Source organism: Streptomyces sp. NPDC034049 (genome assembly GCF_055575575.1).
In genome coordinates, this window is the sequence record NZ_JBVISJ010000012.1 from 229,401 (window position 1) to 286,352 (window position 56,952).

The 56,952-nt window shown below is 72.3% G+C and carries 49 protein-coding genes (1 of these 49 cut by a window edge); 30 read left to right on the plus strand and 19 right to left on the minus strand.

Translation table 11 applies throughout. The features are described from left to right. Positions 1-103: the end of a DUF3180 domain-containing protein gene (locus ACZ52C_RS30560; RefSeq protein WP_469077770.1), read on the plus strand. It extends 383 nt beyond the left edge of the window; the window shows 103 of its 486 coding nt (coding positions 384-486); its start codon lies beyond the left edge, outside the window; the stop codon is at positions 101-103. Between the two features lie 146 nt (positions 104-249). Here the strand turns inward: ACZ52C_RS30560 and ACZ52C_RS30565 are convergent, their stop codons facing one another. Further along, complete coding sequence (locus ACZ52C_RS30565) at positions 250-2,112, minus strand: phosphatidylglycerol lysyltransferase domain-containing protein (protein ID WP_469077771.1); 1,863 nt, start codon at positions 2,110-2,112, stop codon at positions 250-252. Between the two features lie 193 nt (positions 2,113-2,305). On the opposite strand from ACZ52C_RS30565, the gene ACZ52C_RS30570 reads away from it, so the two are divergent. After that, the gene (locus ACZ52C_RS30570) at positions 2,306-3,430 is read left to right on the plus strand and encodes an alpha/beta hydrolase (RefSeq protein WP_469077772.1); all 1,125 of its coding nucleotides are present in this window, start codon (positions 2,306-2,308) and stop codon (positions 3,428-3,430) included. A 336-nt stretch (positions 3,431-3,766) separates the two neighbouring features. After that, positions 3,767-5,584 (plus strand): prolipoprotein diacylglyceryl transferase, encoded by a 1,818-nt coding sequence (locus ACZ52C_RS30575; RefSeq protein WP_469077773.1) that lies wholly within the window; start codon positions 3,767-3,769, stop codon positions 5,582-5,584. Positions 5,585-5,919: 335 nt separating this feature from the next. Here ACZ52C_RS30575 and ACZ52C_RS30580 read toward each other — a convergent pair whose 3' ends face one another. Beyond that, positions 5,920-7,206 (minus strand): PH domain-containing protein, encoded by a 1,287-nt coding sequence (locus tag ACZ52C_RS30580; RefSeq protein WP_469077815.1) that lies wholly within the window; start codon positions 7,204-7,206, stop codon positions 5,920-5,922. Positions 7,207-7,349: 143 nt separating this feature from the next. Continuing rightward, positions 7,350-7,865, minus strand: a complete 516-nt coding sequence (locus tag ACZ52C_RS30585; RefSeq protein WP_469077774.1) for a PH domain-containing protein — start codon at positions 7,863-7,865, stop codon at positions 7,350-7,352. A gap of 31 nt (positions 7,866-7,896) precedes the next feature. Here ACZ52C_RS30585 and ACZ52C_RS30590 point away from each other — a divergent pair, with 31 nt between their 5' ends. After that, a complete protein-coding gene (locus ACZ52C_RS30590; protein ID WP_469077775.1) occupies positions 7,897-9,057 on the plus strand; it encodes an NADH-quinone oxidoreductase subunit D in 1,161 nt (386 codons plus the stop codon). 14 nt (positions 9,058-9,071) lie between these two features. Here the strand turns inward: ACZ52C_RS30590 and ACZ52C_RS30595 are convergent, their stop codons facing one another. After that, the gene (locus tag ACZ52C_RS30595) at positions 9,072-10,061 is read right to left on the minus strand and encodes an SAM-dependent methyltransferase (protein ID WP_469077776.1); all 990 of its coding nucleotides are present in this window, start codon (positions 10,059-10,061) and stop codon (positions 9,072-9,074) included. A 118-nt stretch (positions 10,062-10,179) separates the two neighbouring features. Here ACZ52C_RS30595 and ACZ52C_RS30600 point away from each other — a divergent pair, with 118 nt between their 5' ends. Then, entirely contained in the window at positions 10,180-11,382 is a 1,203-nt protein-coding gene (locus ACZ52C_RS30600) for a DUF7134 domain-containing protein (RefSeq protein ID WP_469077777.1), read from the plus strand. 44 nt (positions 11,383-11,426) lie between these two features. Beyond that, the gene (locus tag ACZ52C_RS30605) at positions 11,427-12,098 is read left to right on the plus strand and encodes a response regulator (RefSeq protein WP_045562630.1); all 672 of its coding nucleotides are present in this window, start codon (positions 11,427-11,429) and stop codon (positions 12,096-12,098) included. A 96-nt stretch (positions 12,099-12,194) separates the two neighbouring features. Here the strand turns inward: ACZ52C_RS30605 and ACZ52C_RS30610 are convergent, their stop codons facing one another. Both ACZ52C_RS30610 and ACZ52C_RS30615 read right to left on the minus strand, forming a co-directional pair. Then, positions 12,195-13,352 carry a DUF5937 family protein gene (locus tag ACZ52C_RS30610; RefSeq protein WP_469077778.1) on the minus strand — a complete coding sequence of 386 codons (1,158 nt, stop codon included), beginning with the start codon at positions 13,350-13,352 and terminating at the stop codon, positions 12,195-12,197. 39 nt (positions 13,353-13,391) lie between these two features. Then, positions 13,392-14,582, minus strand: a complete 1,191-nt coding sequence (locus ACZ52C_RS30615) for a threonine aldolase family protein (protein ID WP_469077779.1) — start codon at positions 14,580-14,582, stop codon at positions 13,392-13,394. Between the two features lie 208 nt (positions 14,583-14,790). On the opposite strand from ACZ52C_RS30615, the gene ACZ52C_RS30620 reads away from it, so the two are divergent. The 10 genes from ACZ52C_RS30620 (at position 14,791) to ACZ52C_RS30665 (ending at position 23,268) form a co-directional block, all read left to right on the plus strand. Beyond that, positions 14,791-15,747, plus strand: coding sequence for a Rossmann-like and DUF2520 domain-containing protein (locus ACZ52C_RS30620; protein WP_469077780.1), 957 nt, complete (start codon positions 14,791-14,793; stop codon positions 15,745-15,747). Further along, positions 15,744-16,736 carry a pantoate--beta-alanine ligase gene (gene panC, locus ACZ52C_RS30625; RefSeq protein WP_469077781.1) on the plus strand — a complete coding sequence of 331 codons (993 nt, stop codon included), beginning with the start codon at positions 15,744-15,746 and terminating at the stop codon, positions 16,734-16,736. Before ACZ52C_RS30620 ends, panC begins: the two co-directional genes overlap by 4 nt. Next, positions 16,733-18,448 (plus strand): L-aspartate oxidase, encoded by a 1,716-nt coding sequence (locus tag ACZ52C_RS30630; protein ID WP_469077782.1) that lies wholly within the window; start codon positions 16,733-16,735, stop codon positions 18,446-18,448. The genes panC and ACZ52C_RS30630 overlap by 4 nt, the downstream gene beginning before the upstream one ends. A 5-nt stretch (positions 18,449-18,453) precedes the next feature. Further along, positions 18,454-19,437: a carboxylating nicotinate-nucleotide diphosphorylase gene (gene nadC, locus ACZ52C_RS30635; RefSeq protein WP_086801634.1), complete on the plus strand. Its 984-nt coding sequence runs from the start codon at positions 18,454-18,456 to the stop codon at positions 19,435-19,437. Positions 19,438-19,452: 15 nt separating this feature from the next. Continuing rightward, complete coding sequence (locus tag ACZ52C_RS30640) at positions 19,453-20,250, plus strand: type III pantothenate kinase (RefSeq protein ID WP_045562636.1); 798 nt, start codon at positions 19,453-19,455, stop codon at positions 20,248-20,250. Positions 20,251-20,605: 355 nt separating this feature from the next. Continuing rightward, positions 20,606-21,283, plus strand: a complete 678-nt coding sequence (locus tag ACZ52C_RS30645) for a hypothetical protein (RefSeq protein ID WP_469077816.1) — start codon at positions 20,606-20,608, stop codon at positions 21,281-21,283. A gap of 19 nt (positions 21,284-21,302) precedes the next feature. Further along, positions 21,303-21,494, plus strand: coding sequence for a hypothetical protein (locus tag ACZ52C_RS30650; protein ID WP_469077783.1), 192 nt, complete (start codon positions 21,303-21,305; stop codon positions 21,492-21,494). Between the two features lie 129 nt (positions 21,495-21,623). Then, positions 21,624-22,085 carry a BlaI/MecI/CopY family transcriptional regulator gene (locus tag ACZ52C_RS30655; protein ID WP_469077784.1) on the plus strand — a complete coding sequence of 154 codons (462 nt, stop codon included), beginning with the start codon at positions 21,624-21,626 and terminating at the stop codon, positions 22,083-22,085. 9 nt (positions 22,086-22,094) lie between these two features. Next, positions 22,095-22,628: an amino-acid N-acetyltransferase gene (locus ACZ52C_RS30660; protein WP_192333584.1), complete on the plus strand. Its 534-nt coding sequence runs from the start codon at positions 22,095-22,097 to the stop codon at positions 22,626-22,628. 304 nt (positions 22,629-22,932) lie between these two features. After that, the gene (locus ACZ52C_RS30665) at positions 22,933-23,268 is read left to right on the plus strand and encodes a histone-like nucleoid-structuring protein Lsr2 (protein ID WP_033524724.1); all 336 of its coding nucleotides are present in this window, start codon (positions 22,933-22,935) and stop codon (positions 23,266-23,268) included. Here ACZ52C_RS30665 and ACZ52C_RS30670 read toward each other — a convergent pair. Further along, positions 23,247-23,903, minus strand: a complete 657-nt coding sequence (locus ACZ52C_RS30670; RefSeq protein WP_469077785.1) for an SCO3374 family protein — start codon at positions 23,901-23,903, stop codon at positions 23,247-23,249. The genes ACZ52C_RS30665 and ACZ52C_RS30670 overlap by 22 nt on opposite strands. A 430-nt stretch (positions 23,904-24,333) precedes the next feature. Between ACZ52C_RS30670 and ACZ52C_RS30675 the strand changes: the two genes are divergently transcribed. Together ACZ52C_RS30675 and ACZ52C_RS30680 are read left to right on the plus strand one after the other, a co-directional pair. Beyond that, positions 24,334-26,859 carry an ATP-dependent Clp protease ATP-binding subunit gene (locus tag ACZ52C_RS30675; RefSeq protein ID WP_319106572.1) on the plus strand — a complete coding sequence of 842 codons (2,526 nt, stop codon included), beginning with the start codon at positions 24,334-24,336 and terminating at the stop codon, positions 26,857-26,859. A 465-nt stretch (positions 26,860-27,324) separates the two neighbouring features. After that, positions 27,325-27,933: a M23 family metallopeptidase gene (locus ACZ52C_RS30680; protein WP_469077786.1), complete on the plus strand. Its 609-nt coding sequence runs from the start codon at positions 27,325-27,327 to the stop codon at positions 27,931-27,933. A gap of 65 nt (positions 27,934-27,998) precedes the next feature. Here the strand turns inward: ACZ52C_RS30680 and ACZ52C_RS30685 are convergent, their stop codons facing one another. Next, the gene (locus ACZ52C_RS30685; RefSeq protein ID WP_469077787.1) at positions 27,999-28,619 is read right to left on the minus strand and encodes a TetR/AcrR family transcriptional regulator; all 621 of its coding nucleotides are present in this window, start codon (positions 28,617-28,619) and stop codon (positions 27,999-28,001) included. Between the two features lie 166 nt (positions 28,620-28,785). Between ACZ52C_RS30685 and ACZ52C_RS30690 the strand changes: the two genes are divergently transcribed. Beyond that, positions 28,786-30,417: an MDR family MFS transporter gene (locus ACZ52C_RS30690; RefSeq protein WP_469077788.1), complete on the plus strand. Its 1,632-nt coding sequence runs from the start codon at positions 28,786-28,788 to the stop codon at positions 30,415-30,417. A 250-nt stretch (positions 30,418-30,667) separates the two neighbouring features. Here ACZ52C_RS30690 and cseC read toward each other — a convergent pair whose 3' ends face one another. The 6 genes from cseC to ACZ52C_RS30720 form a co-directional block, all read right to left on the minus strand. Then, a complete protein-coding gene (gene cseC / locus ACZ52C_RS30695; RefSeq protein ID WP_469077789.1) occupies positions 30,668-32,092 on the minus strand; it encodes a two-component system sensor histidine kinase CseC in 1,425 nt (474 codons plus the stop codon). A gap of 17 nt (positions 32,093-32,109) precedes the next feature. Then, positions 32,110-32,826, minus strand: coding sequence for a two-component system response regulator CseB (cseB, locus tag ACZ52C_RS30700; RefSeq protein WP_469077790.1), 717 nt, complete (start codon positions 32,824-32,826; stop codon positions 32,110-32,112). A gap of 65 nt (positions 32,827-32,891) precedes the next feature. Further along, complete coding sequence (locus ACZ52C_RS30705) at positions 32,892-33,572, minus strand: hypothetical protein (protein WP_469077791.1); 681 nt, start codon at positions 33,570-33,572, stop codon at positions 32,892-32,894. Next, positions 33,560-34,111 carry a SigE family RNA polymerase sigma factor gene (locus ACZ52C_RS30710; RefSeq protein WP_220647183.1) on the minus strand — a complete coding sequence of 184 codons (552 nt, stop codon included), beginning with the start codon at positions 34,109-34,111 and terminating at the stop codon, positions 33,560-33,562. Before ACZ52C_RS30710 ends, ACZ52C_RS30705 begins: the two co-directional genes overlap by 13 nt. A 297-nt stretch (positions 34,112-34,408) precedes the next feature. Next, positions 34,409-35,362 (minus strand): HhH-GPD family protein, encoded by a 954-nt coding sequence (locus ACZ52C_RS30715; RefSeq protein WP_469077792.1) that lies wholly within the window; start codon positions 35,360-35,362, stop codon positions 34,409-34,411. Between the two features lie 96 nt (positions 35,363-35,458). Continuing rightward, entirely contained in the window at positions 35,459-36,529 is a 1,071-nt protein-coding gene (locus tag ACZ52C_RS30720; RefSeq protein WP_469077793.1) for an LLM class flavin-dependent oxidoreductase, read from the minus strand. 323 nt (positions 36,530-36,852) lie between these two features. On the opposite strand from ACZ52C_RS30720, the gene ACZ52C_RS30725 reads away from it, so the two are divergent. After that, positions 36,853-37,695 (plus strand): hypothetical protein, encoded by an 843-nt coding sequence (locus ACZ52C_RS30725; protein ID WP_469077794.1) that lies wholly within the window; start codon positions 36,853-36,855, stop codon positions 37,693-37,695. A 167-nt stretch (positions 37,696-37,862) separates the two neighbouring features. On the opposite strand, the gene disA is transcribed toward ACZ52C_RS30725, so the two are convergent. The 3 genes from disA to ACZ52C_RS30740 form a co-directional block, all read right to left on the minus strand. Then, positions 37,863-38,987: a DNA integrity scanning diadenylate cyclase DisA gene (gene disA, locus ACZ52C_RS30730; RefSeq protein ID WP_045562654.1), complete on the minus strand. Its 1,125-nt coding sequence runs from the start codon at positions 38,985-38,987 to the stop codon at positions 37,863-37,865. Between the two features lie 81 nt (positions 38,988-39,068). Next, positions 39,069-40,478, minus strand: coding sequence for a DNA repair protein RadA (gene radA, locus ACZ52C_RS30735; RefSeq protein ID WP_469077795.1), 1,410 nt, complete (start codon positions 40,476-40,478; stop codon positions 39,069-39,071). A gap of 178 nt (positions 40,479-40,656) precedes the next feature. Beyond that, entirely contained in the window at positions 40,657-42,039 is a 1,383-nt protein-coding gene (locus ACZ52C_RS30740; protein WP_469077796.1) for an alpha/beta hydrolase, read from the minus strand. A 292-nt stretch (positions 42,040-42,331) separates the two neighbouring features. Here ACZ52C_RS30740 and ACZ52C_RS30745 point away from each other — a divergent pair, with 292 nt between their 5' ends. Then, the gene (locus tag ACZ52C_RS30745) at positions 42,332-44,191 is read left to right on the plus strand and encodes a BACON domain-containing protein (RefSeq protein WP_469077797.1); all 1,860 of its coding nucleotides are present in this window, start codon (positions 42,332-42,334) and stop codon (positions 44,189-44,191) included. A gap of 270 nt (positions 44,192-44,461) precedes the next feature. Here the strand turns inward: ACZ52C_RS30745 and ACZ52C_RS30750 are convergent, their stop codons facing one another. After that, the gene (locus ACZ52C_RS30750; RefSeq protein WP_469077798.1) at positions 44,462-45,373 is read right to left on the minus strand and encodes a DUF3109 family protein; all 912 of its coding nucleotides are present in this window, start codon (positions 45,371-45,373) and stop codon (positions 44,462-44,464) included. Positions 45,374-45,444: 71 nt separating this feature from the next. On the opposite strand from ACZ52C_RS30750, the gene ACZ52C_RS30755 reads away from it, so the two are divergent. The 4 genes from ACZ52C_RS30755 (at position 45,445) to ilvD (ending at position 50,099) form a co-directional block, all read left to right on the plus strand. Continuing rightward, positions 45,445-46,377, plus strand: a complete 933-nt coding sequence (locus ACZ52C_RS30755) for a Ppx/GppA family phosphatase (RefSeq protein ID WP_319106547.1) — start codon at positions 45,445-45,447, stop codon at positions 46,375-46,377. A 236-nt stretch (positions 46,378-46,613) separates the two neighbouring features. Next, a complete protein-coding gene (locus ACZ52C_RS30760) occupies positions 46,614-47,435 on the plus strand; it encodes a sugar phosphate isomerase/epimerase family protein (protein ID WP_045562660.1) in 822 nt (273 codons plus the stop codon). Beyond that, positions 47,432-48,052, plus strand: a complete 621-nt coding sequence (locus ACZ52C_RS30765) for a TetR/AcrR family transcriptional regulator (RefSeq protein WP_469077799.1) — start codon at positions 47,432-47,434, stop codon at positions 48,050-48,052. Before ACZ52C_RS30760 ends, ACZ52C_RS30765 begins: the two co-directional genes overlap by 4 nt. 193 nt (positions 48,053-48,245) lie before the next feature. Continuing rightward, positions 48,246-50,099, plus strand: coding sequence for a dihydroxy-acid dehydratase (ilvD, locus tag ACZ52C_RS30770; protein WP_469077800.1), 1,854 nt, complete (start codon positions 48,246-48,248; stop codon positions 50,097-50,099). Positions 50,100-50,162: 63 nt separating this feature from the next. On the opposite strand, the gene ACZ52C_RS30775 is transcribed toward ilvD, so the two are convergent. Continuing rightward, complete coding sequence (locus ACZ52C_RS30775; RefSeq protein ID WP_469077801.1) at positions 50,163-52,598, minus strand: serine/threonine-protein kinase; 2,436 nt, start codon at positions 52,596-52,598, stop codon at positions 50,163-50,165. A gap of 207 nt (positions 52,599-52,805) precedes the next feature. On the opposite strand from ACZ52C_RS30775, the gene ACZ52C_RS30780 reads away from it, so the two are divergent. The 5 genes from ACZ52C_RS30780 to ACZ52C_RS30800 all read left to right on the plus strand — a co-directional run bounded on the left by ACZ52C_RS30780 (position 52,806) and on the right by ACZ52C_RS30800 (position 56,846). Next, positions 52,806-53,147, plus strand: coding sequence for an SH3 domain-containing protein (locus tag ACZ52C_RS30780; RefSeq protein ID WP_045562664.1), 342 nt, complete (start codon positions 52,806-52,808; stop codon positions 53,145-53,147). A 236-nt stretch (positions 53,148-53,383) separates the two neighbouring features. Then, on the plus strand, positions 53,384-53,971 hold the full coding sequence (locus ACZ52C_RS30785; protein WP_469077802.1) for an EamA/RhaT family transporter: 588 nt from the start codon (positions 53,384-53,386) through the stop codon (positions 53,969-53,971). Positions 53,972-54,143: 172 nt separating this feature from the next. Continuing rightward, entirely contained in the window at positions 54,144-54,944 is an 801-nt protein-coding gene (locus ACZ52C_RS30790; RefSeq protein ID WP_469077803.1) for a class I SAM-dependent methyltransferase, read from the plus strand. Positions 54,945-55,224: 280 nt separating this feature from the next. Further along, entirely contained in the window at positions 55,225-56,025 is an 801-nt protein-coding gene (locus tag ACZ52C_RS30795; protein ID WP_469077804.1) for an ABC transporter ATP-binding protein, read from the plus strand. Next, positions 56,022-56,846: an ABC transporter permease gene (locus ACZ52C_RS30800; protein WP_469077805.1), complete on the plus strand. Its 825-nt coding sequence runs from the start codon at positions 56,022-56,024 to the stop codon at positions 56,844-56,846. The genes ACZ52C_RS30795 and ACZ52C_RS30800 overlap by 4 nt, the downstream gene beginning before the upstream one ends. The last annotated feature ends 106 nt before the right edge of the window (positions 56,847-56,952 follow it).

The window sequence follows — 56,952 nt, forward strand, 5'->3', positions numbered from 1 at the left end:
CCTCGCGGGCATCGCCGTCATAGTGGCCGCCTTCTTCCTGGAGCGCGTCTGCAAGCTTCCGGAGGACGACGACACGGGCGGCGGGGCGGCGCGGGCGACATGACGCCGGGCGGGCCCGCGGCCCCTTGAGTCGGCCGAAGGCCACAAAAGGGGCGCGGGGAACTGCGCGGCCGGCCACGGACGGCCCGCACCGTTCCTACGGCCGCACTGTTCCTACGGCGGGCCGCGCCGGCCCTGCGGCGCGACCACTCAGGCGGCGTTGCTCGCGGAGCGCACCGCATGGGCGCAGGGGACCGGCGCCTTCGCGCGGCGGCGCAGCAGGCGGGGCAGGGCGAGGTTGACGAAGCCCTCGGCCTGCATGGCGGCCAGGCCGATGCGGGGGAGGTCGCGGGAGGCGGCGTAGACGACGAAGCGGGGCTCCCAGCGCGGGTGGAACTTGGCGTTGAACTTGTAGAGCGACTCGATCTGGAACCAGCGGGAGAGGAAGACCAGCAGGCCGCGCCAGGCGCGCAGGACCGGGCCGGCGCCGATCTTCTCGCCGCGCGCCAGAGCCGAGCGGAACATCGCGAAGTTCAGGGAGACCTGCCGGACGCCCAGGCGGGGCGCCGCCTGGAGGGCCGCGACGATGAGCAGTTCGTTCATGCCGGGGTCGGCGGAGCGGTCGCGGCGCATCAGGTCCAGCGAGGCGCCGTCCGGCCCCCAGGGCACGAAGTGGAGGACGGCCTTCAGGTCGCCGTAGGGGCCGGGGGTCTCGTCGGCCTTGTGCGCGGTGGCGATCAGGCAGTCTCCGTCGGCCGGGTCGCCCATGCGGCCGAGCGCCATGGAGAAGCCGCGCTCGGTGTCGGTGCCGCGCCAGTCCTCGGCGGCGCGGCGGATGCGGTCCAGCTCGGCCTCGCCGAGGTCACGGACGCGCCGTACCCGGGTCTCGTAACCGAGGCGCTCGATGCGCTTCACCATTTGACGCACGTTGCGCATCGCACGTCCGGCGAGGGAGAAATCCGCGACGTCCACCACCGCCTCGTCGCCCAGTTCGAGGGCGTCCAGGCCGGTCTCGCGGGTCCAGACCTCCGCGCCGGTCTCCGAGCACCCCATGACGGCCGGGGTCCAGGAGTGGGCCTTGGCCTCGTCCATGAAGCGTTCGATCGCGCCGGGCCAGGCCTCGACGTCGCCGATCGGGTCGCCGCTGGCGAGCATCACCCCGGAGACGACGCGGTACGTCACCGCCGCCTTGCCGCTCGGGGAGAAGACGACCGCCTTGTCGCGGCGGAGCGCGAAGTGGCCGAGCGAGTCGCGGCCGCCGTGCCTGTCGAGCAGGGCGCGCAGCCGCACCTCGTCGTCGTCGGTGAGGCGGGCCGCCGGGTGTTCGGGGCGGAAGGCCAGGTAGATGGTGGTGATGGCGGTCAGCAGACCGAGGGCGCCGAGGGAGAAGGCCACCGTCCAGGAGGTGGAACCGGCGTAGTCGACCGGGCCCTCGAAGCCGAACAGGCCGTAGATGACGTGTTCGAGGCGGTCGGCGAGGCTCGGGTCGCCGACCATCCGTCCGGGGTGGGCGCTGACGACGACCAGACCGAGGAGGATCGAACCGGCGCCCATCAGCACGAAGTTGGTGAGCGCCCGCCAGCGGCTGGTGGGGTCGGGCAGGGCGCGGAACTCGTCGCGGTGCCGCAGCAGCGGGACGAACAGGGCGAGCGAGACGAGCACGCCGACGAGCGAGTGCCGGTAGGCGAACTGGGCGATCGCCCCGGCCGGGAGCAGAACCACGGCCGCCCGCCAGGCGCGCCGTTTGCGCCGGCGCAGACCGTGGGCGAGGAGCAGCAGCAGGACGCCGGCGCTCAGGGAGAGGGCCGCCGCGAACGGACCGAGCGCGCCGGGCAGCACCTCGGCCAGCGCGTGCATCCGGCTGTTGCGGAAGCGGGGGAACACCCCCGCGGCGATGTCCACGAGCCCGACGAGTGTGCAGGCCCTGGCGACCAGCGCGGGCACGGCCTCGGGGCGCGGGCCGCGCAGCACGCCGCGCAGGGCGCCATGCGGTACGCCCCGGCGCGCGCCCTTCAGCTGCCGGTCGGCGCTCGGCGCGGAGCGGTCCGACCGGACCGGAACCGCAGCCGACATTTCCCCATCTGTCCTGACAGACATCGCATCCCGTAGTTCCGCGAGAGAGCTTGGATCCGGTGCCTTTTCCGGCATCCGGCGACATTGCGCCCTCTAGGACGGTGCGGTGGCGGGGGAGGTTCACTCTCCATCGGAAAGCTGAACCAAAGGACAGGGAAAGACTAGGAAAGAAAGGTCGGCGGGGGACGTCCCGATGGGTCTTACGAGCAACAAGGTGCTGGCGTTGGCCGTGCTGTCCGCCGTACTGCTGTTCATCGGCACGGTGTGGCTGTGGCCGAAGCTGGCCCGGCGCGGATGGCGGGCGGTCGGCGGTCGGATCGGCGTACTGCTGGCCACGCAGATCGCCGTCTTCGTGTCGGTCGGCCTCGCCGCCAACCAGGCCTTCGGGTTCTACGCCAGCTGGGCGGACCTCCTCGGCCGGGAGACCGGGCAGGGGGTGGTCGTCGACCACGACGGGGTCGAGACCGGGGGTCCGTTGCGGGTCCTCGACACCCAGCAGGTGAACGTGGCCGGCGGGGGCCGTCCCGCGGTCGGCGGCCAGATCCAGAAGGTCGAGATCGTCGGCCGCAGAAGCCGGATCGCTAGCCCGGCGTACGTGTATCTGCCGCCGGAGTACTTCCAGCCCCGGTACCGCACCCGCAGTTTCCCCGCCGCGGTCGTCCTCACCGGCTATCCGGGCACCGCCGAGGCGCTCGTCAAGGGGCTCCACTTTCCGCAGACGGCCCACGCGTTGGCCCGCGACGGGAAGGCGCAGCCGATGATCCTGGTCATGCTGCGGCCGACCGTGGCGCCGCCGCGCGACACCGAGTGCGTGGACGTCCCGGGCGGGCCGCAGACCGAGACGTTCTTCGCCAGGGATCTGCCGGACGCCGTCGGCCATCACTACAGGGTCGGGAAGAAGCCGGGAAGTTGGGGTGTCGTCGGCGACTCGACCGGCGGCTACTGTGCGCTGAAACTCGCCATGCACCACCCAGGGGTGTTCGCCGCCGGCGCGGGCCTCTCGCCGTACTACAAGGCGCCGATCGACCCGACGACCGGTGATCTCTTCCGCGGGAACAAGACACTGCGGAACGAGGCGGACCTGTTCTGGTATCTGAGGCACCGTCCGGCGCCGGACACCTCTCTGCTGGTCACCAGCAGCAAACAGGGGGAGAGCAACTACAAGGCCACGCTGAAGTTCATCGAACAGGTGAAGGAGAAGCGGCCGACGCGGATCTCGTCGATCATCCTCGACAGCGGAGGGCACAACTTCAACACGTGGCGCCGGGAGATCCCGGCGACGTTGCAGTGGATCAGCGGGCGGTTGAGCGACAGGTGAAGTCGCCGGGGCACCTCGCGAAGTCGGCCGGGTGACCGGTGAGGTGGGCCCGTGAAGGGCGGTTCGGTCACGGCGCGGCGACGGGTCGGCGACGAGTTCGGTAACGGTTCGGCGGCTGGTTCGGCAATTCGTGGAATTCACCGGCCGGGAAAGAGCCGGATGCGGCCAAGGCGTATCCGCATTCAATGGGGTTGATCCACTGGAGGAGCCGCCGGTGGGCGCATTGCCGCACCGGCGGTGAGCACGCTTGTGAAGGCTTGTGAGAGGTGAGAGGGGCGGCTGAGTTTTTGTGACCCGGGGCACCATCATTCGCCTACGCGCGGTAAGTTTCTGGCCATGCCACGTGGACGTCACCGCCATTCACCGCCTCTGCACAGGCTGCTGCCCCCCACGGCGATCGCAGGCGTCTCGCTCGTCTGCGCCCTCGGGCCATGGTTGTTCTCCGAGCCGGCGGTGCTCCGGGTCATGGCCGCCGTCGCCGCGGCGACCGCGGCCGTGGGCGCGGCGGTCATGCGCCGCTGGGACGTCGAGGCGGGCAAACGCGTCGCCGACCTCACGCGCGCGCGTGCGAGCGACGAGTGGCGGCACGAGGAGAAGGTCGCCGAACTGGAGACCGACCTCGAGGAATCCCGTGAGCTGCGCACCAAGCTGGAGCACAAGCTGCGCGCCAAGCGCACCGAACTGGCCAACCTCCGCAACGAGCACGCGGCGCTCCTGAGGCGCTACGCCACCGCCGAGACCGAGCGGGCCAGCGCGCTGGAGGGCCGCCGCCTGCTGGAGATCGAGGCGACCGGCCCCGAGGACGCGAGGGCGTTGCCCGCGGCGGACGCGGACGCGAAGGCGGGCGACGGCGACGCGACCACGGCGGTGTCCCGGACCTCGACGGTGCCGCCGCAGGGGACCCCCGCGCCGGGAGCGCCCTGGGCCTCGTGGGAGACGGCGTCCAAGGCCGCGGCGGCGAGGGCGGCGGCACAGGACGAGACGGGCGGGGCGGGTACGGGGACTTCTGCCGAAGAGGGCGCGGAGGCGGAGACATCGTCCCCGTCGGTGTTCTCGCCGGCCGGTTCGTCGCTCTTCCTGCGCGCGAACTCGGCGCTGGACCGGATCATCACCCAGCGGGGCTCGGTGAAGGACGCGGGGGCGAACACGACCGAGGGCGCGGACCCCGGGAGTTCCGACTCCGGGGACGTGGACCTGGACGTCGACCACCAGGCCGACCCGGCGGGCGATGACCCGATCACCGAGCCGGTCGACGAGTCGCTGGAGCAGCCGGTCGGGGAGCCGGCGGAGGAGCCGACCGGCGAGCAGGCCGATGAGCCGGTCGACGAGCAGGGCGACGAGCAGGCCGATGAGCCGGTCGACGAGTCACCGGAGACGCCTGCCGGCGATCCGACGCCGGCCGAGCCCGCCGACTCCGTGGAATCCGACTCAATGGAATCCGCCGCCTCCGTGGAATCCACCGAGGCCGCCGAAACCGGCCAGTCCACCGAGCCGACCGAATCTTCCGAGCCCGCCGGGCCCGCCGGGCCCGCCGACGCGACGGCCAAGGGTGAGGGACCCAAGGGTGACCCGGACGGGCCGACGGACGGCGGCACGCGGCAGGGACGTTCCGCCGAGGCCGAGGAGGAGCCGGTGCCGGTGCTCACCGCCGAGGAGGGCGACGCGGTGGGGACTTCGGTGGCGGACCGGGGCCATGAGCGCGCGGCCGGCGGCCCCGTGCCCGTGGTGGCGGCACCGGCCGGTTCGACGGGGGCGGCGGAGTTGACCCGCGTGGACCCGTCGGGGCGTGCCGGGCAGGAGCAGCGGGCCGAGCCGATGGCCCCGGCGGCGCTGCCCGCGCTTCCGCCGGTCGGCCACTTCACGGTGCCCACGGCCGTGGCGGTCGTTCCGGCGGCGCCGCGGCGGACCGGGGTGGAGGGAGGGTTCGACTTCTTCGGTACGCAGAAGGAGGCGGACGTCCTGGACGCCGTGCAGAACGAGGACCTCGCCGACGTGGTCGGCCAGGAGGCGCTCGCGCTCCACAAGGCCGAGTCGGAGGCCCGGTTCAAGCGCGCCGACGAGGCCTCCCGGGGCATCGGCCAGGTCATCGACCTCACGGCACACGACGAGACGGAACAGATCGACCTCCAGGGCCTGCGCACGGCGGCGTCCTAGGGCCTGTCGTTTGGATCACGCCTGGGCCGCGGGGCTCGGCACGCCCATCTGCCGCAGTGTCGTCAGTCGCCAACGCTCCGCGTTGACTCCCTCCTCCGCCTTGCAGCTGCACGCACCAAGCCCCGCTCACCGGCAGCAATCAGGCGCTGTCGGCCGAAGTCGGCATGATCCAAACGACAGGCCCTAGCCGACCGAGGTCATCGCGCCACCCTTGCGGCCGCCCACCCTTCCCGGTGGGCGGCCGTCGGTCTGTCCAGAGGGCCCCGGGCCGCCCCGCACCCGGCAGGCGCCGACTCCGTCATTCGCTCCCCGCCCCGCCCCGCTCCCGCCGCGTCCTAGACCATCCACCGGTCCGGCAGTGCCTCGCGGCGGCCCGTGCGGGACCGTTCCGCCTGGGCTCGCAGCAGGGCCGCCGCCTCGCCCGCGTCACGCAGACGGGCCGTCACCGTCTTGCCGGCGCCGGTGTCGACGTGGACGTCGGCGAGCCCCTTGTACCGCTTCCAGGGCCCCTGCGACAGCCGTACGCTCTGCACCTTCGCATGCGGTACGAGGTCGAGTCGGCGGCGCAGCAGCCCGTGCCGCGCCGCGAACACCTTGTCGTCGACGGCCAGTCCGTACCCCCGCCACCACCACGGCACGCACCACCGCGCCCGCCCCGGCGGCCGTACGAGGGCCGTCGCGTCCGGCACCCGCACCCCCGGCAGCACCCGCGCGACGACCGACTCGGCCACCTCCCGCGGCGCGACCGGCAGCAGGACGGAGTTGGTCGAGCCCGCCACGTCCAGCTCGACCCGGACCCACCCGCGGCGCCGCCACAGCAGCGGTTCGACGATGCGCACGGTCTGCACGCGGCCCGGCGGCACCGTCTCGTGGGCGCGGTCGAGGAGCCCGTGGTCGATGCGGAGCCCGTCGGGGGAGTCGCCGACCGTCCAGTCGTACTCCCCGACGAACCGCCCCACACTGCTCGCCCCGGCCGCGCCGATCAGCGGCAGCGCGGTCGCGAGGACCGTCCACACGCTCTCCGTGGCGAACCACAGCACGGACGGCACGACCACCGCGGCCACCAAGGTCCCCCAGGTGGCGCCGGTCAGCACGAGGGACATGGCCAGCACGCCCGCCGGGACCTTCAGCACCTGCCGTACGGGCGCCTCGCCGACCTCGTGCGCGGTCTCCGGCGCGAAACCGGCCGCCCGGGCCAGGAGTTCGGCCCGCAGAGCGCCGGCGTGCGCCTCGCCGAGATAGGCCAGCTCGTCCTTCTTGTCGGTGCCGACGACATCGAGTCTGAGTTTGGCGACGCCCGCGATCCGTGCCAGCAGCGGGCGGGTGACGTCGATGGCCTGAATGCGTTCGAGACGGATGTGGGCGGTGCGGCGGAACAGCAGGCCGGTTCGGATGCGCAGTTCGCTGTCGGTCACCGCGAAATGGGTGAACCACCAGGTCAGGAAGCCGTAGAGGGCGGCGGCCGGGACGAACACGGCGAGCCCGATCAGCAGGGTGCTCGTGTCGAGCCGCATCAGCTGCCGCTGCGCGCCGTCCGGATCGTGCACCCCCCATCCGATCAGCACCGCCACCGGCGCCCAGGCCCGCCGCAACGGCGTCACCGGATGCAGCCGATGCTCCACGACCGGCTTCTCCGCCCCTGCTCCGTCCGTCCGTACGGCCTCGTCCTGCGTCGCGCCGTCCGCCCCCACCGCTGCCCCCACCGCGCGCTCCGCCCGTACCGGGTCGTCCCCCAGCGCCCCGCCCGCCTCCTGTGCCGACACCGTCACAGCCCTGCCGATCGGGCCTCGCCCAGCTGGGTGAGGTGGTCGCGCAGGCGTTCCGCCTCGGCCGGATCGAGGCCCGGGATGCGGGCGTCCGTGGCGGCCGCGGCCGTGTGCAGCTGCACGCTCGCCAGCTTGAAGTGCCGCTCGACGGGGCCGGAGGTCACCTCGACCAGCTGCATGCGCCCGTACGGCACGACGGTCTCCTCCCGCCAGAGCACCCCCCGGCTGATCAACAGGTCGTCCGCCCGCTCGGCGTACCGCCACGACCGCCAGTTGCGGCCCAGCATCGGCCAGCCCCAGAGCAGCAGTCCCAGGGGCAGGAGCGCGAACGCCGCCCACGGCGGCCCCGCCAGCCAGCCCAGCAGGACGGCCGTACCGACGGTGACCGGCACCAGCCACACCACCAGCAGCAGCCGCCTCATCCGCAGCAGCCCGGGCGGCAGTCCCGTCCAGACCGGTTCGTCCTCCGCGCGCCCGGCGCCGTCCTCGAAGGTCCCCAAGCTCCCCGTCTCCATTCCGCCAGCGTACGTACGACAGACTGTGTCCATGACTCCCCCGACGCAGACCCGCGAGACGACGGTCGGTATCGGCGGTGCCGCCGAGAGCACGGACATGGTGCTGAACATCGGCCCGCAGCATCCGTCCACGCACGGTGTGCTGCGGCTGCGCCTGGTCCTCGACGGCGAGCGGATCCAGCATGCCGAGCCGGTCATCGGCTATATGCACCGGGGCGCGGAGAAGCTCTTCGAGGCGCGTGACTACCGCCAGATCATCATGCTGGCCAACCGCCACGACTGGCTCTCCGCCTTCTCCAACGAACTCGGCGTCGTCCTCGGCGTCGAACGCATGCTCGGCATGGAGGTCCCGGAGCGAGCGGTCTGGATGCGCACGCTCCTCGCCGAGCTGAACCGGGTCCTGAACCACCTGATGTTCCTCGGCTCGTACCCGCTGGAGCTCGGCGGCATCACCCCGGTCTTCTACGCCTTCCGGGAGCGCGAGGAGCTCCAGAACGTCATGGAGGAGATCTCCGGCGGGCGGATGCACTACATGTTCAACCGGGTGGGCGGTCTGAAGGAGGACCTGCCGGCCGGGTGGACCGCACGCGCGCGTGCGGCCGTCGCCGACGTCCGCTCCCGCATGGACGTCTTCGACGACCTGGTGCTCGGCAACGAGATCTTCCGGGGGCGTACGCGGGAGGTGGGCGTCCTCGCGCCGGAGACCGTGCACGCGTACGGAGTCAGCGGCCCGATCGCCCGCGCCTCCGGTGTCGACTTCGACCTGCGGCGCGACGAGCCGTACCTGGCGTACGGCGAACTCCAGGACGTCCTTCGGGTCGTCACCCGCGAGGAGGGCGACTGCCTCGCCCGCTTCGAGTGCCTGCTGGAGCAGACGCACAACGCCCTCGCCCTCGCCGACGCCTGCCTGGACCGGCTGGCCGACCTGCCGCCCGGCCCCGTCAACCAGCGCCTGCCGAAGGTCCTCAAGGCCCCCGAGGGGCACACCTACGCCTGGACCGAGAACCCCCTCGGCATCAACGGCTACTACCTCGTCAGCAAGGGTGAGAAGACCCCCTACCGCCTCAAGCTGCGCTCCGCCTCGTACAACAACATCCAGGCCCTCACCGAGCTGCTGCCGGGGACGCTGGTGGCGGACATGGTGGCGATCCTGGGCTCGCTGTTCTTCGTGGTGGGGGACATCGACAAGTAGGACGGCTGCCCTTCCTAGTCGCGGGGCAGCGGGTCCGGGATCCCCACCGGCTGGAGCAGCCACCCGAAGTCGCCGAGGCCCCCCTGAGCGGTCAGCTCGGCGGCCTCGCCGGCGCCCGCGAGGGCCCGTACGTACGCCGCCGGATCGGTGGTGGCCAGGGAGAGCGGCGGACGGCCGCCGGTGACCCCCAGGGCGCGCAGGGCCTCCCGCTGGGTGAGCAGCCGGGCCCCCGGCAGCGCGCACGCGTCCAGCGCCACGTGCGCAGTGATGTCGCACGACCCGTCCGGGACCGGTGCGGTCTCCCGCCCGTCCCGGAACCCGGTGAGCGTCCCGAAGGGCGGCCGGGAGCCGGCGAGGTGCGCGTAGTCGACGGCGACAGCGAGTCCGCGTCCGACGCCCGCCACGGCGGCGGCCCACGCCCGGTCCCGGGGCAGCCCGACCTCGGCCCGCAGCCCCTCCTCGGGGGCGAGCGGCCACCACCGGGCCAGCCACGCGGCCTCGGCCCCGCCGACGGGCGCCCCGAGCACCTCGGTGCCGTCCTCCCGGACGAGCACCAGCCGGGCCGTGCCCGACGCGTCCACCTCGACGGCGTCCACGGGCACGTTGTCCAGCCACTCGTTGGCGAAGAGCAGCCCCGAGACCCCCTGGGGCGGCTCGGCGACCCACTCGATGCGGTGATCGAGAGCCGGGGGCCGGTCGGCCAGTTCGACGGCGTACGCGCGCGTGCGGGACGCCACCTCGGCGGGGAGGGCGTCCACGACCGCGCTCACCAGCTCGCCGCGCCCGGCCCCCAGGTCCACGAAGGCCAGCTCGTCCGGCCGCCCCGACACCTCGTCCACCCGGCACAGCAGCCGCGCCACGGCGGCCGCGTAGAGCGGGGAGGCGTGCACGGAGGTCCGGAAGTGCCCGGCGGGCCCTTCCGGACGCCGGTAGAAGCCCGTGGGCCCGTAGAGGGCCTCCTCGGTCGCCGTGCGCCAGGACCGGGCCCGTGGGTGATCCGTCACAGCACCAGGCTAAGCGGAAGGGCCAACGCCGCCTCCACCTTGGGGAGTACATGCCCCCGTCACGGATCGGCCCTCCGGTTGACCCCTGCACACCGCGGCCTTCCCTACGCTGGGTTACGTGCAGCGCCTCTATGACTTCCTCCGCCGGCACCCGACATGGGTCGACAGCTTCTGGGCCGTCGTCCTGCTCGCGGTGACCCTGGCCGGCGGAGCGATCGACCCGGACTACGGGACCGACACGAACGAGACCGCGTTCGTGGTGATCTCGCTCGTGCTCTGTCTGTCGATCGCCCTGCGGCGCCGTATGCCCGAGAAGATGCTGATGCTGGCCGCCGCGGCGGGCATCGCGCAGCTGATCCTCGACGTGCCGAGGATCCCGGCGGACTTCGCGATGCTCGTGGTCATCTACACGGTCGCGGCGAACGGCGCCCGCTGGGCCTCCTGGTTCGCCCTGGGCGGCGGCCTCTGCGCGGCGACGCTGGGACAGCTGCGCTGGACCGTGGAGAACACCAGCACGATGGGCAACGCGGTGCTCGCGCTGTTCCTGACCGTGCCGTTCGCCCTCGCCTGGGTGCTCGGCGACTCGCTGCGCACCCGCCGCGCGTACTTCGCGCAGCTGGAGGAGCGCGCCGCCCGGCTGGAGAAGGAGCGCGAGGCGCAGGCCAAGGTCGCCGTCGCCGCCGAGCGCGCCCGGATCGCCCGTGAACTGCACGACGTGGTCGCGCACAACGTGTCCGTGATGGTCGTCCAGGCCGACGGTGCCGCGTACGTCCTCGACGCCGCCCCCGACCAGGCCAAGAAGGCCCTGGAGACGATCTCCTCCACCGGCCGCCAGGCCCTCGCCGAGATGCGCCGCCTGCTGGGCGTGCTGCGCACCGGTGAGCACAAGGAGGTCGGCGAGTACGTCCCGCAGCCCGACGTCGAGCAGATCGACGACCTGGTCGAGGAGTGCCGGGTCGCCGGGCTGCCCGTGGACTTCAAGATCGAGGGCACCCCGCGCCCGCTGCCCAGCGGGGTGGAGCTGACGGCGTACCGCATCGTCCAGGAGGCCCTCACCAACACCCGCAAGCACGGCGGCCCGAACGCCGGTGCGAGTGTCCGGCTGGTCTACTTCGACGACGGCCTCGGTCTGCTCGTCGAGGACGACGGCAAGGGCGCGCCCCACGAGCTGTACGAGGAGGGCGGCGCCGACGGTCAGGGGCACGGCCTCATCGGGATGCGAGAGCGCGTCGGTATGGTCGGCGGCACGTTGGACGCGGGCCCCCGCCCCGGCGGCGGCTTCCGGATCAGCGCCCTGCTGCCCCTGAAGCCCGCGCACTGACCAGGCCTGACGGCCGCTGACACCTGTAGACGGAAGAGGAACCGATGGCGATCCGCGTGATGCTCGTCGACGACCAGGTGCTGCTGCGCACCGGGTTCCGGATGGTGCTGGCGGCCCAGCCGGACATGGAGGTCGTGGCCGAGGCGGGCGACGGCGTCGAGGCCCTCCAGGTGGTGCGGTCGACCGAGGTGGACGTGGTCCTCATGGACGTCCGGATGCCCAAGCTGGACGGGGTCGAGGCCACCCGCCGCATCTGCGCGGAGCCCGAGCCGCCCAAGGTGCTCATCCTGACCACCTTCGACCTCGACGAGTACGCCTTCTCCGGGCTGAAGGCGGGCGCCTCCGGCTTCATGCTCAAGGACGTGCCGCCCGGTGAGCTGCTGGCCGCGATCCGTGCCGTGCACAGCGGGGACGCGGTCGTCGCGCCGTCCACGACCCGGCGGCTGCTGGACCGGTTCGCCCCGATGCTCCCGGGCACCGGCTCGGAGCCCCGGCACAAGGAGCTGGAACGGCTCACCGAACGGGAACGCGAGGTCATGATCCTCGTCGCCCAGGGCCTCTCCAACGGCGAGATCGCCGCCCGCCTGGTCCTCTCCGAGGCCACGGTGAAGACCCATGTCGGCCGCATCCTCACCAAGCTGGGCCTGCGCGACCGCGTCCAGGTGGTCGTCCTGGCGTACGAGACCGGGCTGGTGCGCGCGGGGGGACACGGCTGACGGCGTCGGCCCACGCCGAGGCCGTCGGCGTACGGCTGAGACGGCCGGCGTACGGCCGTCCGGAGGGCCGGTGGCGGGATCGTCCGGTTCGGCCGGTCATCTGAGCAGGCCCTCCAGGAAGTCGCCGCCCAGCCGGGCCACCACCGCCACGTCCAGCTGGTGGAGCACGTACCGGCCCCGGCGGCGCGTCGTGAGGAGGCCCGCCTTCCTGAGGACGGCCAGGTGCCGGGATATCTCCGGCGGGGTCATCCCGAGCATCTGGGCCAGCTCCCCCGTGGTGTTCGCGCTGCGGGCCAGATTGCGGCACAGGCGCATCCGGACGGGGTGGGCCAGCGCGGTCATGCGCAGGGCGAGCTGCTCCACCGGGAGCGGGGCGGCCGGCTCGGCCGCGCTCACGGGATACTGGATCACCGGCTGCCAGCCGAACCGGTGCAGGACGGTGAGGTGGGGCCGGCCCAGGCTGGTCGGCACCAGCAGCAGACCGCCGTCACCGGTGTGCGTACGGCCCTCGATCAGCTTGTCCACGACGATCCGCCCCGCCGACCCGCCCACACCGTCCGCACCGTCCGCACCGTCCGCACCGTCCGCACCGTCCAGGGTCAGGGACGGCGAGACGGCGCCCAGCGCCCCGGCGAGGCCCTTGTGCCGCAGCACCTCGGTCTTGTGGCGGGCGTCCGCCGCGAGGGGGTGGCACAGCCGCGACCAGGTCTCGCCGAAGAAGGCGGCGTCGCAGTCCTCCAGGAACTGCCGCAGCCAGGCCCGCACACCCGGCGGGTCCGCCAGCAGCCGCCCGGCGAACCGCAGTTGCCGCGGGCCGCGCGCGGCGGCCAGCTCCAGGGCGCGGCGGCTCATCTCCGCGTCCGCCAGGGGACCCGGCCGCCGCGAGTCGTAGGCGTACCCGGGGGAGCAGACGAACTCCAGCCCGGCGTCGACGAACTGGTCGTCCGTCAGCTTGTCCAGCAGATCGAGGTCGGCGGCGAGCGTCGCGCCCGGGAGGGTGTCCCGGCCGGGGATCCCGGCGAAGGGCATGAACAGGTCCGAGAACGACGTACGCCACAGGAAGTCCGCCTCGGACATCCGGTCGGCGAGATGCGCGTCGAGCCGGGCGGTCACCCCCGTCACCCAGCCCTGGAGCCCGGGGTGGTGCCCGGGCTCGGACAGCACGTGCAGCGCCATGCCGAGCTCGGCCAGCGGCGAGGGCACGACGGCCACCTTCTCCCGCCGCAGCCCGGTGATGTCGATGCGCACACTCATGTCCCCATGGTGCCCCGCCCGCGCGGCCCGGCCCGGCGGTTATTCGCCCGCGACCTTCTCCACCAGCGCCACGAAGTCCCCGACCGCCCGCCGGACGTCCTCGGCCGTCCACTCCAGCGCCGAGGCCCGCACCTCGACCTCGGTGACCGCCAGCCCCGGCCCGCCCCGGTCCCAGGGGCGGGCGAAGAGCAGCGTGTCCGTCCGCTCGCCCTGCCGGACCGAGGCCTCCGCGACGACCTCGACGTCGTACGGCAGCCAGACCTGGAACTCATGGGTGTGCGGCTCCTCGGGGTGCACACGGGACCACGGCACCCCCGCCTCCGCGAACCCCTCCCGCAGCGCGGCGGCGACCACGCGCGCGTGGCGCACGTACTCCGGCAGCCGGGGCAGCTCGCGCTCCAGGCCGACCAGGGCCGACAGGGCGGTGGGGAACTGGTGGAAGAGGTCGCCGCCGTACCGGTGCCGCCAGGCCTTCGCCTCGTCGACCAGGGTCCTGGGGCCGGCGATCGCGGCACCGCTGTAGGCGTCGAGGGACTTGTAGTACGACACGTAGACGCTGTCGGCGAGGCCCGCGATCTCGTCGAGGGGGCGGCCGAAGTGGGTCGTGGACTCCCAGAGCCGGGCCCCGTCGAAGTGGACGACCGCCTCCCGCTCGTGCGCCGCGTCGACGACCGCCGTCAGCTCCTCCCAGGAGGGGAGCACGAACCCCGCCTCCCTGAGGGGCAGTTCGAGCATCAGCGCGCCGAAGGGCTCGTCGAAGCCGCGTACCTCGTCGGCGCTCGGCAGCCGGGGCTCGCTCGTCAGCAGGGCCGGGCGCAATCCGCTGACCCGGCTGAACGCGGACCGCTCGTGCCTCTCGGGGTGGGAGAGCCCGTGCAGGGCCACCGTCGGGTTCCCGGTACGGCCCGCCCAGCACCGCAGGGCCACCTGCTGGGCCATCGTGCCGGTCGGGAAGAACGCGGCGGCCTCCATGCCGAGCAGCGCGGCGGTCCGCTCCTCCAGCGCCTCGACGACCCCGTTGCCGTAGATGTCCGCCGACTCGTCCAGGTCGTACACCTCGCCGGCCAGGTCCAGCAGGGAGAGCCGCTCGCGGATCGTCGCCAGCGCACTGGTCCGCGACAGCACCCGCTCGGCCGTCCGGTGGACCGCCCGCCGCCGCTCGTACCGCAGCATCGCCGGGGAGTCCCCGTCGGCCGTCCCGTCCTCGGTGGTCCCCGCCGCTTCGCTCATCCCGGGATCATCCCCCTGCCGGGCCCGCCCGGCACCCGGTTTTCCCGCCGATTCCCGCCCGCCGGGCTCCCCGACACGACCTGCGGAAACGGTCTCCCGCGTCACCCACAGCCTGTGGACGACCGAACACCCCTGTGACCGATCGCGTTAACATGACGAGAAATCGTCCGGTACCCAGAGCGGACTGGAACGGGAAGGCCACCACCGAGTGAGTACATTCCAGCAACCGGAGCCGAAGGACCGCCCCGCGCGGCTCGCCGTCGGTGTCGTCGGCGCCGGCCGGGTCGGCCCCGCGCTGGCGGCGTCGCTGAAGCTGGCGGGTCACCGGCCGGTGGCCGTCTCCGGCGTCTCCGACGCCTCCCGGCGACGCGCCGCCGAACTGCTGCCCGACGTCCCGCTGATGCCCCCCGCCGATGTGCTGCGCCACGCGGACCTGGTCCTGCTGACCGTCCCCGACGACGCCCTGCCGGGGCTCGTCGAGGGCCTCGCGGAGACCGGCTCCGTACGCCCGGGGCAGCTCCTCGTGCACACCTCCGGGCGGTACGGCGCGAAGGTGCTGGACCCCGCGCTCAGGGCCGGGGCGCTCCCCCTGGCGCTGCACCCCGCGATGACGTTCACGGGGACCGCGGTGGACGTGCAGCGGCTCGCCGGGTGCTCCTTCGGGGTCACGGCCCCGGACGAGCTGCGGATGGCCGCCGAGGCGCTGGTGATCGAGATGGGCGGCGAGCCCGAGTGGATCGCCGAGGAGAACCGCCCGCTCTACCACGCCGCCCTCGCCCTGGGCGCCAACCACCTGGTCACCCTGGTCGCCCAGTCCATGGAGCTGCTGCGCACGGCCGGGGTCACCGCCCCCGACCGCATGCTCGGCCCGCTGCTCGGCGCCGCCCTGGACAACGCCCTCAGGTCGGGCGACGCGGCCCTCACCGGCCCCGTCGCGCGCGGGGACGCGGGCACGGTCGCCGCGCACGTCGCCGAACTGCGCGCGCACGCCCCGGCCACCGTCGCCGGATATCTGGCGATGGCCCGCGCGACCGCCGACCGGGCCCTCGCCGCCGGACTGCTCAAGCCGGAGCTGGCCGAGGACCTCCTCGGGGTGCTCGCCGGCGGGACGGACCGCGCCACCGGAGCGGGCGGCACCGACGGGACCGAAGGGAACACCCGATGACCATCACCGTGCTGCGCACCGCCGGCGAACTGCACGCACGCGCGCGTGCGGGACGCCGGGCCGTCGTGATGACCATGGGCGCCCTGCACGAGGGCCACGCCACCCTGGTCCGCGCCGCCCGCGAGATCGTCGGCGACACCGGCGAGGTCGTCGTGACCGTCTTCGTCAACCCCCTCCAGTTCGGCGCCGGCGAGGACCTCGACCGCTACCCGCGCACCCTCGACGCCGACGTCAAGCTCGCCGAACAGTCGGGCGCCGACGTGGTGTTCGCCCCGTCCGTGGACGAGGTCTACCCGGGCGGCGAACCGGAGGTCCGGATCACCGCCGGGCCCATGGGGGAACGCCTGGAGGGCGCCTCCCGCCCCGGGCACTTCGACGGCATGCTCACCGTCGTCGCCAAACTGCTCCACCTCACCCGCCCCGACGTGGCGCTCTACGGCCAGAAGGACGCCCAGCAGCTCGCCCTGATCCGCCGCATGGTCCGCGACCTGAACTTCGGCATGGAGATCGTGGGCGTCCCGACGGTCCGCGAGCCCGACGGGCTGGCCCTGTCCAGCCGCAACCGGTACCTGTCCACCGAGGAGCGCCGCACCGCCCTGGCGCTCTCCCAGGCCCTGTTCGCGGGCCGCGACCGGCACGCCGCGCAGGAGGCGCTGCGCGCCCGCGCCCGCGAGGTGCCCGCCACACGCGCGCGTGCCGAGGCGCTGAGCGCGATCGGCGAGTCCCGCGCGGCGGCCGACGCGCACGCCATGGCCAAGTCCGCCCCCGGCGGCCCCGCCGCCGTCCGCGCCGCCGCCCGGCTGGTCCTCGACGAGGCCCTGCGCATGAAGCCGCCGCTCTCCCTTGACTACCTGGCCCTGGTCGACCCGTCCGACTTCACCGACATCCCCGACGACTTCACCGGCGAAGCCGTCCTCGCCGTCGCGGCCCGGGTGGGGACGACCCGGCTGATCGACAACATCCCCCTGACCTTCGGAGCCGCCTCGTGACCAGCACAGGCATACGACTGCACGCGCCCGCACCGGGCTGGTCCATCGACGCCGACGTCGTGGTCGTCGGGTCGGGCGTGGCCGGCCTCACCGCCGCGCTGCGCTGCGAGGCCACCGGCCTGCGCACGGTCGTCGTCACCAAGGCCCGCCTCGACGACGGCTCCACCCGCTGGGCCCAGGGCGGCATCGCCGCGGCCCTCGGCGAGGGCGACACCCCCGAACAGCACCTGGACGACACCCTGGTGGCCGGCGCGGGCCTGTGCGACGAGGACGCCGTACGCCTGCTGGTCACCGAGGGCCCCGACGCCGTACGCCGGCTGATCGCGACCGGCGCCCACTTCGACGAGTCGGAGGAGGGCGGCCTGGAGCTGACCCGCGAGGGCGGCCACCACCGCCGCCGCATCGCCCACGCGGGCGGCGACGCCACCGGCGCCGAGATCTCCCGGGCCCTCGTCGAGGCGGTCCGCGCGCGTGGCCTGCGCACGGTCGAGAACGCGCTCGTCCTGGACCTCCTGACGGACGCCGAGGGCCGCACCGCCGGTGTCACCCTGCACGTCATGGGCGAGGGCCAGCACGACGGCGTGGGAGCCGTGCACGCCCCCGCGGTCGTCCTCGCGACGGGCGGCATGGGCCAGGTCTTCTCCGCCACCACCAACCCCTCGGTGTCGACGGGCGACGGCGTGGCCCTCGCCCTGCGCGCGGGCGCCGAGGTCTCCGACCTCGAATTCGTCCAGTTCCACCCCACCGTGCTGTTCCTCGGCGCGGACGCGGAGGGCCAGCAGCCCCTGGTCTCCGAGGCCGTCCGCGGCGAGGGCGCCCACCTGGTCGACGCCGGCGGCACCCGCTTCATGGTCGGACAGCACGAGCTGGCCGAACTCGCGCCCCGGGACATCGTCGCCAAGGGCATCATGCGCCGCATGCAGGAACAGGGCGCCGAACACATGTACCTGGACGCCCGGCACTTCGGCGCGCACATGTGGGAGCACCGCTTCCCGACGATCCTCGCCGCCTGCCGCGCCCACGGCCTCGACCCGGTCACCGAGCCCATCCCGGTCGCCCCGGCCGCCCACTACGCCTCCGGCGGCGTCCGCACCGACTCCCACGGCCGCACCACCGTCCCCGGCCTGTACGCCTGCGGCGAGGTCGCCTGCACCGGCGTCCACGGCGCCAACCGGCTCGCCTCCAACTCCCTTCTGGAGGGCCTGGTCTACGCCGAGCGCATCGTCGCCGACATCGCCGCCGCCCACGCCGAGAACACCCTCCACGCGCGCGTGCCCCAGCCCGTCCCGCACGCCGAGCAGCCCGCGCACCCGCTGCTCGCCCCGGAGATACGGTTCGCGATCCAGCGGACCATGACCGAGGGCGCCGGCGTGCTGCGCTCCGAGGCGTCCCTGGCCACCGCCGCGGCCGCCCTGGACCGGCTGCACGCCCAGGCCCGCGACGCCCTCGCGGAGAACGGCAAGACGGCCGAGCCCGGCGTCGACACCTGGGAGACCACCAACCTCCTGTGCGTGGCCCGCGTCCTGGTCGCCGCCGCCCGGCTGCGCGAGGAGACCCGCGGCTGCCACTGGCGCGAGGACCGCGCCGAGCGCGACGACACCACCTGGCGCCGCCACATCGTCGTACGGCTGAATCCGGACCGGACGCTCGCCGTACACACCACGGATACCGCAGACTTCCCCCCGACCCGGCAGCACCAGCAGGAGCAGTGACAGACGTGAGCACCCCCGACCTTCCCCTCGCCCAGAGCGGCGGCTGCGGCGACGGCTGCGCCTGCGGCGCGGACGACGGACTCAGCGAGGAATACCTGGAGTGCGGGCTCGATCCCGCGCTCGCCCAGCTCCTGGCCGACGCCGGACTCGACCCCGTGGAGGTCGAGGACATCGCCAACGTCGCCATCCAGGAGGACCTCGACCACGGCGTGGACGTGACCACGGTCGCCACGATCCCCGAGGACGCGCGGGCCACCGCCGACTTCACCGCCCGCGAGGGCGGCGTCGTGGCGGGGCTGCGCGTCGCCGAGGCGGTCCTGTCGGTGGCCTGCTCCGACGAGTTCGAGGTCGAGCGGCACGTCGACGACGGCGACCGCGTCGAGGCCGGCCAGAAGCTCCTCAGCGTCACCGGCGCCACCCGCGACCTGCTCACCGCCGAGCGCAGCGCCCTGAACCTGCTGTGCCGCCTCTCCGGCATCGCGACCGCCACGCGCGCGTGGGCGGACACGCTGGAGGGCACGAAGGCCAAGGTGCGCGACACCAGGAAGACGACGCCGGGGCTGCGCTCCCTGGAGAAGTTCGCGGTCCGCTGCGGCGGCGGGATCAACCACCGCATGTCCCTCTCGGACGCGGCCCTCGTCAAGGACAACCACGTGGTCGCCGCGGGCGGGGTCGCCCAGGCCTTCGAGGCCGTGCGCGCGATGTTCCCCGAGGTGCCCATCGAGGTCGAGGTCGACACCCTGCACCAGCTGCGGGAGGTCGTCGACGCGGGCGCCGATCTGATCCTCCTGGACAACTTCACCCCGCTCGAGTGCGAGGAGGCCGTCTCGATCGTCGACGGCCGCGCCCTCCTGGAGGCCTCGGGCCGGCTGACCCTCACCAACGCCAAGGCGTACGCGGACACGGGCGTCGACTTCCTGGCCGTCGGGGCACTGACCCACTCGTCCCCGATCCTGGACATCGGCCTCGACCTGCGCGCGGCCGAGTAGGGACGGGGACGGGCCATGCTGCTGACGATCGACGTGGGCAACACCCACACCGTCCTCGGTCTGTTCGACGGCGAGGACATCGTCGAACACTGGCGCATCTCCACGGACGCGCGCCGCACCGCCGACGAACTGGCGGTCCTCCTCCAGGGCCTCATGGGCATGCACCCGCTGCTCGGCGAGGAACTGGGCGACGGCATCGACGGCATCGCGATCTGCGCCACCGTCCCCTCGGTGCTGCACGAGCTGCGCGAGGTGACCCGCCGCTACTACGGCGACGTCCCCGCGGTCCTCGTCGAGCCGGGGGTGAAGACGGGTGTCCCGATCCTCACCGACAACCCCAAGGAGGTCGGCGCCGACCGCATCATCAACGCCGTCGCCGCCGTCGAGCTGTACGGCGGTCCGGCCGTCGTCGTGGACTTCGGTACGGCGACGACGTTCGACGCGGTCAGCGCGCGCGGCGAGTACGTCGGCGGCGTGATCGCCCCCGGCATCGAGATCTCCGTGGACGCCCTCGGCGTCAAGGGCGCCCAGCTCCGCAAGATCGAGGTCGCCCGGCCGCGCAGCGTCATCGGCAAGAACACGGTCGAGGCCATGCAGTCCGGCATCGTCTACGGGTTCGCCGGGCAGGTCGACGGCGTGGTGAGCCGCATGGTCCGCGAACTGGCCGACGACCCCGAGGACGTGACGGTCATCGCCACCGGGGGGCTCGCGCCCATGGTGCTGGGGGAGTCCTCGGTGATCGACGAGCACGAGCCGTGGTTGACGCTGATCGGGCTGCGGTTGGTCTACGAACGGAACGTGTCGCGTCTTTGAGGGGGCGCGGTACGGGGTGGGGGCGGGGGTGTGTCGGCGGGTGCGGGTCCGGTGGGGCTTCTCGCGCAGTTCCCCGCGCCCCTGAAAAGCCGGGGCTGCGCCCCGTGCTTTTCAGGCCCGCAGGGCCGTGGTCTTTCAGGCCCGCAAGGCCTGTGTCTTTTAGGGGCGCGGGGAACTGCGCGACCAGCCTCCACACACCCGCACCCGCCGACGCACCCTCACCCCCCACCCCCTACCGCGCCCCCGGTGGACCCAGGCGGGTGGTCCCCGGCGCCACACGCCCCTATCAACCCTCTTTTGTCTGATTAGCGCGTATCGTCGCCGCATGCCCACGCCCCACGGAACCCGCGGCGGCATGGCGTTCGGCGCCGAGGAGCTGCGTGTGCTCCGCCGTGCCCTCGCCCTCGCCCTCAACCCCAGTCCCGTCTCGGCGGAGGAGGTGCAGGACTGCCTCCGGCTCGCCCAGTCCGTCGACGAGGCGGCCCGTGAGGACGCCCGTCTGAGGGCCTTCCTGCTGGCCGACCTCGCCCGCTACCGCGCCGCCCTCCCCGGCACGGCCACGGGCTACGCGGCGCTCCTGACACAGGCCCTGGACGCCGGGTACCTCCCCCTCCCGGACGACCTCGCCGCCCTGCGCGCCCTGCGCGGCAACCCCGTCGCCGCGTCCCTCCTGGAGCGCTGCCACCCGCTCGTCGCACAGGACGTGCGCGCCCGTTTCGCGGGGCGCGCGGCCACCTCGGCCGTGGTCGTCCCCGCCTCCCGCGCCGCCTCGGGCCGCTCGCGGCTCCGGCTCACCGCGCTCCCCGGTGGCCTCGTGGAGCAGGACGCGCGCGCCGCCGGAGAGCCCGCCCGGCCGAAGCCCGCCCGGCCCTCCCGCCCCGCCGAGCCCGCCGACAAGCCCGGTCCGGTGCCCCGCCCCGACGCCCCGCGTCCGGCCCGCCGCCCCATCCCCACCCCCGGTGAGGTCTTCCCGCCCAAGCGGAAGCCGCCCGCCCCGCCCGCGAACCCGCCCCAGCAACTGGCCGCCGTCTAGCCCTGGCTACCCTGGACGCATGGACTACGTCTCCGCGCTGCTGCCCCCCTTCGTGATGGCCGTGCTGTTCATCAGCGTCATCCGGGTGATCGTGAAGACCCAGGGCGGCCCCAACAAGGCCAAGGAGGACGCGGTGGTCGACGCGGCCCTCACCCGTGCGGAGAACACCCGCCAGGCCGGCGGCGACGGCCGCCGGAGCCCCGGCGCCTGACCCGCACCGCTCCCGCCCCATCGGCGTACGACTCGTGTGTTTTTCGAGTCGTACGCCCTTTTTGTTCCATTCCTCCGGATAGGGTGCGGAACTGTGCCTCGCCCCTTGGGAGAACTCGAAGACGCCGTCATGACGCGGGTGTGGAAGTGGAACCGCCCGGTGACGGTTCGGGAAGTCCTGGAAGACCTTCAGCGGGAACGGTCCATCGCGTACACCACCGTGATGACCGTTCTGGACAATCTCCATCAGAAGGGCTGGGTGCGCCGGGAGGCGGAGGGCCGGGCCTATCGATATGAGGCGGTCTCCACTCGCGCCGCCTACGCGGCCGCACTCATGAACGAAGCCTGGTCGCAGAGCGACAACCCCGCCGCCGCGCTCGTCGCCTTCTTCGGGATGATGAGCGAGGAACAGCGACAGTCCCTCACCGACGCCGTACGCATCGTCCAGGGCCCGCCCCCCGGCAAACCCGAACCCGCCGCGCCCGCCGCCCCCGTCCGCGAAACCCCTGTTGAAACCGTCGGCGAATCCGCCGAATCGTCCGGCGAAACAGAGGGCACCCCCGGCGAATCACCGGATCGCCCCGGGCGATAGCGTCCGCTCATGCCAGCAACGAGTCCCGAAGCCACCACAAAAGCCATCACCGTCAGGCGGGCTCGGACCAGCGATGTCCCGCACGTGCGCGACCTCCTCGACTCCTACGTCCAGCGCCGCATCCTGCTCGACAAAGCGACGGTCACCCTTTACGAGGACATCCAGGAGTTCTGGGTCGCGGAACGGGACGACAACGCGCAGGTCGTCGGCTGCGGTGCGCTGCACGTCATGTGGGAAGACCTCGCGGAAGTCCGCACTCTCGCGGTGAACCCCGACGCCAAGGGTCTCGGCGTCGGGCACCAGTTGCTGGAGAAGTTGCTGCACACCGCTCGCTGGCTGGGTGTTCGACGGGTTTTCTGTCTCACCTTCGAAGTCGAGTTCTTCGCGAAGCACGGCTTCGTGGAGATCGGTGAGACTCCCGTCGACACCGATGTCTACGCGGAGCTGCTGCGTTCCTATGACGAGGGTGTCGCGGAGTTCCTCGGTCTCGAACGAGTGAAACCGAACACCTTGGGCAACAGCCGGATGCTTCTGCATCTGTGATCGCCGGGGGAGAGACCAATTCCGGTGAGGCGTTCCGGTGGACCTTCCCGGAGAGCATCCGGTGAGGGTCGCCTTGCCCGCGGGGCCTATGTCCGAAACGCACATGTTTCCGGTCTTCCCCGGCCTCCTCGTCCTCTCCGGGGTCTCTCCCCGGTCTCTCCTCGGTCTCTCCCAGGGGTTTGTGTTTTTCCTGGAAAAGCGGTTTGCTTTCCGACGTACTGCAGTACTGCATATAACAGGGGACGCGAAACAGCGGCGCTCGCCGCAGGCCTCGGCCCTGAAGTTATCGATGAAAGGAAATCCGGTGGCACAGAAGGTTCAGGTCCTTCTTGTCGACGACCTCGACGGCGGCGAGGCGGACGAGACCGTGACGTTCGCGCTGGACGGCAAGACGTACGAGATCGACCTCACGACCGCGAACGCGGACAAGCTCCGTGGCCTTCTCGACCCCTACGTCAAGGGTGGTCGGCGTACCGGAGGCCGGGCCGCGGGAGGGCGGGGCAAGGCCCGTGCCGCTTCCGGCGGCAGCCAGGACACCGCGGCCATCCGCGCCTGGGCGAAGGAGAACGGCTACGAGGTCAACGACCGCGGTCGCGTCCCCGCCTCCATCCGCGAGGCCTACGAGAAGGCCAACGGCTGAGTTTCCGACGGCCCGGTGCTCGCGCGCCGCAGCCGGACGCGGTGGCAGTGCGTCGCCACCGTGTCCACCACTCGCACGAGGTCGGGGGCGCCCCCCACGCCCCCCAACGCCGACATGCTCGGCAGCGAGGGTTCGACCTCGCACTCCGGCTCGGGGGGCCGCAGCCACTCGGCGGCCCCCTGTGAACCGGCCTCCCCGCGCACGCCCCCACGCCTTCCGGCTCCGTCCGGTGGCGCCGGCGCCACCACGTGACCGCCCGTTCCGACGGCAGTGAGGTCCAGGTCGAGGCCGCCCCAGTCCAGCCACTGCAACAGCCCCGGCAACTCCTCCGCGCTCCCGGCCGCGACCAGCAGCAGCATCCGCCCGCCGCACAGCGCCACCGGTGAGCCCGGACCGGGCACCGGCCCCAGGTGACGCAGCGCCGCGAACCCCGCTTCCACCGGTACGTCGAGCACATCGAAGCGCAGGCCCGTAATGAGATGTACGGGCGTCCCGGGCACGGTCGCCCAGCCGAGATCGTTCTCGTACCACCACCGCACCGCGTCGCACGGGGTCTCGCCCGGGACATCGCGCGAGGCGGCGGCCGAGGAAGCGCTCGGGTCGAGCGGTCGGCGGGGAAGGGGGACGATGGCCATGTCAGGAGCAACCGGGCGAAGAGGCCCAGAGTTACGCTGGGTGTCGGCGCGATTGCGAGGAGTGCCGGGAAAGGGGGCGTTCCACGGTGTGCGGTGACGCAAGGATGTTCGCCCTTAGCGGAGGGAACCGGTGCATCCGGCATGGAGTGTCAGTCCCTACGGGTAAGACATCCCTAGTGGGAGGGGGCGACACGCAGGAAAGGCCGTCTCACGTTCGCCATCGGCGTACTGATGGTGGGGGTAACTGCCTGGCCTGCGGGAACATCGTCTCGCACCATCGGGTTGGAGCAGATGTCGGCGTTCGGGGTCAGGAGGCCAAGGACGGTGTCGGCAGTTGGAATGAGCGGTCCCCGCTTGCGGGACTAAGCTGCGGAAGGACAGCGAGGGGAGCGTCCCCTCACTGCCTGACCGCTCTGAGGAGCGATTAACGATGTTCGAGAGGTTCACCGACCGCGCGCGGCGGGTTGTCGTCCTGGCTCAGGAAGAAGCCCGGATGCTCAACCACAACTACATCGGCACCGAGCACATCCTCCTGGGCCTGATCCATGAGGGTGAGGGTGTCGCCGCTAAGGCCCTGGAGAGCCTCGGGATTTCGCTCGAGGCGGTCCGCCAGCAGGTGGAGGAGATCATCGGGCAGGGGCAGCAGGCTCCGTCCGGCCACATCCCCTTCACCCCCCGTGCCAAGAAGGTCCTGGAGCTGTCGCTCCGCGAGGCCCTTCAGCTGGGCCACAACTACATCGGCACGGAGCACATCCTGCTCGGCCTGATCCGCGAGGGCGAGGGCGTCGCCGCCCAGGTCCTGGTCAAGCTGGGCGCAGATCTCAACCGGGTGCGGCAGCAGGTCATCCAGCTGCTCTCCGGTTACCAGGGCAAGGAGACCGCCACCGCCGGCGGCCCCGCCGAGGGCACCCCCTCGACGTCCCTGGTCCTCGACCAGTTCGGCCGGAACCTCACCCAGGCCGCTCGTGAGTCCAAGCTCGACCCGGTCATCGGGCGCGAGAAGGAGATCGAGCGGGTCATGCAGGTGCTGTCCCGCCGTACCAAGAACAACCCGGTCCTGATCGGTGAGCCCGGCGTCGGCAAGACCGCCGTCGTCGAGGGCCTCGCCCAGGCCATCGTCAAGGGCGAGGTGCCCGAGACCCTCAAGGACAAGCACCTCTACACCCTCGACCTCGGCGCGCTGGTCGCCGGCTCCCGCTACCGCGGTGACTTCGAGGAGCGCCTGAAGAAGGTGCTCAAGGAGATCCGCACCCGCGGCGACATCATCCTGTTCATCGACGAGCTGCACACGCTGGTCGGTGCGGGTGCCGCCGAGGGCGCCATCGACGCCGCTTCGATCCTGAAGCCGATGCTGGCCCGCGGTGAGCTCCAGACCATCGGTGCCACCACGCTGGACGAGTACCGCAAGCACCTGGAGAAGGACGCGGCCCTGGAGCGCCGCTTCCAGCCCATCCAGGTCGCCGAGCCCTCGCTCCCGCACACCATCGAGATCCTCAAGGGGCTGCGCGACCGGTACGAGGCGCACCACCGCGTCTCCATCACGGACGAGGCCCTGGTGCAGGCGGCGACGCTCGCCGACCGGTACATCTCGGACCGCTTCCTGCCGGACAAGGCGATCGACCTGATCGACGAGGCCGGATCGAGGATGCGCATCCGCCGGATGACCGCGCCGCCGGACCTCCGCGAGTTCGACGAGAAGATCGCCGGTGTCCGCCGGGACAAGGAGTCCGCGATCGACTCGCAGGACTTCGAGAAGGCCGCCTCCCTCCGCGACAAGGAGAAGCAGCTCCTGGCCGCCAAGGCCAAGCGGGAGAAGGAGTGGAAGGCCGGCGACATGGACGTCGTCGCCGAGGTCGACGGCGAGCTGATCGCCGAGGTCCTCGCGACCGCCACCGGCATCCCGGTCTTCAAGCTGACCGAGGAGGAGTCCTCGCGTCTGCTGCGCATGGAGGACGAGCTCCACAAGCGGGTCATCGGCCAGGTCGACGCCGTCAAGGCGCTGTCGAAGGCGATCCGTCGTACGCGTGCGGGCCTGAAGGACCCCAAGCGTCCCGGTGGTTCGTTCATCTTCGCCGGTCCGTCCGGTGTCGGTAAGACCGAGCTGTCGAAGGCTCTGGCGGAGTTCCTCTTCGGTGACGAGGACGCGCTGATCTCCCTCGACATGTCGGAGTTCAGCGAGAAGCACACGGTCTCGCGGCTCTTCGGTTCCCCGCCCGGATACGTGGGCTACGAAGAGGGCGGCCAGCTGACCGAGAAGGTCCGCCGCAAGCCGTTCTCCGTCGTCCTCTTCGACGAGGTCGAGAAGGCCCACCCGGACATCTTCAACTCGCTGCTGCAGATCCTGGAGGACGGTCGACTGACCGACTCCCAGGGCCGGGTCGTGGACTTCAAGAACACGGTCATCATCATGACGACCAACCTCGGCACCCGGGACATCTCCAAGGGCTTCAACCTGGGCTTCGCGGCCTCGGGCGACAAGAAGACCAACTACGAGCGCATGAAGAACAAGGTCTCGGACGAGCTCAAGCAGCACTTCCGGCCCGAGTTCCTCAACCGTGTCGACGACGTCGTCGTCTTCCCGCAGCTGACGCAGGAGGACATCCTCGCGATCGTCGACCTGATGATCGGCAAGGTCGACGAGCGCCTGAAGGACCGGGACATGGGCATCGAGCTCTCCCAGTCCGCCAAGGAGCTGCTGTCCAAGAAGGGCTACGACCCCGTGCTGGGCGCCCGGCCGCTGCGTCGGACCATCCAGCGCGAGATCGAGGACACCCTCTCCGAGAAGATCCTCTTCGGCGAGCTGCGCCCCGGCCACATCGTGGTCGTGGACACCGAGGGCGAGGGCGAGACCCAGACCTTCACCTTCCGGGGTGAGGAGAAGGCGGCGCTGCCGGACGTCCCGCCGATCGAGCAGGCGGCCGGCGGTGCGGGTCCGAACCTGAGCAAGGACGCGTAACCGCTGCGCTCGGCCTGAGCGAGCGAGAAGGGGCTGCCCCGGGACCTCGGTCCCGGGGCAGCCCCTTTGTCGTCCGTTTTGTCGTCCGCTTCGTCGTCCGGGAAATGAGTGACGCGGACCTCGTAGTCGGCATCACATTCACGCGTTCTTTCCGGCCGCTCCCGGTGACGTGCCGCACAGGTCATTTGTCCGGTACTAGGTGGAATAGTGGCGAGAGAGTGATGGGCAAAACGGACATTCGGGTCTCAGGGTGAGCGATTCGGGTGGTGCTGCGCAGGTGAGGGGCGGTTTGGTGGTGGATGTCAATGAAGGGGGGCATTTCCTCTGATCTACGAGGTTAAGTCGTAGGTCACATGTTTGGGGGCTTTCGCGGCATCGGGGTACCAAGGGTTGTCCCATTCGGCGGCCGCAGATGCGTGCCCGTCGAGGCACGTTCCCTGTCTCCGTTCCCCCGTGAGGTACTCCATGTCGCAGCGTGTTCGCACTCCCCGTTCCCGTACGTCCCAGCTCCGTGTCCGCGCCGCCGTGATGGCCGTGGGTGTGGGTGTCTCGGGTGTGCTGGGTGCCGGGGTCGCGGCCGCCGCCGGTGGTGCCCAGGCCGCGAGCGCCGGCACCGCCACCGCCATCGTCCAGACCGCCGCCGCCAAGAAGGCGGCCTCCTGGGTCAGCCCCGTCAAGGGCTACAAGCTGAGCGCGCGCTTCGCGCAGGCCGGCAACATGTGGTCCGCCAAGCACAGCGGCCAGGACTTCGCCGTCAGGAGCGGCACGGCCGTCGCCGCCGCGCACGGCGGAACCGTCGTCAAGGCCGGCGGCAACGGCGCCGGTGACGGCCCGGCGTACGGCAACGCCGTCGTCATCAAGCACGGCAACGGCACGTTCTCGCAGTACGCCCACCTGGCGAAGGTGAACGTGAAGGTCGGCCAGGTCGTCAAGACCGGGCAGCGCATAGCCCTCTCCGGCAACACCGGTAACTCCAGCGGGCCGCACCTGCACTTCGAGATCCGTACGACCGCGAACTACGGCTCCGCCATCGACCCGGTCGCCTTCCTGCGCACCAAGGGCGTCAAGGTCTGAGCCGCCCGCGGGGCAGGGTCGCGAAGGTCGCGAAGGTTCTGAGGGCCGCCCGGACAGGGCGGCCCTCAGGGGCGCCCGGCTCCGGCGTGCGCCTGGGTCACCAGGTCGATCGCGACCTCCAGGACGGCCTCCCGCTTCTCCTCGGGGTCGGCTTCGAGGTCCCGCAGGACGAACATGCCCGCGTGCATCGTGAACAGGGCGCTCGTGCAGCGGACCTGGTCGGTCAGGGCGGCGTCCGGTTCCTTGATGGTGTCGATCAGGCGGATCATGCGGTCCTTGAAGGTCTCGCCGACGCTCAGCTCGCGCACCGTCGCCTGGTTCTCCTGCATGAAGCGGAAGAGCGGGGCGACATCGGCCAGGGCCACGCTGTAGCGGCGCAGGATCTCCCGCTTGGTGTCGAGGGTGCGCGGCTGGGTGCCCGCCCACTCGATCAGATCGTCGATCGGGCGTTGCAGGTCCTGGAAGAGGCCGATGAGGATGTCTTCCTTGGTCTTGAAGTGGTAGTACAGCGCCGCCTTCGTCACATCGAGGCGTTCGGCGATCTCCCGCAGCGAGGTCTTCTCGTAGCCCTGCTCGGCGAAGAGTTCGAGGGCGACCTCCTGGATGCGCTGGCGGGTGTCGCCGCGACGCTGCCGCTTCGGTGTCGCGTCCGCCGCGCCCGTGGCGTCCTGTGCCATGCCGCTCATCCTCGTACTCCTCGCCGCTCGGATGGCCCGGGTCGGTCAAGCCCCGGCCAAGCCCGTCGAACTTACTTGACGCCCGGCTAGTTAGGGGCCTAGCTTCCCTCAGTGTAGACAACTAGCCGGTCGGCAAGTAAGTGCACGGAAGCTCCGGGGGGAGTGGAGGACCGCGATGGATGCGGAGAAGAAGAACGAAGCGAGCGGTGGGGCCGAGAAGGACGGGCCGCAGCCGCGCAGTGTGCGGGTGGTGCTGCTCGCGCTCATGATCGCCATGCTGCTCGCGATGCTCGACAACATGATCATCGGAACGGCGATGCCGACGATCGTGGGGGAGCTGGGCGGGCTCGAACACCTGTCGTGGGTCGTCACCGCCTACACGCTCGCGACCGCCGCCTCCACGCCCATCTGGGGCAAGCTCGGCGACCTCTACGGCCGCAAGCGGATCTTCATGACCTCGATCGTGATCTTCCTGATCGGGTCCGCGCTGAGCGGGATGGCCCAGGACATGGGCCAGCTCATCGGCTTCCGCGCGATCCAGGGACTCGGCGCCGGCGGTCTGATGGTCGGGGTCATGGCGATCATCGGCGACCTGATACCGCCCCGGGAGCGCGGCAAGTACCAGGGCATGATGGCCGGGGTGATGGCTCTCGCCATGATCGCCGGACCGCTGGTCGGCGGGTCCATCACGGACCACTGGGGCTGGCGCTGGTCCTTCTACATCAACCTGCCGCTCGGGGTCGTGGCGCTGATCGCCGTCAGTGCCGTGCTGCACCTGCCGAAGCCGTCGCGCGAGGGGCGGTCGGCGCGGAACATCGACTATCTGGGCGCGGCCCTGCTGACCGTCGGCATCACGGCGATCGTGCTGGTCACCACGTGGGGCGGCACGGAGTACGCCTGGGGGTCGGCCGTCATCATGGAGCTGATCGCGCTCGGCGTGGCCTCGCTGGTCGGGTTCGTGTTCGTGCAGAAGCGGGCGGCCGAGCCGGTGATCCCGCTGCACATCTTCCGCAGCCGGAACTTCACGCTGATGTCCCTGATCGGGTTCTTCACCGGGTTCGTGATGTTCGGCGCGGTGCTGTTCCTGCCGCTGTACCAGCAGTCCGTGCAGGGCGCGTCCGCGACCAACTCCGGGCTGTTGCTGCTGCCGATGCTCGGGGCGATGCTCGCGGTGTCGATGGTGGCCGGGCGGGTGACCACGAACAGCGGCCGCTACAAGATCTTCCCGGTCATCGGGAGCGTCCTGATGATGGTGGGGCTGTTCCTGCTGGCGCAGATGGACACGGGGACGAGCCGGCTGACGTCCGGGGTGTTCATGGCCGTGCTGGGTGCCGGTATGGGATGCCTGATGCAGATCACCATGCTGGTCGCGCAGAACAGTGTCGAGATGAAGGACATGGGCGTCGCCTCCTCGACCACCACGCTGGCCCGGACGCTCGGGTCGTCCTTCGGGGTCGCGATCATGGGTGCGTTGTTCAACAGCCGGGTGCAGGACGTGATGGCCGAGCGGGCCGGGGCGCTGGGGTCCAAGGTGACCGAGCAGTCGGCGCAGCTGGACGCGGCGAGTCTGGCGAAGCTGCCGGAGGCAGCGCGGGAGGCGTACCAGTACGCGGTGTCCTCCGGGACGCACTCGGCGTTCCTGCTGGGGGCGATCGTCTCCGTGGTGGCGTTGGTGGCGGCGGTGTTCGTGAAGGAGGTGCCGTTGCGGGGGGCCGGGGCCGGGGCCTCCGGCGCGGACGGGGCCGAGGGGGCCGGCGGGACCGGGGCCGGCGGGGAGGCCGGGGCGAAGGAGGCTGCGGCCGTCTGATCGTGCGGTGGGCCCCCTGAGTTCGCGGTTGAGCTCGGGGGGTTCGGTGCGTCGGCGGGTGCGGGTGGGTGGGGGCTGGTCGCGCAGTTCCCCGCGCCTCTGAAAAGCGGGGGCTGCGCCCCGTGCTTTTCAGGCCCTCCGCCGGTCGCCTTTCAGGGCCACGGGGGCCTGGTCTTTCAGGGGCGCGGGGAACTGCGCGACCAGCCCCCACCCACCCGCACCCGAAGAACCGGCCCCCCGCCCGGCAGGGCTACGCATCGGTCGACATCGGCAGCATCGGGTAGCTGCCCGTGTTCGTCGGGGCGTGTTCCGGGAGCCACAGGACGGCGACCGCCCCCTCCGCCGGGACGCCGCCCGGGGACCCGGGCGGGCGGACGTTGCGGAAGGTGAGGCGGGCGCCTAGGACACGCGCCTGACCGGCGGCGATGGTGAGGCCGAGGCCGTGCCCCTGGCCGGCCCGGTCGGAGGCCCCGGTACGGAAGCGGCGGGGCCCGTCGGCGAGGAGTTCCTCGGGGAAGCCGGGGCCATGGTCGCGGACCCGGATGACGCGGCCCTCGACGGAGACCTCGATCGGCGGTCTGCCGTGCTTCGCCGCGTTGGCCAGCAGGTTCAGCAGGACCCGTTCGAGTCGGCGGGGGTCGGTCGTCACCTCCGACTCGTGCACCACCCGCACCCGCACGTCCGCGTTCTTCGCCGCCACCCGCCGGGCCACGAACTCGCCCAGCATGATGTCCTGCAACTCGGCCCGCTCGGAGGCCCCGTCGAGACGGGCCACCTCCAGCACGTCCTCCACGAGCGTCCGCATCGCCTGCGCCCGGTCGCGGACCAGCTCGGAGGGGCGGCCCGGGGGCAGCAGTTCCGCGGCCGTCAGCAGTCCGGTGACCGGCGTACGCAGCTCGTGGGCGATGTCCGCCGTCACCCGGCGCTCCGCCTCGATGCGCTGCCGCAGGGTGTCGGCCATGGCGTCCACGGCCCGTGCCAGCTCCGCGGTCTCGTCGCGTACGACACCGCCGATCGCGTCCTGCACCCGTACGTCCGACTCGCCCTTGGCGACCTCGTGCGCGGCGGCCGCCGCCTTGCGCAGCCGGCGGGACATCTGGCCGCCGATGAGGACCCCGAGGGCCGAGCCGCCGAAGACGACCGCGATCGAGCCGATGAGCAAGGCCTGGTCGAGGTCCCGCATCACCGCCGAGCTGTGGTCGGTGAAGTCGGTGTGCAGGGACAGGACCCGCTTGTCCTTCAGCGGGACGGCCGCCCAGATGTCGGGCACCCCGTTCTCGCCCTCGGACACGTACGTCGCCCGGCGGCCCTCGCTGACCTTGGCCAGCAGGTCCTGCGGGATGTCGGGGTCGTCGAGCTTGACCCCGAAGGCGCCCGACTTCAGCGGGCGCCCCGACTCGTACATCCGCTGGGCGACCTGGATGCGCTCGTCAGCGAGGTCGCGTGAGTTGTCGAGCATCGAGACGCGCGCCGCGTTGTGCACGACCAGGCTCAGCGCGACCGCCACCAGCGCGCCGACCAGGGCGATCGCCGCGCTCAACTGCCAGCGCAGCCCCGTCCGGATGCCTGAGACCGGCCCCGGGACGGGTCCCGGGGCCGGTCCCGCGCCGGACGGGCGGTCGGCGGCGCGTGCGGCCTCGGGCGCCCGCCCTCTTCGTATCCCCCTCGATTCCATGTCGGCCCCGTCCCCGCTCAGGCCTTGAGCTTGTAGCCGAAGCCGCGGACCGTCTCGATCCGGTCCTGGCCGATCTTCGCGCGCAGCCGCTGGACATGGACGTCGACGACCCGGGTGTCGCCGCCCCAGCCGTAGTCCCACACGCGTTCGAGCAGCTTGTCGCGGGAGAGGACCGTGCCCGGGGCGGAGGAGAACTCCAGCAGCAGGCGCATCTCGGTCGGTGTCAGGGCCACCGGCTCCCCGGACTTCCGTACCTCCATGCCCACGGTGTCGATCACCAGTTCGCCGAGTTCGCCGAAGGTGAGCACCCCGCCGGTGTCCGCGCCGCCGGCCTCCTCCGCCTTGGCGTCACCGCCGCTCGCGTGGCCGAAGCGGCGCAGCACCGCGCGGATCCGGGCGACCAGGACGGCGCCGTCGAACGGCTTGGTCACGTAGTCGTCGGCGCCCGCCTCCAGGCCCAGCACCACGTCGATGGAGTCTGCGCGCGCGGAGAGCATGATCACCGGGACGGTCGACTCGTCACGGATGCGGCGGCACAGGGAGACCCCGTCCAGGCCCGGCACCATGACGTCGAGGAGGGCGATGTCGGGCCGGTTCGCGCGGAACGCCTCCAGCCCCGACAGCCCGTCGGGCATGGCCGTGACCGCGAAGCCGTCCCGCTCCAGGGCGAGCTGGGTGGCCTCGCGGATGACGTCGTCGTCCTCGACGAACAGGACATGGGTCTGCTCAGCCATCCGGTGATCTCGCTCGCTCTCGGTAGAAGGGGGTCGCCGGTGTCGTGACGACGGGCGGGCCCGGCTCAGCCCTGCTCGGGGGTGGCCGACTCCGTGCCGCCCACCGCGGTGCTGTACTCGGTGCGCGTGCTGGAGCGCTGGACGAAGTCGTCCTTGATCCAGCGGTAGGTGGTCACTTCCTCGCTGGACGGATACGAGGACGGATCGCCATTCTCGTACAGCTGCCGGGTGACCAGGAGGTCGCCCCGGTCGATCTCCGCGTAGACGGGGGGCTGTTCGGACAGGAAGACGCTGCGGTACGTCCCCTTCTTCTCCGGGCGGTAGACGTACGACGCGACGCCGACGGCGTCCGCGCAGGTCATCACATTGACCACGAGGTCGTCCGACGAACCCCCGGTCAGGTCCCCGTACGTCACGTCCACCGGGTACTCGTCGGCCACGCACGGCTTCAGGTCGCTCTTGACCGCCTTGCTGACCTCCGGGTCCGCGCGGACCATCCGGACGACCTCGTCGACACTCGGGTGGTCGCCGCCCCTGTCGGCGTCCGCCGAACCGGAGGCGGACGGTGTGGCCCCGCCCGCCGCGAGGGAGTCGGCCGGCCCCTCGTCCCGCGCGCCGGTGCCGCCCGTGCCGCAGGCGGACACGGAAAGGGCGAGGGCGGCGAGCACGGCCACCGCCGTGATCACCGCCTTCGTGGCCTGCCTGGCCCCGGGACGGGGGCCGGCCGCTGTGCTCAGGCCGCGCAACGCTCCTGCTCCTCGCTCGCTTCGAGCGCACGGGCGGCGCGCTCTTCGTGGTCCCGCGACTCCAGCTCCTCGCGGAGCCGGGCCAGCGCACGGTGCAGCGTGCTCTTGACCGTGCCGGCCGACATGCCGAGGGCGGCGGCCGTCTCCTCCGTGGACATCTGCTCCCAGTGTCGCAGCACCACGACACTGCGCTGCTTGGGTGCCAGCACCTTCATGATGTCCATCAGGAGGGCGCGGTCCGCGTGCTGCTCGGTGGAGTCGTCGATGCAGGCGTCCGGCAGCTGCTCGGTCGGGACCTCCTCCAGCTTGCGGGCCCGCCACCACTCCGTCCGCGTGTTGATCATGACCCGGCGCAGGTAGGCGTCCGCGAGGCGCTTGTCCGCGATGCCGTCCCAGCGGCCGTACGTCCGCGCCAGCGCCGTCTGCAGCAGATCCTGGGCGTCCACCGGGTCCGGCACGAGCCGGCGGGCGCTGCGCAGCAGCGCGTCCTGCCGGGTACGGACGTACTCCTCGAATTCGAGCACCTCGCCGTGCGCCATGATCAACCGCCTCCGTTCCCCGTTTCCGGCGTCCGCGCTGTCCGCGCGATGCCGGTCCTCCGCCACTTCGTGTGCTGGTGCGTGCCGCTCGTTCCGCCGGATCCGCTGGTTCGTTTCGCGGGTGTTCCTGCGGTACGCCGATGAAGCTACGGAGGGGTTGTCACGGAGACGTCCGAGGCAGCCTGCGGAGAACGCTCGGCTGTCCGTCGGTTGTGTAACAGAAGTAGGAACGGGGTAAAGCGGGGTGGTCTTTGAGGCGGAGATGAGCCGGTTTACCCCGTCGACGGCACCGGAGGGTCAGGTGAGGGGAAGGCGGTAGAGGCCGCCCGGGAGGGGTTCCACCAGTCCGTCGGAGACCAGTCCGTCCAGGGCGCGGGCCCGCTGCACCGGCTCGTCCCACACCCGGTCGAGCACCGCCTGCGGCACCGGCGCGATCGCGTCCCGCAGGACGGCGAGGAGCTTGCCGCGGACCTGACGGTCGGTACCGGCGTACGACTGACCGCGCCGCGCCGGCCCCTCGTGCGCGGGCTTCCCGGCCAGCCGCCAGGCACACTGCCCGGCGATCGGGCACCGCCCGCACGTCTCGTTCTTCGCGGTGCACACCAGCGCGCCCAGCTCCATCGACGCGGCCGCCCACCGGGACGCCGTCCCGTCGTCCTCGGGCAGCAGGGCGCGCGCCAGCTTCCGCTCGGCGGCGGTGGTCGCGTTCGGCGGGTACTGCGTGCCGCTCACCGCGCGGGCGAAGACCCGCCGCACGTTCGTGTCGAGCACGGCGTGCCGCTGTCCGTACGCGAACGACGCCACCGCCGCGGCCGTGTACTCCCCGATCCCCGGCAGCGCGAGCAGCTGCGCGTGATCGCGGGGTACGTCGCCGCCGTGCCGTTCCGTTATGGCCACCGCCGCGCCGTGGAGCCGCAGGGCGCGACGGGGGTAACCGAGCCGGCCCCAGGCGCGCACCGCCTCGCCCGGTGGTTCCTTCGCGAGGTCCGCCGGACGGGGCCAGCGGGCCAGCCACTGCTCGTAGACGGGCAGTACCCGGTTGACCGGCGTCTGCTGGAGCATGAACTCGCTGACCATCACCCCCCAGGGCCCGGCCTCCGGCCGGCGCCAGGGCAGATCACGGGCGTGCGTCTCGAACCAGGCGATCACCGGGGTGTGCAGCGCGGCGGGGGCGGGGGCGGACCCGGCGGTGGGGGTGGAGGTGGGGGTTGCGTCGGCAGGGCTGCTCTGAGGTTTCGTGGGTGCAGTCATGGCACCGCCGATCCTGCCATGCGGGATGTGGTCGGGGCGGGTACTGGCGGGGGGTGTCTGGGGTGGGTCGGCCTCCCGGGCCCAGACGCGCGGGGCTCAGCCGCCGGCCCGCCACCCCAGCTCCGGTCCCAGCCTCGTCGCGATGTCCGTCAGGATCTGGACGTAGTCCTCGTGCTCGAAGGTGAACGGCAGCGCGAAGGCCACCTCGTCGATCTCGCGGAACGCGACGTGCGCCCGCAGCCGCTCGGCGATCTCCGCGGACGTGCCCACCAGGTCCGGCGCGAACAGCATTCGCCCCGGCCCCTGCGGCGCCGTGGTCCGGGGCAGCCGCTGCGCCGCGTACGCCTCGTACTTGGCGCGCTGCTCCGGCGTCGCCGAGTCGGTGGGGATGACGACGAGGCCCTGCGAGACCCGGGCATCCGCCCCGTCGGGATGGTGCGCCCGGAACTCCCGGATGTGGGAGAGCTGGACACCGGCGAAGTCCACCGCCCCGGTCGTCCCGCCCTCCGCCTTCACCACGCTGCTGGTCAGGAAGTTCATCCCGTTCTCACCGGCCCACCGCGCCGACCGCAGGCTGCCCCCGCCGTACCACATCCGGGCGCCCAGCCCGGGGGAGTACGGCTGGACCCGGTCGGAGAAGACCTCGAACCCCTCGGTGCCGCTGAAGTCCGTGGCCGCCTCGCCGCGTACGAAGCCCAGGAGCCGGCCGACCCTGTCGAAGCCGAAGTCCTCCGCGTCGGCGGTGTCCGGGTAGAGCGCCGCCTTGACGGTGTCGTAGTGCATCGGCGGTCCGACGCTGACCCCCGGGTTGAGCCGGCCGCCGGAGAGGAGGTCGACCGTGGCCAGGTCCTCGGCGAGCCGCAGCGGGTTCTCCCAGCCCAACGGGATGACGGCGGTGCCCAGTTCGATACGGCTCGTGCGCTGCGAGGCGGCCGCCAGGACCGCGACGGGGGAGGAGATGCCGTACTGCAGATGACGGTGGCGCAGCCACGCGCTGTCGAAGCCGAGCCGCTCGCCCAGTTCGATGATCTCCAGCGTGGACTCGTGGCCCCGGCGCGGGTCTGCCTCGTCGAACAGCCCGATGGTCAGGAACCCCAACCTCCGCAGCGGCCTCGGCTCCGGTGCGCCCGCGCCGTTGTCCATGGTCCCGGATCCGGCCATCGTCATCTCCAAGTCCTGCGGCGCGCTTCGATGATGGGGTCGATTGTGGCAGGTGGGGCGGAGGAGGTGAGGGGCGGACTCGGGGCGGCGGCCGGTGTGTTCGAGTTCCTTCGTGAAAAGGCTTGGAGAGGTGGGGAGTTGGTGTCGATCGTACGACCGGGGATCGGTCACGGAACGTGTATCTACGGGCGTTGTGATCACGCACCGCGATCATGGCGGGCCTGTTCGGGGCGATCACGGGAACGACCGGGATGATGATCCGGAAAAGTTGAGGTTTCGGGCGGCGGGTGGGGCCAGCGAAGTGCCGGATCTCTCGTACAGTTTGCGCCGTGGGATCTCTGCGCAATCCGATCGGGCCGCTTCCCTCCACCATCTACTGGCGACGGAGGGCCGTTCTGCTGACCGTCGTCGGTCTGCTCGCGATCCTCGTCGTGTGGGTCGTCACCGGCGGCGGTGGGGGCGGAGACAACGACGCGGGTGGGCCCGACGGCAAGAATCCCGCGACCTCGATCACTCCCGGGCCCTCCGGTTCCGGTCCCGCGATCAGTCAAGCGCCGGGCGGACGCGACGAGTCGGGTGACGAGTCGGGCTCCGGGGGCGACAGCTCCGGGTCCGGGGCGGGCGACGGTTCGGGGTCCGGCTCCGGTTCCGGGTCGGGTGCCGGTGGTGGGGACACGACCGGTGGGGCCGGTGCGGCGGGCGGCGGTACGTCCGACGACGGCAAGAACGGGAGCAGTTCCGGCGAGCAGGTCCCGGCCGGGTCCAGTCTGCCCAACTGCACCGCCGGGGCCGTGAAGTTGACCGTGCGCAGTGTGCGCAACGCGTACGAACCCGGGGCGAACCCCACGTTCGAACTCATCGCCCGCAACTCCTCCGGCGGGGACTGCAAGCTCGATCTCGGGCCGGACAACACGGTGGTGACGATCACGCCGGCCGATGCGGACGACACGTTCTGGGCGTCCGACGACTGCCATGAGACGGCGGGCAGCCTGCTGTTCAAGGTGCCGGCCGGGGACCGGGTCACCTACACCGTCGAGTGGAACCGCGACCCCAGTGCGCCCAACTGCGCGACGCCCGCGGCCGGTTCGGCGACGGCGGGCACGTACCTCGTCGAGGCGAAGGCGCCGGGGCTGGCCACGGCGCGGACGTCCTTCGTGCTGGAGAAGGACTGACGGTCGGGGCAAGCCGGGGCCGACGGGCCGGGGCTCCGCGCCCCCTGACCCGACTGTCGGCCTTCGGTCTCGGCCGCGTCCCCGGACGCCGGACGGGCTGACCGGGCGACGCCGGTCCGCCGAAGGGGCCGGGGCGACGCCGCTGAAGGGGCCGGCGCGGGTCGTCGTCAGACGTAGCGTTCCAGGATGGACGACTCCGCCAGGCGGGACAGGCCCTCGCGGACGCTGCGGGCCCGGGCCTCGCCCACGCCGTCGACCGTCTGGAGGTCGTCGACGCTGGCCGCCAGCAGCTTCTGGAGGCCGCCGAAGTGCTCCACGAGGCGGTCGATGATGGCGCCCGGGAGCCGCGGGACCTTCGCGAGGAGGCGGAAGCCGCGCGGGGAGACGGCCGAGTCCATGCCCTCGGGGGAGCCGGTGTAGCCGAGGGCACGGGCGACTGTGGGCAGTTCGAGGAGCTCGGCGTGGGTGAGGGCGTCGAGTTCGTGGAGGGCTTCGTCGACCGTGCGGGAGCGCTTGGCGGTGGGCTCGGGGACGTAGTCCCGGACCACCAGCTCGCGCTCCGGTTCGACGCCCGCGATCAGTTCGTCGAGCTGGAGGGCCAAAAGACGGCCGTCCGTGCCCAGTTCGACCACGTATTCGGCGATTTCGGTGGCGATGCGGCGGACCATCTCCAGCCGCTGGGCCACCGCCGAGACGTCCCGGACCGTCACCAGGTCCTCGATCTCCAGCGCGGAGAGCGTGCCCGCCACCTCGTCCAGGCGCAGCTTGTAGCGCTCCAGGGTCGCGAGGGCCTGGTTCGCCCGGGAGAGGATCGCGGCCGAGTCCTCCAGGACCCGGCGCTGTCCGTCGACGTAGAGCGCGATGAGGCGCATCGACTGGGAGACCGAGACGACCGGGAAACCCACCTGTTTGCTCACGCGGTCGGCCGTACGGTGGCGGGTGCCCGTCTCCTCCGTGGGGATCATCGGGTCGGGGACCAGCTGGACGCCCGCGCGGAGGATCTTGGAGAGGTCCGAGGACAGCACGATGCCGCCGTCGAGCTTGCACAGCTCACGCAGGCGCGTGGCGGTGAACTCGACATCCAGGACGAAACCACCGGTGCACATCGGCTCGACGGTCTTGTCGAAGCCGAGCACGATGAGTCCGCCGGTGTTGCCGCGAAGAATCCGTTCAAGCCCGTCGCGCAGGGCCGTGCCTGGGGCCACGGCGCTCAGTGAGGCGCGCATCAGGCCATCGGCACCGGAGCTCCCACCGGACTTTCCGGGAGCTGCTGCCCGGTCGTTGGCTGCCACTGCACTCCTCCGGTCGCAGGTTCTGGGGCGCTCCCGTTTCGCACACGTGGTTCGTACGGACGGGCGAGACCTGGGCAAAGTCTACCGGCGGTCCTCCTCGTCCCGTGGGGCCTCTCGCCGACGCGATCGGGGCAGTACCCGGAGCGCGTCTCCCATGTCGGCCACTTCCAGGACCTTCATACCGGGAGGAACCTTGCCCGGATCGGACGGAACGAGCGCGTGCGTGAACCCCAGACGGTGTGCTTCGGACAACCTGCGCTGGACGCCCGTGACCCGTCTGACCTCGCCCGCGAGGCCCACCTCGCCGATCGCCACGAGGTTCTTGGGCAGGGGGGTGTCGGTCGCCGCGGAGGCCAGGGCCAGGGCGATCGCGAGGTCCGCGGCGGGCTCCGAGAGCTTCACGCCGCCGACCGTCGCCGAGTAGATGTCCCGCTTGCCGAGGGCGCTGATCCGGCCGCGCTGCTCCAGGACCGCCAGCATCATCGAGACCCGGGAGGTCTCCAGGCCGGAGGTGGTCCGGCGGGGGGAGGGCAGCTGCGAGTCGACTGTGAGCGACTGCACTTCCGCGACCAGCGGGCGGCGGCCCTCCAGTGTGACGGTGAGGCAGGTGCCGGGGACGGGCTCGTCGCGGCGGGTGAGGAACAGGCCACTGGGGTCGGTCAGGCCGGTGATGCCCTCGTCGTGCAGCTCGAAGCAGCCGACCTCGTCCGTCGCGCCATAGCGGTTCTTCACGCCGCGGACCAGGCGGAGGCGGGCGTGGCGGTCGCCCTCGAAGTGCAGCACCACATCGACCAGGTGCTCCAGGAGACGGGGGCCCGCGATGGCGCCGTCCTTGGTGACGTGGCCCACGAGGAGCGTCGACATGCCGCGCTCCTTGGAGGCGCGGATCAGGGCGCCGGCGACCTCGCGGACCTGGGCCATGCCGCCGGGGGCGCCGTCGATCTCGGGGGAGGCGACGGTCTGGACCGAGTCGAGGATCAGGAGGGACGGCTTGACCGCGTCCAAGTGACCGAGGACGGCGGAGAGGTCGGTCTCGGCGGCGAGGTAGAGGTGGTCGTGGAGGGCGCCGATGCGGTCGGCGCGCAGGCGGACCTGGCTGGCCGACTCCTCGCCGGTGACGTACAGGGTGGGGCGTTCGGCGCTCGCGGACTTGGCGGCGGCGTCGAGGAGGAGGGTGGACTTGCCCACGCCGGGCTCGCCGGCGAGGAGGACCACGGCGCCGGGGACCAGGCCGCCGCCGAGGACGCGGTCCAGCTCGGCGACGCCGGTGGAGCGGGCGGTGGCCTGGCGGCCGTCCACCTGGGCGATGGGGACGGCGGAGGTCGTGACGCGGCCGGGGGCCGTGGTGCGGACGGCCGGGGTGCCGTACTCCTCGACCGTGCCCCAGGCCTGGCATTCGGGGCAGCGGCCCAGCCACTTGGCCGTCTGCCAGCCGCATTCCGTGCAGCGGTATGCCGGGCGGTCCTTCGCGGTCTTCGTACGGGCAGCCATGGACGAACCGTAACGGAGGGCACTGACAGTGTCCGACGGGTGGGCGAAGGGGGCGTGCCGGGCGGGCCGCTCCCCACCGGCACGGCCCCTTCCGTTCGTCCGCGGCTGATCCGTCGTCCCGGTGCCGGCCCCGCGGTTCCTTCGCGGGCAGCCGCTGGGCCGGCACCGGGGGAGGTCGCTACGGGCGGCGGCCGATGGTCAGTTCGGCCGGGCGGTACGGGATGTACGCCGCGCCGTCGAGGCCGAGGGCGGTGGCGGCGGACTGGAGGGCGGCCGGGGTGGCGGACGCGCCCCAGCGGCCGGTGTCGAGGCGGGACTCCAGGGCGTGCAGCGCGGCCACCGTCTCGGCGGTGGTGAAGGCGCAGTGGCCCTGGCGTTCGACGTAGGCCTGGCGGAGCTGCGCGGCGTCGCCGGAGGCGCGGACCCGGGCGGCGAAGCGGGACTCCTGCTCGACGGGCACGAGGTCGTCGGCGGTGGTGTGGATGTCGAGGAGGGGGACGGCGAGGCCCTGGCCGGCGGAGGACGTGCGCCGGCCGGCGGCGACGGCGGACGGGTCGGCGGTGATGTCTGCGTGGGCGGTCAGGTCGCGCAGATCGGCTCGCAGATCCAGGCCGGCCTTCCGGTAGAGGGCCTTGACCAGGGGCGCGTGCTGGGAACTCGCGAGCACGCGCGCGTAGTCGACGCCCTTGTTCCCGGAGTTGTTGCCGCCGAGGGCCTTCTCGACGTGGAAGCGGGCCGGCTCGACGCGGTTGAGGACGCCCTGGGCCAGCCACGCGTACTGCTGGGCCTGCTGCCCGTCCCGGTCGCCCGCCGCGGGGCGCTCCTTGCCGGGTGCCCAGGTGGGCAGGTTGAGGTAGGCGGCGGCGAGGGCGATCCGGGCGCGGCCCTCGGGGGTCTGCTGGGCGGCGACGACGGCGTCGGTGAGCTGTCGGCCGGTGGCGGCGCCCTCGGCCTCGGACGCGAAGTCCACCAGCTTCACGGGAGTGCCCGGGAGCAGGAGCCGGGCGATCGTGTACTCGGCGTCGAGCTGGTAGGTGTGCAGGTCGTTGGCTCCGGCCACGAGACCGCAGAGGCCGAGGGCGCCGTCGATCCCGCCGGCGCCCGAGCGGGCGAGCCGGGCGTTGACCAGTCCGCCCATGGACTGGCCGATGGAGAGGGTGCGGGTGGGCTCGCCGATCCGCTCGGTGACGGCCGCGACGGTGGCGACCTGGTCGCGCTCCGCGCTCTCCAGGGCCCAGAGGGTCTCGCTCACGTCGTAGGAGGAGCCGGTGAGGGCGTAGCCCTCTTCGAGGAGGCGCAGGCGTACGGCCTCGCGGGGGGCGTTCTGCGGCGTCGTCGCGCCGAAGCCGTGGCTGAAGACGATCAGGGTGCCGTTCCAGTTCTCCGGGACGTCCGCTATCCAGGCGGCGCCGTCGGGGAGCGTGCCGGTGAGGCGTTCCACGGCGGGCGCGGCGCTCTGGGGGGCGGCGGCCGAGACGGAGGCGCCGGTCAGCGAGAGGACGACGGTCGCGGCCAGCGCGGCGAGGGCGCGGCCGGTGGAGCGTCGGATGCGTACGGCCATGGGGTGGGGCTCCTGTCGACGCGAAGAAGGGGAAGAAGGGGAGGAAGGGAAGAAGAGGCAGACGTGGAGACGTGGGGATGCGGCCCGGTCGTACCTGGGAGTAACTCCGGCCCCATGGAAGGTAGGGCTATTTTCTGGTCGCGGTCAATAAAGTGCACAACATTTGGCCATGCTTCGCGCGCGCCGCGGAATGCGGGATTCCTGTCCCCTTATGAGGGATCGTTTCACCCGTACGGAGTAAATGTGCTCAAGGGGCGAGAAGGTGCTGGTTCCGGGCGCCTACCGTCCATGAATGATGAGCATCAGTCCGGAGACCTCGACCCGCACCACCGGCGCACACCGAGCGCACCGTGAGGCGCGCGATCGGGCGGCGGCGCACGTGGTGGCCCAGCGCCCGCCGGCGCGCTACGAGCCGTACCTGGACGGCCTGTTCACCTACTGCATGTCCGTGCTGTGCGACCGCGACGCGGCCACGGCCGCCCTCGCCGATGTGCTCGCGCTCGCCGAGCGGCGCCGGGGACCGGACACCGCGGACCGCCGCGCCTGGCTGTACGCGCTGGCCCGCTGGGCCTGTCTGCGCAAGCTCGCCGAGGCCAGGCAGAAACGTCCGGGCGCGCATGCCTCCACGCGCCGAACCGCGCACGCCGGCGGGGTGGAGGAGCGCGCCCGCGCCGAGGTGTCGTACGCCGAGACGCCGTACGCCGAGACGCTGTACGCCGAGGCGACGCGCCCGGACAAGTCGCGTTCGGAACTGTCGCGTTCGGAGATCCCGCGTTCGACGAAAGGGCGCTCGGAGAAGTCGCGCGCCGGCGAGAGCGCCGTCAGGGGGGTGGTTCTCTCCGAGGAGGAGGAGCGGCAGCGGCGGCGCGAACTCTCCCTGCTCGCCTGGCCGGAGGCCGCCGGCACCACGCCCGAGCAGCGCGAGGCCCTGGAGCTGGCCGTACGGCACCAGCTCACCGCGCACGAGGTCGCCGCCGTGCTGGGCATGGACCAGACCGCCGCGCGGGAGCTGCTCGCCTCCGCCGCCTGCGAGGTGGAGCGCACCCGGGCCGCCCTCGCTGTCGTCGAGACCGGCGCCTGTCCGAGCGTCGCCCGCCTCACCGGCGACCACCAGCTCGTCCTGAGCGCCACCCTGCGCCGCGAGCTCGTCCGGCACGTCGACGACTGCCCCGTCTGCCGTCGCGCCGCCGAGCGCGCCGTCCCCGGCCGCTGGCCCGGCACCACCGTCACGCCCGACGCGCTGCCGGTGCTCGAAGCGCCGCGTGCCGTCCTCGGACCCGCGATGGCCCACCTCACGCGCGCGCGGGGCGGCGCCCCGCGCTTCGACCGGCGCGGCTTCCCCATGGATCCGAGGGACCGCGCGGCCCGCCGGGAGCGGCTGCGCGCGCGGGCCGTGACCACCACCGTCGTCGCGACCGTCGTCGCCGCGCCCGTCTTCGCCCTCTGGGCCGCCTACCGGGGCGCCCCCCTCATCGGCGAGGGCGGCGACGGCCGGTCGGTCAGCGCGGGCGAGGAGCAGGGCGACGGCGACGGCACGGTCGGAGACGGCAGTGGCGACGCCTACGAGAACGCCGGCAACGCCCGGAGCAGGCCCGACGCCCGCCGCGGCCGAGGCAGGCACGCGGCGGACGACGTGTCCGTGGAGGTCACCCAGGGCAAAGGGCGGGGCACGCTGGCCGTCGCCGCCGCGAACGACGGCGACACCACCCTCATCACGCTCAGAGCGACCGGGGACTCGGCCGTCCGCTGGTCCGCCCGCACCGGGGCCGACTGGCTCTACCTCAGCCAGTCCTCGGGCACCCTGAAACCCGGCGAGACCCTGACGATCAAGGTGTACGTCGACCAGCTGAGCGAGCCCTCCGGGTACTGGACCGCGCGGGTGCCGCTGGCCCCGGCGGACGCCGTGGTGACGATCGAGGGCTACGGTCCGGTGCCGACACCGCCGGTCGACCCCGGGCCGACCGCACCCGGCCCGGACCCGGACCCCCCGGGGCCCACCGCCCCGCCGCCCACGCCCGACCCGGACCCCACCCCCACCGGCCCGGCCCAGCCGGACCCGACCCCGACGCCCACAGCCCCGGCCCCCACGGACCCGGGCGATCCCACACCGCCCCCGGGCGACGGGGGCGGCGACCCGCCGCCGGCGCCGTAGCCCACGGGCAGTTGTCCGACGCCTCATCACCGCACCACCGCACGGCGGTCCGGCGGGTCGCCCGCCCACTCACCCGCCGAGCAGGAACCGATGACTGGCCGTCGGGAACGAGCCGACGGTCCGACCGTCGGGAACGAGCCGACGGTCCGACCGTCGCGAAGGAGCCGACGGTCGACGTCGGGAAAGAGGCCGGTGGTCCGCCGCCCGGCCGCCGGTCGCCCGGCCGCCGTGGTCGGCGGTGGGTCCTGTCGGCTCGTCCCCTCTGCTCGCCTATCGGCCCGCGGGGGCCGCCGGTTCCGTCGGGTCCGCCGGGTGGGGGGCCACCAGGGGCAGCCGGGAGGCCAGGCGCTGCTCGCACAGCTCGACCAGGCGGTCGTAGCCCGCCTTGCCCATCAGCTCGATCAACTCCGGGCGGTACGAGACGTACACCGGGTCGCCCGCGCCGTGCGCCGACGTCGCCGACGTGCACCACCAGTGCAGGTCGTGACCGCCGGGGCCCCAGCCGCGACGGTCGTACTCGCCGATCGACACCTGGAGCACCCGAGTGTCGTCGGGCCGGTCGATCCAGTCGTACGTGCGGCGGATCGGCAGCTGCCAGCAGACGTCCGGCTTGGTCTCCAGCGGCTCGCGGCCCTCCCGGAGCGCCAGGATGTGCAGCGAGCAGCCCGCGCCCCCGGCGAACCCCGGGCGGTTCTGGAAGATGCACGACCCCTTGTACGGACGGGTCTGGCGGTCGCCGTCCTCGTCCTTCGAGACCCAGCCGGTCTCCGTGCCCACATCGTGGAACTGCCAGATCTCCGGAGTGAGCCTCGCCACATGCTCGGCGACGCGCTTCTCGTCGTCCTCGTCCGAGAAGTGGGCACCCAAGGTGCAGCATCCGTCCGCCGCGCGGCCCGCCTGGATGCCCTGGCAGCCGCTGCCGAAGACGCAGTTCCAGCGAGAGGTCAGCCATGTCAGATCGCAGCGGAAGACCTGCTCGTCGTCCGCCGGATCAGGGAACTCCACCCACGCGCGCGCGAAATCGAGCCCCTTCTCGTCCGGCGCGGTGGACTCCGCCGAGTCCTTCGTCGACTTCGGTGGCCTGGTCGCCGCCTTCGCCCGCGACGAGCCGCCGGTCGCAGCCGCTCCCGACGCCGTCACCGCTGCCGACTTGTCGGCCTTTGCCTTTTTCGTCTTTGGCACCCGTCCAGGGTACGGCGCCCGAAGCCGCATCGAGGACGGCGCACGGCTTCGCTGGCAGTAGCGTTCCGTACATGAGACTCGGTGTCCTCGACGTGGGATCGAACACGGTGCATCTGCTGGTGGTGGACGCACACCCGGGCGCGCGCCCCCTGCCCGCGCATTCGCACAAGGTGGAGCTGCGCCTTGCCCAACTCCTCGACGAGGCCGGGGCCATCGACCCCGACGGGGTCGACAAACTCATAGCCGTCGTCCACGAGGCGCTCCAGGCCGCCGAGGACAAGGGCGTCGAGGAGATGCTCCCGTTCGCCACGTCGGCGGTGCGGGAGGCGAGCAACGCCGACGCCGTCCTCGCCCGCGTCAAGGACGAGACCGGCGTGGAGCTCCAGGTGCTCACCGGCGCCGAGGAGGCCCGGCTGACCTTCCTCGCCGTCCGCCGGTGGTTCGGCTGGTCGGCGGGCAAGCTGCTCGTCCTCGACATCGGCGGCGGCTCCCTGGAGATCGCCTACGGCATAGACGAGGAGCCCGACGCCGCCGCCTCGCTGCCGCTCGGCGCCGGCCGCCTCACCGCCGGGTGGCTCCCCGGCGATCCGCCCACCGCCGACGACATCCGGGCCCTGCGGCGGCATGTGCGGGCCCAGATCGCCCGTACGGTCGGGGAGTTCAGCCGTTTCGGCGCCCCCGACCATGTCGTGGCCACGTCCAAGACCTTCAAGCAGCTGGCCCGTATCGGCGGCGCCGCGCGCTCCGCCGAGGGCCTCTACGTCCAGCGCGACCTCAAGCGCGAGGCGTTGGAGTCCTGGGTCCCCAAGCTCGCCGGTATGACCACCGCCCAGCGGGCCGCGCTGCCCGGCGTGTCCGAGGGGCGCGCCAACCAGCTCCTCGCCGGTGCGCTGGTCGCGGAGGCGGCGATGGATCTGTTCCAGGTGGAGACGCTGGAGATCTGCCCGTGGGCGCTCCGGGAGGGCGTGATCCTGCGGCGGTTGGACCACATGGGCACGGCGTAGGGGGAGAGCACGCCAGGTGGGGTGCGTTGTCGGCTGCGGCTCCGGTGGGGTTTCTCGCACCGTTCCCCGCGCCCCTCAAGGGCCTACGGCCCTTCGGGCCGAAAAAGCACGGGGCGCGGCCCCTGTTTCTCAGGGGCGCGGGGAACTGCGTGAGAAGCCCCACCGGGCCTGCGGCTGCCGGCGTGCACGCACCCCGACGGCGCACGGCCGAGGCCCCACCCCGTAGGCTGTGCCGCGTGGCAGAACCCGTACGGATCCCGGACGCGAAGGTCGCCCTGTCCACGGCCTCCGTGTACCCGGAGTCGACGGCCACGGCCTTCGAGATCGCCGCACGCCTCGGGTACGACGGCGTGGAGGTCATGGTCTGGACCGACCCGGTCAGCCAGGACCTGGAGGCCCTGCGCCGCCTCTCCGACTACCACCAGATCCCCATCCTCGCCGTTCACGCGCCCTGTCTGCTGATCACCCAGCGCGTATGGTCCACCGACCCCTGGGTCAAGCTCCAGCGCGCCCAGGCCGCCGCGGAGAAGCTCGGCGCGAGCACGGTCGTCGTGCACCCCCCGTTCCGCTGGCAGCGCCAGTACGCGCGTGACTTCGTCACCGGGATCTGGCGGATGGCGAACGAGACGGACGTCCGGTTCGCCGTCGAGAACATGTACCCCTGGCGCTACCGCGACCGAGAGATGCTCGCGTACGCACCCGACTGGGACGTGACGAAGGACGACTACCGGCACTTCACGATCGACCTCAGCCACTCGGCGACCTCGCGCACCGACGCCCTGGACATGGTCGAGCGCATGGGCGACCGCCTCGGCCATGTGCACATGGCCGACGGCAGGGGGTCGGCCAAGGACGAGCACCTCGTCCCGGGCCGCGGCACCCAGCCCTGCGCCGAACTGCTGGAACGTCTCGCCCTGAGCGGTTTCGACGGCCACGTCGTGATCGAGGTCAACACCCGCCGTGCCATGTCCGCCGCCGAGCGTGAGGCCGACCTGGCGGAGGCGCTGGCCTTCACCCGGCTGCACCTCGCCTCCGCCGTGCGGGTCCCCCGGCCGTGACCCCGGCCACTCCCCGCCGCAGGGGCCGGCCCTCCCGTACGGAATCGGCCGACACGCCCGCCGCCCGCGACCGCATCCTGGCGGCGGCCCGCGAGGAGTTCTCCGAGCGCGGCTACGACAAGGCGTCCGTGCGCGGCATCGCCAAGGCCGCCGGCGTGGACTCGGCCCTGGTGCACCACTACTTCGGCACCAAGGAGCAGGTGTTCGAGGCCGCCATCACCCTCTCCTTCGGCCCGGCCATGCAGGCTCCCCAGGCCGTCGAGGAGGGCCCGCTCGACGGGGTCGGCGAGCGGCTCACCCGGTTCATCTTCGGCGTCTGGGAGAACCCCGCGACCCGTGCGCCGCTGCTCGCGATCGTCCGTTCCGCCGTGAACAACGACGCCGCCGCCGCCGTCTTCCGCCGCATCATCGCCACACAGGTGCTGCGCCGGATCGCCGGCCGTCTGGAGGTGCCGGACGCGGAGCTGCGGGCGGAACTGGCCGCCGCGCAGCTGGTGGGCATCGCGATGCTGCGGTACGTGATCAAGGTCGAGCCACTGGCGTCGGCGGATCCCGAGCAGATCATCAGGAGGGTGGCGCCTGTGGTGCAGGCCCACCTGACCGGCCCCGGTTCTTGAGGGGCGCGGGGCTGTACCGACAGGCGGCTCCGCCGCGTGGGCGCGACCGACCCCCACCGACCCGCACCAGGAAACGAGACGCGCATCCCGCATTCCGGACACCGTGTCCACCCCTTGGCGCAACGGGCGTACGCTCGACACAGTCAGAAGTCTCTGATCGCAGTCTCAGAAGGTCCCTGAAGGAGCGAGCGCGATGCCCGAGCTGAGGTCCCGCACAGTCACCCACGGCCGCAACATGGCGGGCGCCCGCGCCCTTATGCGCGCCTCCGGTGTACCGGGCGCGGACATCGGCCGCAAGCCGATCATCGCGGTCGCGAACTCCTTCACCGAGTTCGTGCCGGGCCACACCCACCTCCAGCCGGTCGGCCGGATCGTCAGCGAGGCGATCCGCGAGGCGGGCGGCATCCCACGCGAGTTCAACACGATCGCCGTGGACGACGGCATCGCCATGGGCCACGGCGGCATGCTGTACAGCCTCCCCTCCCGCGACCTGATCGCGGACTCGGTCGAATACATGGTCGAGGCCCACTGTGCCGACGCCCTGATCTGCATCTCCAACTGCGACAAGATCACCCCGGGCATGCTGAACGCCGCCCTGCGGCTCAACATCCCCACCGTGTTCGTCTCCGGCGGCCCCATGGAGTCCGGCCGGGCCACCCTCGTCGACGGCACGGTCCGCACGCTCGACCTGGTCGACGCGATCTCCGACGCGGTGAACGACAAGATCTCGGACGAGGACATCCTCCGTATCGAGGAGAACGCCTGTCCGACCTGCGGCTCCTGTTCCGGCATGTTCACCGCCAACTCGATGAACTGCCTGACCGAGGCCATCGGCCTCTCCCTCCCGGGCAACGGCTCGGTCCTGGCCACGCACACGGCCCGCAAGCAGCTGTACATCGACGCGGCCCACACGGTCATGGACATCACCCGCCGCTACTACGACCAGGACGACGAGACGGTCCTGCCGCGCTCGATCGCGAACTTCGCGGCCTTCGAGAACGCCATGGCCCTCGACATCGCCATGGGCGGCTCCACCAACACGATCCTGCACCTGCTGGCCGCGGCCCAGGAGGCGGGCGTCCCCTTCGGCCTCGACGAGATCAACGCCGTCTCGCGCCGTGTGCCGTGCCTGGCCAAGGTCGCCCCGAACGTCGCCAAGGACCGCACGTACTACATGGAGGACGTGCACCGCGCCGGCGGCATCCCGGCCCTGCTGGGCGAGCTGCACCGCGCGGGCCTGCTCAACGAGGACGTGAACTCCGTCCACAGCCCGTCCCTCGCCGACTGGCTCAAGACCTGGGACGTGCGCGGCGGCTCCCCGTCGCCCAAGGCCGTCGAGCTGTGGCACGCGGCCCCCGGCTGCGTCCGCTCCGCCGAGGCGTTCTCGACCTCCGAGCGCTGGGACACCCTGGACGAGGACGCCGAGGGCGGCTGCATCCGCTCCGCCGAGCACGCGTACTCCAAGGACGGCGGCCTGGCGGTGCTGAAGGGCAACCTCGCCGTCGACGGCTGTGTGGTGAAGACGGCCGGCGTCGACGAGTCGATCTGGACCTTCGAGGGCCCGGCGGTCGTCTGCGAGTCGCAGGAGGAGGCCGTCCAGAAGATCCTCATGAAGGAGATCAAGGAGGGCGACGTCGTCGTCATCCGCTACGAGGGCCCCAAGGGCGGCCCCGGCATGCAGGAGATGCTCTACCCGACCTCGTACCTCAAGGGCCGAGGCTTGGGGAAGTCCTGCGCGCTGGTCACCGACGGCCGCTTCTCCGGCGGCACCTCTGGCCTGTCCATCGGCCACGCCTCGCCCGAGGCGGCCGGCGGCGGCACGATCGCCCTCGTCGAGGACGGCGACCGCATCCGCATCGACATCCCGAACCGTTCGATCGAGCTGCTCGTCGACGACGCCGAACTGGCCCGCCGCGACGAGGCGCTGAACGGCGTCTACGCCCCGAAGAACCGGGAGCGCAAGGTGTCCGCCGCGCTGAAGGCGTACGCCGCGATGGCCACCAGCGCCGACAAGGGCGCGGTGCGGGACGTCAGCAAGCTGGGCTGAGCCCCGCCGCCGTCCGCCGCGCGGGCGGAAGCGGTTCCACGTACGTACGGTCGTGCGGCCGTCTCACCAGCTCGCGGGGTCGTTTCCGTCCAGCCCGAGCACGGTCCCGTCGAGGGCGCCCGTGCAGACACGGCCGTCGATGACCACCGGCTCGGGCCGCGCACTGGTGATCAGCTCCGGGTCGCCGAGCCGGGAGGCGGTCTGTCCACTGAGCCGCCCCTTGCGCACATCCACCGCGAGCAGCCGCCCGTCGGACGAGGTGAAGTACACGTACCGCTCGCCGGCCACCGGCGCCGAACCCCGGGTGACCCCCGTCTCGGTCCGCCACACCTGCGCGCGGGCCGTCATGTCGACGGCCACCAGCGCGCCGCTCGCGCCGCTCAGCAGGTACACGACGTCGCCCCGCACCACCGCGTGCGCCTGTTCGAGCCGTACGGGCAGCTCGACCCGGACGGTCCGCCGGGTGCCGGGGTCGTAGCGGACGACGGCGACCGTGTCGGGGTACGAGCCCCCGATCGCGGAGAAGAAGAGGGAGCCGTCCCGGGCTGTTCCCACGGGTTCCAGCTGACCGTCCAGCCGGGCGTCCCACCGCACGTCACCGGTCTCCGGATCCACCGCGGTGACCCGCGTGCGCGCCGGCGCCCCCTCACCGGTGACGCTCGCCACGTACGCCGACCGGCCCCCGTCGAACGACGTGAAGTACGCCTCCGGCTGCCCCGGGATCCGGTGGCTCCACACGGTGTCGCCGGTCGCGCTGTCCACGCCGGTGACCGTGCCGTCGGCGGAGGTCAGCAGCAGGGTGCCGCCCACGTACCGCTGGGCGGCGTACGCGGAGACGTCCCGCTCCCACCGCACCTTGCCGGTGTCCGGATCGAGCGCCTGGATCCGGCGGCTCCGGCCCGCCAGCACCTGCACCAGTCCGCCCGACTCCACGGGCGGAGCACCCGTGCTCAGCGCACCCGCGCCCTCGACGGTGTGCCGCCACAGCACGCTGCCGTCCCCCGGATCCAGCGCGGAGACGAGCCCCGGCTGCGCACACAGCAGCTTGCCGGCCCCGTACGAGCACTGCGGCGCGGTCCTGTTCTTCGCCGCGGGCTTGGTGGCCCAGGCCTCCAGCGCGGGCGCGGCGGCCGCGGCACGACTGGCCCGCGGCGCGGGCGTAGCCCCGCCGCCACCGCCCGACATCTGCGCCGAGACGAACCCCCCACCGGCGACGAGCACGACCGAGCCGGCGACGAGAACGGCCCGCCTGCGCAACCGCCCCCCGATACCCGGCCCGGTGCCTGTGCCTGTATTCGTGCCGGTGCCGGTGCCGGTGCCGGTGCCGGTGCCGGTGCCCGCGCCTGTGCTGCTGTCCGCGCCGGAGGCCCTGCCCACCGCCTCCCCGGCCCTGGCGCTCTCCTCCCCGTCCCGGCCGGTGTTCGTGTCGCGGTACTTGTCGCCGTACGCGTCGCCGTACGCGTCGCCATGGCTGTCGCCGTCGCCGTCGCCGTCGCTGTCGCCGTCGCCGTCGCCGTCGCCGTCCCGGTCGGCGGTCGGGCCGGGGCCTGGGGCGGCGGTCGGGCCGGGAGCGGGGACGGTCGTCCACCCCGCCCCTTGTCGCTCCTTCTCCCGCTCCCGCTCTCGCTCCCTCTCGCGCTGGCTCGGTATGAAGGTCTGGGTGTCGTACGAGGCGGCCACGGACCGGAGTTCGCGCATCAGCTCGTCCGCCGTGGGCCGGTCCTCGGGTTCCTTCGCGAGGCAGGCGCGGACGAGCGGCGCGAGGTTCGCGGGGACGCCGGTCAGGTCCGGCTCGTCGTGGACGACCTGGTAGGCGACGACGTAGGGGCTGTCGGAGTCGAAGGGGCCGCGCCCGGTGGCCGCGTGCACGGTCACCGAACCGAGGGCGAAGATGTCGGCGGCGGGCCCGACCTCCCTGGGCCGCCGGAACTGCTCCGGGGCCATGAAAGGCGGGGTGCCGATCAACTTGCCTGTCTCCGTGCGCAGTTCACTGTCCTTCGGCCGGGAGATACCGAAGTCGATGACCTTGGGGCCGTCCTCGGCGAGAAGGACGTTGCTGGGCTTGAGATCCCGGTGCACCACGCCGGCGCGATGGATGTCGCGCAGGGCCTCCGCGAGCCCGGCCATCAGCCGCCGCAACTGCCCCGGCGGCATGGGTCCGTTCCGCTTGACGTGCTCGGAGAGGGTCGGGCCGGGGATGAAGAGGGTGGCCATCCAGGGCCGGGGACTGTCGGTGTCGGCGTCGACGACAGGCGCGGTGAAGGCCCCGCTGACTTGCCGGGCAGCGGCCACCTCCTGCCGGAAACGCCCCCTGAACTCGGGGTCCTTGGCGAACTCGGCATGCACCACCTTCACCGCGAGGCGAAGTCCCGAGGTCGAGGTGGCCAGATGGACGACACCCATGCCGCCGGACCCCAGACACGCCTCCAGACGGTACTGACCGGAGTACTCAGGAAGTTCCGCTTCCGCCCCCGACCCGGTGCCCCGATGCGGTGCCATGGGTCCACCCCCGTGCTGTTTCGGCCGCCCCCGCGACGCTCGGAGCCTAGTCGATGACACCTACGGGACAGAGGCGGCTTGCTAGCCTTCACGTGCGAAAAACGCACAGGTGTGCGTGTCCTGATTCGGGGGTATCAAAGCGTCCCCATGGCTTCCATGGGGACCAAACGGGGTCCGAACGGGTTTCAAACGGGGGGGAGTTCAGCCATGTCTGTCGAGCATGCCGAAGAGATCACCGGTGACAGCGAGGGGGAGCAGGCGGCCACGATGGCGGCGACCGCGGGGGCGGTGACGGCAGCCGTCCGGTACTACTCGGTCGCGCCGGGCGTCCGCGTCAACGTCCGCAGCGGCCCGAGCACCAGTTACGGCATCGTCCGCGTCCTCTCCGAGGGCGCCCGGGTGCCGATCTACTGCCAGACGCCGGGCCAGACCATCTCCGGCCCCTACGGCACCACGAACGTCTGGGACAACATCGACGACGGTCAGTTCATCTCCGACGCGTACGTCTACACCGGCAGCGACGGCTACGTGGCCGGCCGCTGCGGCTGACCCGAACCGGGCCGACCGAACAGCACACGGCACGGAACGCACCGGAACCCGCCGCGGTACCACGACACCTGGTGCCGCGGCGAGGCCACGGGAGGGCGCCGGGGGCGCCGGGGGCGCTCAGGTCAGCCGGTTCGGCGCCCGGGACGCAGGCGGGGCCGACCAGTGCCGCCGGGGCTTACGGGGATGTACCCGGTGCCGCCGCTGAGCCCTTTCCGACCCGGAGCGATAATCGACGCGTGAGCGATGAGCCGAAGAACAGACGGGCGGAGCGGCGGGGCCAGCAGGAGCGGCGGGGGCAGCAGGAGCGGCGGGAGTCGGAAGAGCCGCAGGGGCGCCAGGCGCCCACGACGGCCGGGGCGACCCCCGCGGGCCCTCGCCCCGAACCCATCCGTTTCTTCGGGACGACCTGGCTGAATCACGACGGCAACTATCAGGCCCGCCGCGCGGGCGTCAGCGCGGGCTCGCTCGCCGCTGTGATCGTCTCCGGCCTGATGCTGCGCCTGACCTACGAGGGCCTGCAACTGGCGGCGGTCGGCGGCTTCGTCAGTCTCGTCGTCGTCATCATGTTCGCCATCTGCACCGCACTGGCCTTCGGTCACACCTGGGGCTCCTACTCCAAGCGGCCCGACCCGGCCCGCCAGTCCTCCCTGCGCGGCCTTCTCGCCATCGGCTTCCTCGGCTCCCTGGCCGCCTACTTCCTCCGCTCCCTGAAGGAGGCCCCGGGCGAGTCCCTCCACCGCGAGGAATACACGACGGCCCGCGACCAGTACGACCGCCGCACAAGCAAGCGCACCGGCAACCCGGCGAAGCGCCGCCGCCCCTGAACCACCGGCAGAGGCCGCGCCCCGAAAGAGGCGCGGGGAACTGCGCGAGAAGCCCCACCGGACGGACGTATGGGGGTCGAAGGGGCGCAGCCCCTGGAGGATGGGACGGGTAGGGGCGGCGGGGGCGACAAGCCCCTCCCCACCAGCCACCACCGCAAGCCACGATGCCCCCATGACAACCTCCCGCCCTCACTCCCACCTCCACCCCTCCCACACCGCCCGAGCCCACTCCTTCAACACCGCCGCAGCCCAGTACGCCGCGAACCGCCCCTCCTACCCACCCGCCCTCTTCGACACCATCGAAGCCCTGTCCCCCCACCCCCTCCCCGGCTCCCGCACCGTCGACGTAGGCGCCGGCACCGGCATCTCCACCGCCCTCCTCCACGCCCGAGGCGCCGACATACTCGCCGTGGAACCCGGCGCGGGCATGGCCGCCCAGTTCCGCCGCACCCACCCCCACCTCCCCCTCGTCCGAGGCGACGGCAACGCCCTCCCCCTCGCAACCGCCTCCACCGACTTCCTGACCTACGCCCAGTCCTGGCACTGGACGGACCCCTCCCGCTCGGTCCCGGAAGCCCTCCGCGTACTCCGCCCCGGCGGCGTACTCGCCCTCTGGTGGAACACCGACGCCGTCGACATCCCCTGGATCGCCGACGCCACCACCCGCATCCACCGCTTCCTCGGCGTCCCCGACGACATCCCGATCGAGAAGAGCGGCTCCGGCGCACCCGCCGCCCTCTCCGATACGGCGGGGCGCCTCGACTTCACCCGCCACCAGATCCGCTGGAGCCGCGAGGTCTCCCTGGACACCCATCTGGCCAACATCGCCAGCCACTCGGCGTTCCTGGTCCTGGGCGAGGCCGCCACCTCCGCGTTCTTCGCCGAGGAACGAGCCCACCTCCGCAGGCTCTTCCCCACCGACACCGTCGAAGAGACCTACGACGTGGACCTACTCCTGGCCGTCCGCCCCTGAACCGCCCCCCCCAACGAACCGGCCGCCCACCACCACCGAGGCCACACCACCAGCACGCCGACCGTGGCGCCCCCGAGCGCGAGCGCCACGGGATCCACAGCACCGGGCAACGACCCCGCCCCGCGAACGTCTCGATCCCGCCACCGCCACCGCCACCGCCACCGCCACCGCCACCGCCACCGCCACCGCCGGTCGCGGCCGCCGGTCGCGGCCGCGCTCCCCCTCGCCCCCGCCCCGCCCTCCCTTGACGTCGCACCCAGCCCTGCGCAATATTCATCACATGATGAATTACCCGCCGGGGGGAACTCCACCCCCCGCCATCCACGCCCAGGGCCTCACCGTCGCCCGAGGCCCCCACACCGTCCTCCGCAACCTCGACTTCGCCGTCCCCGCGGGGCAGATCACCGGTCTCCTCGGCCCCTCCGGCTGCGGCAAGTCGACCCTGATGCGAGCGATCGTCGGCACCCAGGCCAAGGTCACCGGCACGCTGAACGTCCTCGGCCACCCCGCAGGCGACGCCGCCCTCCGCTCCCGCATCGGCTACGTCACCCAGGCCCCCTCGGTCTACGACGACCTGACCGTCCGCCAGAACCTCGCCTACTTCGCCGCGATCCTCGACCCCGGCCGCGCCGCCACCGACCGCCGCGAGGAGAACATCACCCGAGCCATCGCCGACGTGGCCCTCACCACCCACGCCGACGCCCTAGCCGGCAACCTCTCCGGCGGCCAGCGCAGCCGCGTCTCCCTGGCCGTGGCCCTCCTCGGCGAGCCCGAACTCCTGGTCCTCGACGAGCCCACCGTCGGCCTGGACCCGGTCCTCCGCCGCGAGCTCTGGGCCCTCTTCGCCACCATCGCCGCCGAGCGCCGGGCCACTCTCCTCATCTCCTCCCATGTCATGGACGAGGCCGAGCGCTGCCACCGCCTCCTCCTCATGCGCGAGGGCGAGATCCTCGCCGACGACACCCCCGAAGCCCTCCGCACCCGCACCCGGACGGACACGGTCGAAGCGGCCTTCCTCCACCTCGTCGACGAGGCCACCGCGACCGCGACCGACACAGAACAGAAGGAGCTGGCGCGATGACCACGCCGAACGCGGCCACACGAACGAAGAACCAGACGAAACCGCAGCAGACGAATCAGAGGAGCGCGACGAACCCCAGGGCTCTCAGCTACGCCCGCACGACCGCCACCGCGGTCCGAGTCCTCCGCCAGCTCGGCCACGACCCCCGCACGATCGCCCTGCTGATCCTCATCCCGTGCGTGATGCTCTTTCTGCTCCGCTACGTCTTCGACGGCAACCCACGCGTCTTCGACTCCATCGGCGCCTCACTCCTCGGCATCTTCCCGCTGATCACGATGTTCCTGGTGACCTCGATCGCGACCCTGCGCGAACGCACCTCCGGCACCCTGGAACGCCTTCTCTCCATGCCCCTCGGCAAGGGAGACCTCATCGCCGGCTACGCCCTGGCCTTCGGCACCCTGGCGATCATCCAGTCCGCCCTCGCCACCGGTCTGGCCGTCTGGTTCCTCGACCTCGACGTCACCGGCTCACCCTGGCTCCTCCTGATCGTCGCCCTCCTCGACGCTCTGCTGGGCACCGCCCTCGGCCTCTTCGTCTCGGCCTTCGCCTCCTCCGAGTACCAGGCGGTCCAGTTCATGCCGGCCGTGATCTTCCCCCAGCTCCTCCTCTGCGGCCTGTTCACCCCACGCCCCGAGATGCACCCCGCCCTGGAAACCATCTCCAACGTCCTTCCCATGTCCTACGCCGTCGACGGCATGAACGAAGTCCTGCTCCACACCGACATGACCGCCACCTTCGTCCGCGACATCGCGATCGTCGCCGGTTGCGCCCTGCTCGTCCTGACCCTCGGAGCCGCCACCCTGAGGCGCCGGACGACATGACGCCCCCGACGCCCCGCCCGCCCGACCCCCACCCACGCGACGTCCCGCCCACCGGACACCGCAGCCGAAGCCCCACCCCCGGTGCGAGGATGGCCCAAGGACGACG

Bases quoted from the DNA above. Each gene is read 5' to 3' on its own strand.
- ACZ52C_RS30565 (WP_469077771.1), bottom strand. From the start codon at position 2,112: ATGTCGGCTGCGGTTCCGGTCCGGTCGGACCGCTCCGCGCCGAGCGCC.
- ACZ52C_RS30570 (WP_469077772.1), top strand. From the start codon at position 2,306: ATGGGTCTTACGAGCAACAAGGTGCTGGCGTTGGCCGTGCTGTCCGCC.
- ACZ52C_RS30575 (WP_469077773.1), top strand. From the start codon at position 3,767: ATGCCACGTGGACGTCACCGCCATTCACCGCCTCTGCACAGGCTGCTG.
- ACZ52C_RS30585 (WP_469077774.1), bottom strand. From the start codon at position 7,865: ATGGAGACGGGGAGCTTGGGGACCTTCGAGGACGGCGCCGGGCGCGCG.
- ACZ52C_RS30590 (WP_469077775.1), top strand. From the start codon at position 7,897: ATGACTCCCCCGACGCAGACCCGCGAGACGACGGTCGGTATCGGCGGT.
- ACZ52C_RS30605 (WP_045562630.1), top strand. From the start codon at position 11,427: ATGGCGATCCGCGTGATGCTCGTCGACGACCAGGTGCTGCTGCGCACC.
- ACZ52C_RS30610 (WP_469077778.1), bottom strand. From the start codon at position 13,352: ATGAGTGTGCGCATCGACATCACCGGGCTGCGGCGGGAGAAGGTGGCC.
- ACZ52C_RS30615 (WP_469077779.1), bottom strand. From the start codon at position 14,582: ATGAGCGAAGCGGCGGGGACCACCGAGGACGGGACGGCCGACGGGGAC.
- panC (WP_469077781.1), top strand. From the start codon at position 15,744: ATGACCATCACCGTGCTGCGCACCGCCGGCGAACTGCACGCACGCGCG.
- ACZ52C_RS30640 (WP_045562636.1), top strand. From the start codon at position 19,453: ATGCTGCTGACGATCGACGTGGGCAACACCCACACCGTCCTCGGTCTG.
- ACZ52C_RS30645 (WP_469077816.1), top strand. From the start codon at position 20,606: ATGGCGTTCGGCGCCGAGGAGCTGCGTGTGCTCCGCCGTGCCCTCGCC.
- ACZ52C_RS30650 (WP_469077783.1), top strand. From the start codon at position 21,303: ATGGACTACGTCTCCGCGCTGCTGCCCCCCTTCGTGATGGCCGTGCTG.
- ACZ52C_RS30655 (WP_469077784.1), top strand. From the start codon at position 21,624: ATGACGCGGGTGTGGAAGTGGAACCGCCCGGTGACGGTTCGGGAAGTC.
- ACZ52C_RS30660 (WP_192333584.1), top strand. From the start codon at position 22,095: ATGCCAGCAACGAGTCCCGAAGCCACCACAAAAGCCATCACCGTCAGG.
- ACZ52C_RS30670 (WP_469077785.1), bottom strand. From the start codon at position 23,903: ATGGCCATCGTCCCCCTTCCCCGCCGACCGCTCGACCCGAGCGCTTCC.
- ACZ52C_RS30675 (WP_319106572.1), top strand. From the start codon at position 24,334: ATGTTCGAGAGGTTCACCGACCGCGCGCGGCGGGTTGTCGTCCTGGCT.
- ACZ52C_RS30680 (WP_469077786.1), top strand. From the start codon at position 27,325: ATGTCGCAGCGTGTTCGCACTCCCCGTTCCCGTACGTCCCAGCTCCGT.
- ACZ52C_RS30685 (WP_469077787.1), bottom strand. From the start codon at position 28,619: ATGAGCGGCATGGCACAGGACGCCACGGGCGCGGCGGACGCGACACCG.
- ACZ52C_RS30690 (WP_469077788.1), top strand. From the start codon at position 28,786: ATGGATGCGGAGAAGAAGAACGAAGCGAGCGGTGGGGCCGAGAAGGAC.
- cseC (WP_469077789.1), bottom strand. From the start codon at position 32,092: ATGGAATCGAGGGGGATACGAAGAGGGCGGGCGCCCGAGGCCGCACGC.
- cseB (WP_469077790.1), bottom strand. From the start codon at position 32,826: ATGGCTGAGCAGACCCATGTCCTGTTCGTCGAGGACGACGACGTCATC.
- ACZ52C_RS30710 (WP_220647183.1), bottom strand. From the start codon at position 34,111: ATGGCGCACGGCGAGGTGCTCGAATTCGAGGAGTACGTCCGTACCCGG.
- ACZ52C_RS30715 (WP_469077792.1), bottom strand. From the start codon at position 35,362: ATGACTGCACCCACGAAACCTCAGAGCAGCCCTGCCGACGCAACCCCC.
- ACZ52C_RS30720 (WP_469077793.1), bottom strand. From the start codon at position 36,529: ATGACGATGGCCGGATCCGGGACCATGGACAACGGCGCGGGCGCACCG.
- radA (WP_469077795.1), bottom strand. From the start codon at position 40,478: ATGGCTGCCCGTACGAAGACCGCGAAGGACCGCCCGGCATACCGCTGC.
- ACZ52C_RS30740 (WP_469077796.1), bottom strand. From the start codon at position 42,039: ATGGCCGTACGCATCCGACGCTCCACCGGCCGCGCCCTCGCCGCGCTG.
- ACZ52C_RS30745 (WP_469077797.1), top strand. From the start codon at position 42,332: ATGATGAGCATCAGTCCGGAGACCTCGACCCGCACCACCGGCGCACAC.
- ACZ52C_RS30755 (WP_319106547.1), top strand. From the start codon at position 45,445: ATGAGACTCGGTGTCCTCGACGTGGGATCGAACACGGTGCATCTGCTG.
- ilvD (WP_469077800.1), top strand. From the start codon at position 48,246: ATGCCCGAGCTGAGGTCCCGCACAGTCACCCACGGCCGCAACATGGCG.
- ACZ52C_RS30775 (WP_469077801.1), bottom strand. From the start codon at position 52,598: ATGGCACCGCATCGGGGCACCGGGTCGGGGGCGGAAGCGGAACTTCCT.
- ACZ52C_RS30780 (WP_045562664.1), top strand. From the start codon at position 52,806: ATGTCTGTCGAGCATGCCGAAGAGATCACCGGTGACAGCGAGGGGGAG.
- ACZ52C_RS30790 (WP_469077803.1), top strand. From the start codon at position 54,144: ATGACAACCTCCCGCCCTCACTCCCACCTCCACCCCTCCCACACCGCC.
- ACZ52C_RS30795 (WP_469077804.1), top strand. From the start codon at position 55,225: ATGATGAATTACCCGCCGGGGGGAACTCCACCCCCCGCCATCCACGCC.
- ACZ52C_RS30800 (WP_469077805.1), top strand. From the start codon at position 56,022: ATGACCACGCCGAACGCGGCCACACGAACGAAGAACCAGACGAAACCG.